Raw genomic sequence first — 57,671 nt, forward strand, 5'->3', positions numbered from 1 at the left:
GCGCGGACGGCGCAATGGCGCGAGCGGTGCGCACGGCGCGGCACACGGTGGCGCGAGCGGCGCGCATGGCGCTGCCAGCGACGCATCCGCCGCGGGCGGCGAGCGCCGCCGCCTGCGCGACGCGGACACCAATCCGAATCCGACCACCAACACGCCGGCAAATCCCGCCGCCAGCGTCGGCCAGCGGCCGCAGCAGTAACGCGAGGAGTCGAGGAGCGGCATGAATCCCTCACGCATTTTCATCGAGCGGCCGGTCGCCACGGCCTTGCTGATGCTGGCCATCCTGCTGTCGGGGCTGGTGGCATTCCGGCTGCTGCCGCTCTCCGCCCTGCCCGAGGTCGACTACCCGACCATCCAGGTCACCACGCTCTATCCGGGCGCCAGCCCCGACGTGATGACCTCGTCGGTCACTGCGCCGCTCGAGCGGCAGTTCGGGCAGATGCCGGGCCTCAAGCAGATGTCCTCGTCGTCTTCGGGCGGCGCGTCGGTCATCACGCTGCAGTTCGAACTGTCGCTGTCGCTGGACGTGGCGGAGCAGGAAGTCCAGGCCGCTATCAATGCGGGCAGCAACCTGTTGCCGGCCGATCTGCCGATGCCGCCGGTCTACAGTAAGGTCAATCCGGCCGATGCGCCGATCATGACGCTGGCGATGACGTCGGACACGCTGCCGCTGCCGAAGCTGCAGGACATGGTCGATACGCGCGTGGCGGCAAAGATCTCGCAGATCCAGGGCGTGGGCCTGGTCACCATCAGCGGCGGCCAGCGGCCGGCGGTGCGCATCCAGGCCAACCCCACGGCGCTGGCCAACCTGGGCATGTCGATCGACGACCTGCGCACGGCCATCGGCAGCGCCAACGTGAACGGCGCCAAGGGCAGCTTCGACGGTCCGGCGCGCGCGTCCACCATCGACGCCAACGACCAGCTCAAATCGGCCGACGAATACCGGCAGATCATCATCGGCTACCAGAACGGCGCGCCGATCCGCATCACCGACGTGGCCGAGATCGTCGACGGTCCCGAGAACAGCCGGCTGGCCGCATGGGCCAACGCTCGGCCGGCCATCGTCGTGAACATCCAGCGCCAGCCCGGCGCCAACGTGATCGAGGTGGTCAACCGCATCAAGGCGCTGCTGCCGCAGTTGCAGTCGTCGCTGCCGGCCTCGGTGCACGTGCAGCAATTGACCGATCGCACCACCACCATCCGCGCCTCGGTCGAGGACGTCGAGTTCGAACTGCTGCTGGCCGTCGCGCTGGTGGTGATGGTGATCTTCGTGTTCCTGCGCAACGTGCCGGCCACCATCATCCCGGGCGTGGCCGTGCCGCTGTCGCTGGTGGGCACCTTCGGCGTGATGTACCTGGCGGGGTTCTCGATCAACAACCTCACGCTGATGGCGCTGACCATCGCCACCGGCTTTGTGGTCGATGACGCCATCGTGATGATCGAGAACATCATGCGCTACATCGAGGAAGGCGATCCACCGATGGAAGCGGCGATGAAGGGATCGAAACAGATCGGCTTCACCATCATCTCGCTGACCTTCTCGCTGGTGGCCGTGCTGATCCCGTTGCTGTTCATGGGCGACGTTGTGGGCCGGCTGTTCCGCGAATTCGCCATCACCCTGGCGGTGTCGATCCTGATCTCGGCGGTGGTCTCGCTGACGCTGACGCCGATGATGTGCGCGCGCCTGCTGCGCCATGTGCCCGAGAGCGAACTGTCGCGCTTCCATATCGCCACCGGGCGCTTCTTCGACAACGTGATCCACCACTATGGGCGCGCACTGGACTGGGTGCTGGCGCGCCAGACCGCGACGCTGGTGGTGGCCGTCGGCACGCTGGTGCTGACTGGGCTGCTCTACCTGCTGGTGCCCAAGGGCTTCTTCCCGGTGCAGGACACCGGCGTGATCCAGGCCATCACCGAGGCCGCGCAGACCAGTTCGTTCCAGTCGATGGGACGCAAGCAGGAAGCCGTGCAGAAGATCATCCTGCAGGATCCGGCGGTGGCCAGCGTGTCGTCGTTCATTGGCGTGGACGGCACCAACCAGACCATCAACGCGGGCCGCATGCTGATCAACCTGAAGGCCAAGGGTGAGCGCGATTCGATGGAAGTCGTGACGCAGCGCCTGCAGGACGCGGTGCACAAGCTGGGCGGCGTATCGCTATACATGCAGCCCGTGCAGGACCTGACCATCGAGGACCGCGTGGCGCGCACGCAATACCAGTTCACCGTCGAGGATCCGGATCCGGCCGTGCTGGCCGAATGGGTGCCCAAGCTGGTGGAGCGTCTGAAGCAGGAGTCCGAGTTGCGCGACGTGGCCAGCGACCAGCAGAACAACGGCTTGCGCGCGTTCGTCGAGATCGACCGCGACGCCGCGGCGCGCTTTGGCATCACCACGGCGGTGATCGACAGCGCGCTGTACAGCGCGTTCGGCCAGCGCCTGATCTCGACCATCTTCACGCAGTCGAGCCAGTATCGCGTGGTGCTGGAGACGATGCCCGAGTTCCGCGTCAGTCCGGCCTCGCTGGCCGAACTGCGCCTGCCGTCGTCGTCGGGCGGCCAGGTGCCGCTGGGGTCGATCGCGCGCATCTCCGAGCGCACCGGCCCGCTCGTGATCAACCACCAGGGCCAGTTTCCCGCGGCGACGATCTCGTTCAACCTGGCGCCGGGCGAATCGCTGGGCGCCGCGGTCGACAAGATCACGCGGGTCGAGCAGGAAATCGGCCTGCCGATCTCGATGGCCACCGAGTTCCAGGGCGCCGCGCTGGCGTTCCGCGCGTCGCTCTCCAACACGCTGTGGCTGATCCTGGCGGCGGTGGTGACGATGTATATCGTGCTGGGCGTGCTGTATGAAAGCACGATCCATCCGGTGACGATTCTTTCGACGCTGCCGTCGGCCGGCGTGGGTGCATTGCTGGCGCTGCTGGTGTCGGGCCAGGACCTTGGCATCATCGCGATCATCGGCATCATCCTGCTGATCGGCATCGTCAAGAAGAACGCGATCATGATGATCGACTTCGCGCTGGAGGCCGAGCGCGAACACGGCATGAAGCCGCGCGATGCGATCTATCAGGCGTGCCTGCTGCGGTTCCGCCCGATCCTGATGACCACCATGGCCGCCCTGCTGGCCGCGCTGCCGATGATGCTGGGCACCGGCATCGGGTCTGAGCTGCGCCGTCCGCTTGGCATCACGATGGTCGGCGGCCTGCTGGTCAGCCAGGTGCTGACGCTGTTCACCACGCCGGTGATCTACCTGGCCTTCGATCGCGTCGCGTATCGCCTCAAGGCATGGCGCAGCCGCAAGTTCGGCGATCCCGACGAGGGCGGCGGCGACGATCGACACGGCGGCAACGACGGACACGGCACCAACGGGCCGGCCGCGCGTCCGCAGGAGCCGAATCTCTGATGAACCTGTCGGCCACCTTCATCCATCGCCCGGTCGCCACCGCGCTGCTGACCATCGGCATCCTGCTGGCCGGGATTGCCGCGTTCCGGCTGCTGCCCGTCTCGCCATTGCCGCAGGTGGATTTTCCGACGATCTCGGTATCGGCCTCGCTGCCCGGCGCCAGTCCCGAGACGATGGCCGCCACCGTCGCCACGCCGTTGGAACGTGCGCTCGGCGCGATCGCCGGCGTCACCGAGATCACGTCCAACAGTTCGCTGGGCTCCACGCGCGTGACGCTGCAGTTCGACCTGTCGCGCGACATCGACGGCGCGGCGCGCGACGTGCAGGCCGCGATCAATGCGTCGCGCGCCACGCTGCCGACCAGCCTGCCGAACAACCCGACCTACCGCAAGGTGAACCCGGCCGACGCGCCAATCATGATCATCGGCCTGACGTCGCCAACCATGACGCGCGGCCAGCTCTACGATGCGGCGTCGACGATCCTCTCGCAGAAGCTCTCGCAGGTGGAAGGCGTGGGTCAGGTGACGATCGGCGGATCGTCGCTGCCCGCCGTGCGTGTCGAGCTCAATCCCACGGCGCTCAACCATTACGGCATCTCGCTGGAGGATGTGCGCAACACGATCAGCGCCACCAACGCCAATCGTCCGCTGGGCATTCTCGATAATGCCAACACGGCGTGGCAGGTGTACGCGAACGATCAGGCGATGGCGGCTCAGGACTACATGCCGCTGATCATCCGCTACGCGACGCCGGGCACCTATTCGTCGACCTCGGCCGGCGCGCTGATCGCCAGCACCGCCAACGCGGCGGCGGGCGGCAACGTCAGCACCAAGACCGTCAACGGCGTCACCACCACCACCATCACCACCAGCAGCGGCACCACCACCATCAGCACCGGCGCCACGGGCGGCAACGTCAACAACCGCGGGCCCAACTCGTTCGCGGTGCCGGTGAGGCTGCAGGACGTGGCCAACGTGGTCGATTCGGTGCAGGACATCCGCAATGCAGGTTCGGCCAACGGCAAGCCGTCGGTGCTGCTGGTGCTGAATCGCTCGCCTGGCGCCAACATCATCGAGACCGTGGATCGCGTCAACGAGATACTGCCGCAGTTGCGCAAGATGATTCCGGCCACGATCTCGATGGACGTGATGATGGACCGCACGCCCACCATTCGCGCGTCGCTGCGCGAAGTCGAGCAGACGCTGATGATCTCGGTGGCGCTGGTGATCATGGTGGTGTTCGTGTTCCTGCGCAACGTGCGCGCCACACTGATCCCTAGCGTTGCCGTGCCGGTGTCGCTGGTCGGCACGTTCTCGATCATGTACCTGGCGGGATTCTCGCTGAACAACCTGTCGCTGATGGCGCTGACCATCGCCACGGGCTTCGTGGTCGACGACGCGATCGTGGTGCTGGAGAACATCTCGCGCCACATCGAGGCAGGGATGAAACCGGTGGCGGCGGCCCTGCGCGGCGCGCGCGAAGTCGGCTTCACGGTGCTGTCGATGAGCCTGTCGCTGATCGCCGTGTTCATCCCGCTGCTGCTGATGGGCGGCATCGTCGGCCGGCTGTTCCAGGAATTCGCGATCACGCTGTCGGTGGCGATCCTGGTTTCGCTGGTGGTGTCGCTGACCACCACGCCGATGATGTGCGCGCAGCTGCTGCGTCCGGTGCGCGAGGAAACGCAGGGACGTTTCCACCGCACCACCGAGCGCATGTTCATGTCGCTGCAGAACGGCTACGCGCGCACGCTGGGCGTGGCGCTCAGGCACGGTCCGGTCGTGTGGGTGGTGCTGCTGCTGACCATCGCGCTGAACGTCTATCTGTATGTGATCGTGCCGAAGGGATTTTTCCCGCAGCAGGACACCGGCCGCCTGATCGGCTTTATCCGCGCGGACCAGGCGACGTCGTTCCAGCTGATGCGCACCAAGCTCGACAACTTCATCAAGATCGTGCAGTCCGACCCGGCGGTGGTCAACGTCACCGGATTCACCGGCGGATCGCAGCGCAATACGGGGCAGATGTTCGTCACGCTCAAGCCGCTGTCGGAGCGCCGTGAATCGGCCGACCAGATCATCGCGCGGCTGCGCGGCAAGCTCGCCAAGGAGCCAGGCGCAAGCCTGTTCCTGCAATCGGTGCAGGACATCCGCGTGGGCGGGCGGCAAAGCAGTTCACAGTACCAGTTCACGCTGCAGTCCGACGACCTGGATGTGCTGCGCGAGTGGGAGCCCAAGGTGCGCGCGGCGATCTCCAACATCAAGGGCATCGAGGATGTCGACACCGACACCAACGACAAGGGCCTGCAGACCTCGGTCATCATCGACCGCGATGCCGCATCGAAACTTGGCGTCACGGCGCAGCAGATCGACGCGATTCTCAACGATGCGTTCGGCCAACGGCTCGTCTCGACCATCTATCACCCGCTGAACCAGTACCGCGTGGTGATGGAACTGAGCCCGGAGTATTTGCAGGGTCCGCACGCGCTGCAGGACATCTACGTGGTCACCGGCGGCGGCCACCGCGTGCCGCTGTCGGCCTTTGCGCGCGTGACGCCGACCAGCACGCCGCTGGGCGTGAATCACCAGGGACAGTTCGCCGCGTCGACGATCTCGTTCAACCTGGCCGAAGGCTTCTCGCTGTCGCAGGCGACCGACGCGATCCGCCTGGCGCTCGCGAAAATTGGCGCGCCGGAAACGCTGCAAGCCAACTTCCAGGGCGGCGCCAAGGCGTTCCAGGATTCGCTCAAGAGCCAGCCGATCCTGATTCTGGCGGCGATCATCACGATCTATATCGTGCTGGGCATCCTCTACGAAAGCTATGTGCATCCGCTGACGATCCTGTCGACGCTGCCTTCGGCAGGCGTCGGCGCGCTGCTGGCGCTGCTGCTGTTCAAGACCGATTTCAGCATCATCGCGCTGATCGGCGTGATCCTGCTGATCGGCATCGTGAAGAAAAACGCGATCATGATGATCGACTTCGCCATCGACGCGGAGCGGCGCGAGGGACTCACGCCGCGCGAAGCGATCTATCGCGCCTGCCTGCTGCGCTTCCGCCCGATCATGATGACCACGGCCGCTGCGCTGCTGGGCGCCGTACCGCTCGCGCTGGGCCGTGGCGACGGCGCCGAGTTGCGCGCGCCGCTGGGCATCTCGATCGTGGGCGGCCTGGTGGTCAGCCAATTGCTGACGCTCTACACCACGCCCGTGGTGTATCTGACGCTGGATCGCTGGCGTCTGCGCGTCAACGCCTGGCGCGCGCGGCGTCGCCGCGACGCAGGCGATGGCGCCGCGCCGCGTCTCGAACACTGAAGAAGGCAACTGTCATGTTTCGTAGCTACCCCTCCTTTCCGCATGTCGCGCTCGCCTGTGCGATGCTGGCCGGCTGCGCCGTGGGCCCCGACTACCAGCGTCCCGATGCTCCCGTGCCGCAAGCGTTCAAGGAAGCCAGCGACACGATGCCCGCGTGGACGGGCGACTGGAAGACCGCCGAGCCGCAGGACGCGATGTCGCGCCCCGACTGGTGGCGCGTCTTCAACGATCCCGCGCTGGATGCGCTGATGTCGCAGGTGCAGGTGTCCAACCAGAACATCAAGGCAGCCGAAGCGGTCTATCGGCAGGCCGCGGCGTCGCTGGCAGCGGCCCGCGCCGGCTATTTCCCCACGCTTGGCGCAAACGCCAAGGTGTCGCGCGGGGCGGCCGGAGCAAACAGCGCCGTGGTGAACGGACAAAGCGCCACGCTGTCGGCCAGTTGGGAGATCGACGTCTGGGGACGCGTGCGGCGGCAGGTGGAAAGCGCCGAAGCCGGCGCCCAGGCAAGTCAGGCCGATCTGGCATCGACGCTGCTGTCGACGCAGGCCACGCTGGCGCAAAGCTATTTTTTGCTGCGTGTGGCCGATGCGCAGCGCGCACTGCTCGATCGTACGGTGGCCGATTACGCCAAGTCGCTGCAACTGGTGCAGAACCAGTACAAGGCCGGCACCGCGCAGCGCTCCGACGTGCTGCAATCGGAAACGCAGCTCAAGTCCGCGCAGGCCCAGCAGCTCGACATCCAGATCACGCGCGCGCAGTTGGAACATGCGATCGCGATCCTGGTCGGCAAGCCGCCCGCGGAACTCAACATCGCTGCGGTCGATTCGCGCGATACGCTGCCGGTCGTGCCGGTGGCAGTGCCTTCGCAACTGCTCGAACGCCGTCCCGATATCGCTGCCGCGGAGCGGCGCATGGCGTCGGCCAATGCCAACATCGGCGTGGCACAGGCGGCCTACTATCCGACGCTTTCGCTGTCAGCCACCGGTGGGCTGACAGCCAGCACGCTGGCGCGCTGGCTGTCGCTGCCCGATCGCGTGTGGTCACTTGGCGCGGGCCTGGCCGGCACCGTGTTCGACGGCGGCCTGCGCGCCGCGAACAAGGCGCAGGCGGTGGCAGCGTACGACGAAACGGTCGCCAACTATCGGCAAACGGTGTTGACGGCATTCCAGGAAGTCGAGGACAACCTCGCGTCGGCGCGCGTGCTGGAACAGGAGTCGGCGGTGCAGAACGACGCGCTGCGTTCCGCGCGTGAAGCGCTCGCGCTGGTCAACAACCGCTACAAGGCGGGCACGGCCGGCCTGCTCGATGTGCTGACCGCGCAAACCGCAGCCTACACGGCGGAAAACACCACGCTGACAATCATGGGCCGCCAGTACACGGCAGCCATCACGCTGATCAAGGCGCTGGGCGGCGGATGGCATGGGCATGACGTGGAGGTGGGGAAGGCGGAGGGGGCGGGAGGGTCGGCGGCGGCGTCGACGCAGTGATGTCGTAAAACGATGAGAGACAGCCACAAACGATCGCGTTAGCGTTCCGGCTGTCGCCCCCAATTTCCCAGGGGGCGACATGTCTTTTGAAGGCGCCAAAGAGTTCAAGGCACCACAGCCATACATCCGCAACAAGCTCGATCCGATTTTGGCGATCGAGAGACGCTGGAAGCTCTATGACGGACGGCGTGCCTGCACGCCGATGGACATCAAGGATTTCGGCCTGAGCCTGCATAAGGCTCCGCCACCTCTATTTGACTGGTCGTACTACACCGCGCAGCCCCGTGGCGCGGATTCAACGGACACAGCAAAGGCTTCCAAGGCGGAGCACCCACCGCCAGTTACCGCGCGACCCACCTATCGCTTCTTTGATAGTGCCCCGGCCCAACAGGCACGCGGGCTCGCGCCCTTCGACCTGTATGACTTGCCGGCCGCCATGCGCGCGGAGGATTTTCCAGTTGCCGCGCAGTTCGCCGAACGCTGGTTCCACGGACGGCGGTTTAATGCGCATCGGTATGACGCCAAGAAGCGGACCTATGTCGAGGGTCGATATGACCCCGACATGATCGATACCAAGACGATCCGGTTGAAATGGCTGTTCAGATTTGGACGGGTTCGCGAGCGGTATGACGAACTCTTGAGGAAACTCGACACGAGAATATCGAGGGAAGCGCTGCGGAAAAATCTGGAGAAATTTCTGCAGACTGAGCCGCAATTCACCGGCGTCCTTGATACGTTCGCCTACTGTCGCGGAGATTTGCAGAAGCTGCACAGCGAATTTCAATACCAATATGTGGGCGTCGGGATGCAACACACTTTGTCTCATGCGCCGGTCAGCGGTGGGAAATGGCTGCCTATCGGCATGACGGACCTGTCGGCCGCGCTTGGCAGGTTCAACTTTTACGCGGCCATCGCACAGGCAGAGCTATCGCGGGAGCAGCTTCCTCGGACCAGCGTCAGCGAGAGCGAGCCCACTTGTTATCGGGTTCATGCATGCATCACTCATGTGCATCTGTACATGCGCGACAGCTATTCGTTTCAAGACTCGCACCGCTCATCACAGTACTTGGGACACTGGAACAAACGGGGCTTGGTAGTGCTACCTGTCGCCGCGCTCGCCCATTTTTTGAGCGACCTAGTCGAAGAAGGATCCTGGCTCGATGTGAGACTGGAACCCGATGACACGAAATTGCTTCCGGTGGCGATCAAAGACAGGCTTGAGCCAGAAAGCGTGTACTACCCGGTCCGTAACCGGGATTTTCGGGCCTGGCAGGCTGAGCACAACCGTGGGGGCGACTTTCTGATTTATTCGGATTTCGCAACGTTGCGTCTGTCGCATCCGATACACGTCGACCTGGAAAAGCAATGCTGAAAAGGCTGTTTCAAACCGCGCACATTTCCCTGTTGGTACTCGCCTATCTGTTTGCGCTTGTGGCGATTCCATTCGCCCTGTTTCTCGCGACGACCTATTCGGATCGCGAAGCACTCGTTTGCGACAGACCAGTCAGGACATTTTCAGGTGTGGAATATCGAACCGAACTTTGCTTCCACGTGAATTTCGAGACGGGCGAAGAGCGGTGCCGGTTGCGGGTTTACTCAGTCGATCAAAGCCGCCTGCTGGCGCAGCGCTCCTTTCTGATACTGCGGTTTTCCCGGCTGGGCGAGATTGAATATCTCGCAGACGGCATCCACTACACCGACGCCACAAAAACCCAGAACATCGATCTCCCGGAAGAGAAATTCCTGCGGTTTCCTCCGACGTACTGGGATTGGCTGACGGCCAACTTCGTCCGCCTGACCTACGACCCTTGAGCGCTTCGAATCATGTCCGAGAAGACCTACATCCGGCTGCGCACGCTGTTCGTAACCTGTCTCCTTTTGTTCATCGCCGTCATCGTCCATGCCGCTAACCTGAAGCCCCGAGCGTGGGACTGCGGGTCCGTCGAAGAGGTGATCGTCGGTTCGCAATATGTCATCGAAGTTTGCAACATCGACGGGGAGCCCGGTAGCAAGCTGAACGATGCGCGCCTGCGCGTCTACACCGTGGGCGGCGAGCTACTGGCGCAACGCCACTACCATTTCCAACCGTGGTCACACCGCAATCAATTCGTCATCGGTGGGAGCGAGATTCGTTACACCGATGCCGCCGTGGAGGCCGGCGATGGCACGTTCGAAATCCAGACCATCGCGTTTCCGCCGACCCGGGCGGATTGGCGTGCCGCCAACTTCGGGCGATGGTTTATCGACCGCTAGACGCCCCCGCGCCTACCGCCCCTCCGGCACCGGCAACGCCTGCTGGCTTACGCGCTCGCGCAGCCACGCGGCGGCTTTGCCGAGGCGGCGCTGCTTGTGCCACACCAGTTCCATCGCCACGGGCCAGTCCTGGTCCTGGAAGGTCAGGTGCGGCGACACCAGCCCGGCCGCCGCGGGCGAGTTGGCGGCGACGTGCCAGGGCACGAAGGCCCAGCCCAGCCTGCGCTTGACCAGTTCGACGATCACCCACTGGCTTTCCACCCACCAGACTTCGGCGGCGATACGCAAGCGCTTCTTCTCTTCGCTGTCGCTGCGCGTGGCCACCATCAACTGGCGATAGCGCTTCAGTTCCTCGAAGTCGACGCGCGTCTGCGCTGCCAGCGGATGGTCGGGCGCGCAGATGATCGGCATCGGGACCCACCCCAGCGCGTGGAACGCCAGTTCAGGGGGCAACACTTCCTGGCGCCACATGATGCCGAGGTCGGCGCATTGGCTCAGCACGAGGCGGCTGACGTCCTCCATCAGCGGAAACAGCAGCTCCAGTTCCACGGCGGGAAAACGTTGCGAGAACTCGTCGAGCAGCACGCCGAGCGTCTCTTCCGGATATAGCTCGTCGACGGCCAGCGTCAGACGCGACTCCACGCCTTCGCCAAGGCTGCGGGCCACGCCGCGAAAATGCTCGCAGCGCTCCAGGATCACACGCGCTTCCACCAGCAATCGCTCGCCGGCCGGCGTCAGCACCGGATAGCGCGCACTCCGGTCGAACAGCACGCTGTCCAGATCGATTTCGAGATTGGCGACCGCGGCGCTGACCGCCGATTGCGCCTTGCCCAACCGGCGTGCCGCAGCCGAAAACGATCCCGTTTCCGCGGCTGCGGCGAACGCCTGCAGTTGATCGATCGACAGGCTCATGACGGCTCCTCTGCGCTTGGGGCGGCGATGTATCGGAAAACCAGATGGTATCTAACTTGCCGTTAGCTGTCCTGCCGATAGAATCCGTACCCATCGCTGTTTCGCCATATTTGGCAACGAGGAGAGCACCATGCGCACCACTGCAGACCGGATCCGTCATACCGTAGGCTTCGAGCTCATCGGCCTGATGGCTTTCGCGCCGCTTGCCAGTCTGGTGTTTGGTTACGAGCTGCACCAGATGGGGATCGTCGGCGCGGTGGCATCGCTGATCGCGGCCACCTGGAACTACGTCTACAACATCCTGTTCGACCGCGCGATGCTGCGCTACACCGGGCAGTTGAAGAAGTCCACGCCAGTGCGCGTGCTGCACGCGATATTGTTCGAAGGCGGCCTGCTGCTGGTGTTCCTGCCGTCGGTGGCGTGGTACCTGAACATCAGCCTGATCGACGCCTTCATCATGGATATTGCGGTGGCGGGCTTCTACATGGTCTATGCGTTCTTCTACAACTGGGCGTATGACCTGATCTTCCCGATCCCGAACGCCACCCCGGGCGCAAATTCGGGTGCCAGGCCGGCGGCCGCGGCCAATGTCGCCACGCAGGATTGCCAGTCGGCAAACTAAAATCGCCTCACGGCTCGGCCACGCGGCGCGTGGTCGACCTCCGCAAGGAAATAGGGCCTGAAACGGCCGCATGACGTCATCCGGCAGGCATGGGCCATGCGTTAACATGCTCGCCATGCCAAACCGCCCGCCCTTGTTCCTTCGCAGCCTGTCTCCGGTCATCGCGACGACTGTGCTGCTCGTCTTCGGCCTGTCCGGAGCCCACGCCAAACCCGTCCGGCATGCCAAGGCCGCCAGCACGCAGCACGCCTCGACCAAGACAGCGGCCTCCGCCGATCCGGCCGCCGCGCGTTCCGGTCTGCCGTCTACCGTCACCGCAGCCTTGCAGCGTGCGCACGTGCCGCTGTCCGCCACCAGCTTCTATGTCGTCAAAGTGGGCGCGCCGCAGGCCCGCGTCAGCTGGAACGCGCAGACGCCGATGAACCCGGCGTCGACCATGAAGCTGGTCACCACGTTTGCGGGCCTGCAGCTGCTGGGCCCCGAATACCGCTGGCTGACGTCGCTGTACGCAGACGGCCAGCCGGGCCCGGACGGCGTGATCAACGGCAACGTCTATCTGCGCGGCCGTGGCGACCCGAAGCTGGTGCCCGAAGAAATGGCCAAGCTGGTGGCCACGGCGCGCGCCACCGGTGCCACCACGATCAATGGCGACGTCGTGCTCGACCGCAGCTTCTTTGCCGAGGGCGGCGATAGCGGCTACACCATCGACGGCGAATCGCAGCGCGCCTACAACGTCAATCCCGATGCGCTGCTGTACGCATTCAAGACGCTCTCGTTCACGATCACACCGGACGCCGCCAAGCGCAGCGTGGACGTCGCCGTGACGCCCGCGCTGGCGCAACTGCGGGTCGACAATCACATGACGCTGGCCAACGGCCGCTGCGGCGACGGGAGATCGCGCGCCACGCCGAGCATCATGCCGCAGCCGGACGGCACCGTAATCGCATCGTTCGACGGCGCGTATTCAAGCGATTGCGGCGAGCAAGTCGTCAATCTGGCCACCTTGTCGCACAGCGATTTCATCTGGGGCGGCTTCGTCGCCGAATGGCAGACGGCGGGCGGGCGCTTCGCCAGGCCGCCGGGCCTGCGCAGCGGCACGGTGCCGCGTGGCGCGTTCCTGCTGGCGCGCCACTATGGCCAGCCGCTGTCGAGCATCGTGCGCGACATCAACAAGTTTTCGAACAACGTGATGGCGCGCCAGCTGTTCCTGACGATCGGCGCGGAAATGGAACGCGGCGGCCCGGCCAGCACCGAGAAATCGACGCGGGTGATCAAGCGCTGGCTGAGCCGCCAGGGGTTGGACATGCCAGGGCTGGTGCTGGAGAACGGCTCGGGGCTGTCACGCGACGAACGGATCAGCGCCTACGACATGGCTCGCCTGCTGCAGCAGGCGCTGGCCAGCGACGTCGGGCCTGTGCTGATCGATTCGCTGCCGATCCTGGGCGTTGACGGTACGCTGCGCAACCGGCTCACGCGCGCCAATGCGGCGGGCAACGCCTATCTGAAGACCGGCACGTTGTCCGATACGCGCGCACTGGCCGGCTACGTCGATGCGCTCAACGGCGAGCGCTATGTGGTGGTGGCCTACATCAACCATGCCAACGCATCCGCCGCGCAGGAGGCGCATGACGCGCTGATGCAATGGGTCTACAAGGGCGCGCCCTGACCGCTCGTGCCATGTGACGCCGAGCTCAGCGCCCTGATCGGCGCATGAATCGGCGCGCCCCGGTCCACCGTGCCTTGGTTCGCGGATCCGGCACGGCCCCCGGGCGCGCGCATCGCATCCATGACAAAGGGCGCCGCGGCGCCCTTTGTTGTCGGCCGGCGGGCCGCTGTCGGGCCCGAGGCGTTGCGCTGACGGCTCAGCGATCTTCGAATGCCGCCGCCGCGCGGCCCAGGCGATCCCGCACACCGTCCCAATCATGGTCATCGGGTACGGGCTCGAACACCAGCCGCTGATAGCCTTCCTTGTCGAGCCGGCGCAGCAGCCCGTACAGCGCCTGCGCATAGGCCTCCGGCGTGGCCGGCGCCTGCACGAAGACGCAGCGCGGGTCGGCGCTGGCCGGCACATGGCCGATGAACGCCAGTCGCTGGCCTTCCGGCAACGCCTGCACGTATTGCGGCAGCGCATCGGGCTGCGCCAGGGTCAGCGTGGTGCGGGGCGCGTAGTGCGCCTTGAGCGTACCGGACGCACGCGGCGCGGCGGCGTCGGGCGGCAGCGGCACCGTGCCCAGCACATCGGCCATCATCGCCGCGGTGATGGCGCCGGGGCGCAACAGCACCGGCCCCGCCGTATCGAGCCGCGACAGATCGACGATCGACGATTCGATCCCCACGTCCACGCCGTCGCCCTCCAGCACGTACACCGTGCCGCCGAACTCGTCGCGCACGTGTTCCGCGGTAGTCGGGCTCACTTGTCCGAAACGGTTCGCGGAAGGTGCGGCGATACCGCCGCGGCCGCGCTTGAAGCGCGCCAGCAAGGCCTGGGCTACCGGATGCGATGGGCAGCGCAGGCCGATACTGTCCTGGCCTCCGGCCACTGCGGCCGGAATATGCGCGGCGCGCTTGAGGATGATCGTCAGCGGGCCGGGCCAGAACGCATCGATGAGCTGGTGCGCGGCCTCGGGGACCTCGTCGGTCCAGTAGCTGACATCGGCGCCGTCCACCACATGGACGATCACCGGGTGATTCGAGGGACGGCCCTTGGCGGCAAAGATGCGCGCTACGGCTTCCGGGTTTTCGGCATCGGCGCCGAGCCCGTACACGGTCTCGGTCGGAAAGGCCACCAGTTGGCCCGCTTCGAGCAGACGGACCGCTTCGTCAAGCTCGGCGGCCGTGGGCATACGTGAGGACATTCGGTATGGCCCGGAATCAGAGCGCGATATGCAACGCACGCGCGGCAACATCGAACGCGGCGGCCGCGGCGGCCGCGTCGTCGCCCACGCAGTTCACGTGGCCCATCTTGCGCGACGGGCGCGCGTCGTTCTTGCCGTACAGATGCAGCTTGGCGCCGGCCTGCGCCAGCACCTCGTTCCATGCCGGCGTGCGCTCCAACCCGAATTCGAACCAGCAGTCGCCCAGCAGGTTGAGCATCTTGCCGGCCGAATGCTGGCGCGTGCTGCCCAGCGGCAGGCGGGCCATGGCGCGCACCTGCTGCTCGAACTGGCTGGTTTCGCAGGCGTCCATCGTGATGTGGCCCGAATTGTGCGGACGCGGCGCCATTTCGTTAGCCACCAGCGTACCGTCGGTCAGCACGAAGAATTCGATGCACAGCACGCCGACGTAACCCATTTCCGACGCGATCGTCGCGGCGGCAGCGCGCGCGCGCGTGGCGATGTCGCCCGAGACGCTGGTCGACGGCATCGTGGTGGCAAACAGAATGCCGTCGCGATGGACGTTTTCCGCCAGCGGCCAGGTCGCGGTGCTGCCGTCGGCGGCGCGCGCCGCCAACACGGAGACCTCGTACTGCAGCGGCAGCATCTGTTCCAGCACGCACGGCACGTGCTGCATCGCCTTCCAGGCAGCGCGCACATCGTCGCGCGTTTTCACGCGGGCCTGGCCCTTGCCGTCGTACCCCATGCGTGCGGTCTTCAGGATGCCGGGCAGCACGTGCTCGGGCACGTTGTCGACATCGGCGTCATGCTGGATCACCCAGTGCGGCGCGGGCGGCACGCCGGTGCGCTCGGCGCACGCGGCAAAGAACTTTTTCTCGCCGATCCGGTTCTGCGCGATCGACACACAATAGCCGCGCGGCGCGACGAACACGCCGGCTTGCTCGAGCCGGTCGAGCGAAATCGACGGCACGTTTTCAAACTCGGTGCTTACCGCTTCGCACAGGCTCGCCACTTCGGCCAGCGCGGCCTCGTCGGTATAGGCCGCGCAGATATGGCGATCGGCCACATTGCCGGCGGGGCTGTCCTGGTCCGGATCGACCACACAGACGCGATAGCCCATCGACTGTGCGGCATGCGTGAACATGCGGCCCAGTTGGCCGCCGCCGAGCATACCCAGCCACGCGCCGGGCAGGATCGGGGCGCTGGGGCCGCCAACGCCGAATTCGGCGCGCGACTCCGGCGTGTGCGCTTCGGACAGGTGAGGATGGATATCGGTCGGCATGGCTCGGCTTCGGTAACTACGGGGTCGGGTACGGCAACTACGACGTGGATGCGATGTGGCTGCGGCGGCGGACGGCCCTACACGGGCAGCGTCATGGCGCGGGCCGCTTCGGTCTGACGGGCGCGGAACGCTTCGAGCGCGTTGGCCAGCGTGTCGTCGGTGGCGGCCAGCGTGGCGATCGCGTGCAGCGCGGCGTTGGCGGCACCGGCTTCGCCAATGGCGAACGTGGCCACGGGCACGCCCTTGGGCATCTGCACGATCGACAGCAGCGAATCCTCGCCGCGCAGGTATTTGGACGGCACGGGCACGCCGAATACCGGCACGATGGTCTTGGCGGCAATCATGCCCGGCAGATGGGCGGCGCCGCCGGCGCCCGCGATGATCGCGCGAATGCCGCGACCGCGCGCGCTTTCGGCGTAACGGAACATGTCGTCGGCCATGCGATGCGCGGAAACCACCTGCGCTTCGAACGGCACATTGAAATCCTTGAGCATGGCCACGGCGTGCTGCATCACGTCCCAATCGGAACTGCTGCCCATCACCACGCCCACCACCGGCTTTGCTGCGTCACTCATGTCTGGAACCTCTTGCGGCTTATTGCAGCTGCTCGCCGGTCAGGCGCGTCAGTGCTTCCTGGTACTTGTCGGCGGTCTTGCGCACCACGTCGTCGGGCAGCTTCGGCGCCGGCGCGGTCTTCGGCCACGGCTTGCCGTCGATGCGCACGGCTTCGAGCCAGTCGCGCACGAACTGCTTGTCGAACGATGGCGGATTGGTGCCCACCTGATAGGAGTCGGCCGGCCAGAAGCGCGACGAATCGGCGGTCAGCACTTCGTCCATCAGCGTCAGCGTGCCGTCTTCGTCCAGGCCGAACTCGAACTTCGTATCGGCGATGATGATGCCGCGCGTCGCGGCGAATTCGGCCGCTTCCTTGTACAGGCGGATCGAGATCTCGCGCATTTTTTCGGCCAGTTCGCGGCCGATGCGCTGCTCGACTTCCTCGAACGAGATGTTCTCGTCGTGCTCGCCCATCTCGGCCTTGGCCGCCGGCGTGAAGATCGGCTCGGGCAGCTTCTGCGCATTCTGCAGACCGGTCGGCAGCGCGATGCCGCACACCTTGCCGGTGCTCTGGTAGTCCTTCCAGCCGCTGCCGGCCAGGTAGCCGCGCACCACTGCCTCGACCAGGATCGGCTTCAGGCGCTTGACCACCACGCCGCGGCCGCGCACCTGCGCCACTTCCTCGGGCGCCACCACGCTTTCGGCGCTCACGCCGGTCTCGTGGTTCGGCACGATATGCGCCAGCTTCCTGAACCAGAAATTTGCCATCTGGTTCAGCACGCGGCCCTTGGCCGGAATCGGCTCGCCCATGATCACGTCGAATGCCGACAGGCGGTCGGTGGTCACGATCAGCAGCTTGTCGTCGCCGACGGCGTAGTTGTCGCGGACCTTGCCTCGGCCGAGCAGCGGCAGGGACTGGATGGAGGATTCGTAGAGGGCGTCAGACATGGTGTGAGTGCGGCGGCGGCTGAAAACAAGCGGGGCTTCACGCACGATGCGAAGCCCCATGAAGTACGAACGCCCCGTGCGCGCGCAGCGCGGCCGGGGCGGCAATGCGATTTACTGCACGACCTGGGCGAGCTTGCCGGCCTTGTACTGGCCAGCCACGTCGGCCAGCGACACGGCCTTGATCTTGCTGGCCTGGCCTTCGCAGCCGAACGCCACGTAGCGGGCCTTGCACACCAGCTTGGCGGCTTCGCGGGCCGGCTTCAGGTATTCGCGCGGATCGAACTTGCTCGGGTTCTCCACGAAGAAGCGGCGGATCGCGCCGGTCATCGCCAGGCGGATGTCGGTGTCGATGTTGATCTTGCGCACGCCGTACTTGATGGCTTCCTGGATTTCTTCCACGGGCACGCCGTAGGTTTCCTTCATGTCGCCGCCGAACTTGCGGATTTCCTCGAGCAGCTCCTGCGGCACCGACGACGAACCGTGCATCACCAGGTGGGTGTTCGGAATGCGCGCGTGGATTTCCTTGATGCGGCCGATGGCGAGGATGTCGCCGGTGGGCTTGCGCGTGAACTTGTAGGCGCCGTGCGAGGTGCCGATGGCGATCGCCAGGGCGTCCAGCTGGGTGGCCTTGACGAAGTCGGCGGCCTGCTCCGGATCGGTCAGCAGCATCGAGTGGTCGAGCTTGCCTTCGGCGCCGATGCCGTCTTCCTCGCCGGCTTCACCGGTTTCCAGCGAGCCCAGGCAGCCCAGTTCGCCTTCCACTGTCACGCCCACGGCGTGGGCCAGTTGCACCACCTTGCGGGTCACGTCGACGTTGTATTCGTAGTCGGACGGCGTCTTGCCGTCTTCCTTGAGCGAGCCGTCCATCATCACCGACGAGAAGCCGAGATCGATCGCGCCCTGGCAGATCGCCGGCGACTGACCGTGATCCTGGTGCATCACCACGGGGATGTGCGGGTAGGCTTCCACGGCGGCTTCGATCAGGTGGCGCAGGAAGTGCTCGCCAGCGTATTTGCGCGCGCCGGCCGACGCCTGCATGATCACCGGAGCATTGACCTCGTCGGCGGCCTGCATGATCGCCTGCACCTGTTCGAGGTTGTTCACGTTGAAGGCCGGCAGGCCATAGTTGTTCTCGGCGGCATGGTCCAGCAGCTGGCGCATGGATACGAGTGGCATGTCTAACTCCTGAATGTAAAAAGCTTGGGTATGTCTGAATTCTTCTGAATGCTGCGCCGGGCAGGTTCGCGCATCGGTGGCGCCCCGGTCTGTCCGCCGCGCCACATGGGACGTTTTCCTATCGGCCGCCGCCCACCCGGACGATCTTGAGCGTGTTCGTGCCGCCCGGCTGGCCCATCGGCTCGCCAATTGTCAGCACGATGAAATCGCCACGCTGCACGGCGCCCTGCGCAAGCAGCAGCTCCTCGGCCTGCTCCAGCGCTTCGTCGCGGTCCGTGCTGGACTGCAACGGCAGCGCCACCACGTTGCGGTACAGCTGCATCTTGCGCTGCGAGGCAAGGTTGGGCGTCATCGCGTAGATCGGCACATGAATGCGGTGGCGGCTCATCCACAGCGCGGTGGCGCCGGAATCGGTCAGCGCGGCAATGGCCTTCACGCCTAGATGATAGGCCGTGAACAGCGCACCCATGGCGATCGACTGGTCGATGCGCGCGAAGGTCTGGTTCAGGAAGTCGGTGTCGAGCTGCACCACTTCGGATTTTTCCGCTTCCAGGCAGATTGCGGCCATGGCTTCGACGGTTTCCACGGGATAGCGGCCGGCGGCGGTTTCGGCCGACGTCATCACGGCGTCGGTGCCGTCCAGCACGGCGTTGGCCACGTCGGACACCTCGGCGCGCGTCGGCACCGGATTGACGATCATGCTTTCCATCATCTGGGTGGCGGTGATCGTCAGCTTGTTGGCTTCGCGCGCAAGCTTGATCATGCGCTTTTGCAACGCGGGAACCGCGGCGTTGCCGACTTCCACGGCCAGGTCGCCGCGCGCCACCATGATGCCGTCCGAGGCCTGCAGGATTTCTTCGAGCACGCCCGGGCGGATCGCCTCGGCGCGCTCGATCTTGGCGATCATGCGGGCCTTGTGGCCATGTGGCTGTCCCGCCACGTTGGCCAGCTGCCGCGCCATTTCCATATCGGTGGCGTTCTTCGGAAAGCTCACGGCCACGTAGTCCGCGCCAAGCGCCATGGCGGTCTTGATGTCCTCCATGTCCTTGGCGGTCAGCGCCGGCGCAGAAAGGCCGCCGCCCTGGCGGTTGATGCCCTTGTTGTTGGACAGATCGCCGCCCACGCGCACGGTCGTGAAGATCTCGGTGCCGAGCACGCGATCGACCACCAGCACGATCAAGCCGTCGTTGAGCAGCAGCACGTCGCCGGGTCCGACATCGCGCGGCAGGTCCTTGTAGTCCAGGCCCACGCGGTCCTGCGTGCCGATCTCGCAGGCGGAATCGAGGATGAACGCGTCGCCCGGGCGTAGCGTGACCTTGCCGTTTTCAAACTTGCCGACGCGGATCTTGGGGCCTTGCAGGTCGGCCATGATGGCCACCTCGCGGCCGCACGCAGCGGCCGCTTCGCGCACCAGCGCGGCGCGATCGATGTGATCCTGCGCCGTGCCGTGGGAGAAGTTCAGGCGCACCACGTCGACACCGGCCCCAATCATGCGGGTCAGCATGTCCAGGGAACTGGAGGCGGGGCCGATGGTGGCGACGATCTTGGTGGAACGGGTCATTCGGACGATTTCCTGGTTCGGGACTCTGGAGCCACTCTCAACGGGTTCCGGCCCTTGCGGCGTCTTGCGCCGACGCCGCGGGCTGGCGCTCAACCTGCGGCGCGTTGCTCCAGCACTTCGAAAGCCGGCAGCTTCTTGCCTTCCAGGAATTCCAGGAAGGCGCCGCCGCCGGTGGAGATATAGCCGATCCGGTCGGCGATGTTGTACTTGGCGATGGCGGCCAGCGTGTCGCCGCCGCCGGCGATCGAGAAGGCCTTGGACGAGGCGATGGCTTCGGCCAGCACCTTGGTGCCGTTGCCGAACTGGTCGAACTCGAACACGCCCACCGGTCCGTTCCAGACGATCGTGCCAGCGGCCTTGAGCTGGTCAGCCAGCATCGCCGCGGTCTTCGGCCCGATGTCCAGGATCATGTCGTCGTCGGCCACGTCCTTGACGTCCTTGACCGTGGCTTCGGCCGTGGCGCTGAACGCCTTGGCGCACACCACATCGACGGGGATGGGTACCGATGCGCCGCGCGCGGCCATGATGTCGATGATTGCCTTGGCGTCGCCGGCGAGATCGGCTTCGGCCAGCGACTTGCCGATCTTCAGGCCGGCAGCCAGCATGAACGTGTTGGCAATGCCGCCGCCCACGATCAGGTTGTCGACCTTGTCGGCCAGTGCTTTCAGGATGGTCAGCTTGGTGGAAACCTTCGAACCGGCGACGATGGCCACCAGCGGGCGGGCCGGCTGGCCCAGCGCGCGGCCCAGCGCGTCGATTTCAGCGGCCAGCAGCGGGCCGGCGCAAGCCACCGGCGCAAACTTTGCAATGCCGTGCGTGGTGGCTTCGGCGCGGTGCGCAGTGCCGAATGCATCGTTGACATACACATCGCAGAGCTTGGCCATCTTCTGCGCCAGCTCGTCGCTGTTCTTCTTCTCGCCCTTGTTGACGCGGCAGTTTTCCAGCAGCACCACCTGACCGGGCGCCACTTCCACGCCGTCGACCCAGTTCTGTACCAGCTTCACCGGCCTGGCGAGCAATTCCGACAGGCGCGCAGCGATGGGAGCCAGCGAATCCTCGGGCTTGAACTCGCCCTCGGTCGGTCGGCCCAGATGGGACGTCACCATCACCGCGGCGCCGGCGTCCAGACAGGCCTGGATGGCGGGCACCGAGGCGCGGATGCGCGTGTCCTCGGTGATGTTGCCCGCGTCGTCTTGGGGCACGTTCAGGTCGGCGCGGATAAAGACGCGTTTGCCGGAAATTTTGCCTTGGGAAATGAGATCGGAAAGACGCAGGACAGAAGTCATGGAGGTAAGAGCGGAGACGCGAACGGCATGGGCAAGCCCGTCCGTGATTGTCGGAAAAACCGGCATTTTACCCGATCACTGTTGGGGTTTCGCGCATTCGCCTAGTACACGCCCTATCGACCACATTTGATGGCAATGCATTACCCCTCCTTAGAGGGGGTTAAGTTTCCGTAATTTCTGTTCTGGGTTTGCTGTAAGGTAGCCAGTAATGTACTAAACGTATGCATAGTCAGACACTTAGCCTAGTTTGACAAAATTGGCACATCATTGCCGAGTCCGACAAAGATCGGAGTTATGACACAACAATTCCCGGGACCACGACGAGTCACGCTCGTCGGGTATCTCGGGATTCTGGAAGCTGCCGCAATGAGGGGGGTAAGTAATGGACCAAGCGACGATCCACGGCGCTATCCGTGGTCTTTACGAAGGCATCCTGGACCCAGGAGCGTGGCAACAGAGCCTGCGTGCACTGACCGAGATTGCGGACACCTCGCACGCCTCGATGATGGTGTGGGACACGGTCAACGACCAGATCACGGTCAACGAGATCGTGAATCCAGTCGAAGAACTCTTCGCCGCCTATGAAAACGATTTCCAGCCGATCGATCCGGCCAAGGCGTTCGCGCCGCGGCTGGTGCCCGGCGCTTGGTATGTCGATGCGCGCGACCTGGGCCCACAGGCGATGGCACGCCATCCCTTTTACTGCGATTTCTTCCATCGATTCGGCCTGCGCTCGTATGTGGCTTGCCTGGTGGAAAGACAGCCGCGCTACGAGGTCTATTTCTCGATGCAGCGGGCGCTGTCGCAGGACGCGTTCAGCGGCGAGGACACCCGCAAGCTCGACTGGGTGATCCCGCACATGCGCACCGCCATGGCGATGCGCGGCCGCACGCTGGCCTTGTCGACCATGGCGTCGCTGTCGGCGCGGCTGCTCGAGCGCCTGTCGTTTGCCGTGGCCGTCTACAGCAGCGACCGCCGGCTGCTGCTGGCCAATACGGCGGGCGAACGCTGGGTGCGGCGGCTGGAACCGGCCGGCAAGACATCGGAGTGGCAGCTCTCACGCCATTTCGCCGACATGCTGCAGGCCGCCGGCGACCCGCTCAATCCGCTGGGTGCCCAGGCCGCCCGGGCGATCGACAACGCCGGCAACCAGGCTGAAGTGCTGGTGCTGCCGCTGCCCGCCGCGCACATGCTGGCGTCGCAATGGCAGCAGCCGGCGGCGCTGGTCATCGTGCACGAAGCCGCCGCGCCGTCGGTGCTGCTCGACACGGTGATGCGCACTCTGTACGGCCTGACGCCGGCGGAGAGCCGTCTGGTCTCGCGGCTGGCCACTGGCGAGGGTCTGCCCGAAGCCAGCCGTCAGATGCGCATCCGCCATGAGACAGCGCGCACGCAGCTCAAGTCGATATTCCTCAAGACCGGCTGCACAAGCCAGTCACAGTTGACGCACCTGCTCACCAGGCTGGCCTCCACGCTCAACAGCGGCTGAGATTCCGCCCGCATCATTGTGCCTCCAACGGCTGCGACGCGAGCCCGTTCCGAAATGCTTATCGATACGCGCATCGTCCGCCTTTGCACGCGCGTGGCATCAGAGACGAAGGACAACCCCATGGAAGACAGAGCAAAGCACGACACCATTCGCGCCCTCTATAAGGGGGTCGTCGAGCCCCAGGCCTGGCAGCGCGGCTTGCACGCGCTGTGCCTGCTCAGCGACAGCGCCCAGGCATCCCTTCTGTTCGTAGACACCGGTCTCGGCACGGTGCACGTACGCGCCAGCGCGAACCGGACGGTGGAAGGTGCGCCGGAGCCGCCGTGGCCTCGTCGGCACCTTGGCCTGCCGCGCGCCAGTAGCTTGCCAATAGGTGGCTGGCACATTGAACGCCGCAAGCTGGCGCCTGTCGCAGCCGACAGTCGCGACCTGCACGACGAGCCGTCGTCCGGCGAAAGCGCCCATCCGCCAGCCCTGACTTATCTGGTCGATCGCAAGCCTTCGTACGACGTCTATCTGACGCTGCAGCGCATGCCTGGAGAGGCGGCCTATTCCGAGCACGATGCATACGCGCTGGACTGGGTCATCCCGCATCTACGCGAAGCCATATCGCTGTCCGACCGGACGTTCGTCACCGCCACCCACGAACGGGTGTCGACCGACCTCTTCAACCGCCTGCCATTCGGCGTGATCGTCTTCGCCGAATCGGGCAAGGTGCTGCTTGCCAACGATGCGGGCGCCCCATGGGTGCAGCGGTTGTTGCCGGCGATGACGGTCAGCGATCTCGCCGCCAGCGCGGGCGGCGCCGCGGCCTCGACATCGCCGGACCTCGGCGGCTGGCAGTTGTCGCGCCCATTTACGGACGTGCTGCGCGCGCTGTCCAATCCGGACGCGCATCTCCCCATCCAGGCCGTGCGGGCAGTCGGTGCCGACGGACGCTCCACGCAAATCGTGGCGGTGGGACTGACGCCGACCAACTCCCTGCCGTCAACATGGCCGGGCCGGCCGATCCTGGCAAGCATCCACGAGAGCCACGACGGGCCCCGCGCCGCGCCGGCCGTGCTGCGCGACCTGTACGGATTGACGCCCGCAGAAAACCGTCTGGCTATGCTGCTGACGCAGGGCATGGGCCTGCCGGACGCATGCGCGCACCTGGGCATCAAGCGCGAAACCAGCCGCTCCCAGCTGAAATCGATCTTCACCAAGACCAACACCGGCACGCAGGCGCAGTTGTCGCATCTGCTGACGCGGCTCGGCAGCGTGATGGCCGAGCCCGCCAGGTGGCGGCACAACTAGCCCAGAAAGCGCAGCGCAGTGTAGACGCCCATCCCCACCACGATCATGCCGACCATGCGGCGCGTCAGCAGATAGCAGACGGTGGCGGCGATGCCGGCCATCAGTTTGTCGTTGCTGGGCGCGATCGTGAAGTGGCCTTCGAATGTCAGCAGGTCTGGCAGGATGATTGCCGCCAGCGCCGCGGCCGGCGCATAGCGCAAGGCGCGCTGGATGCGGTCCGGCACCGTGACGCGCTCGCCCGCCATCAGGAACAGCGCGCGCGTAAGCACCGTGACCACGGTCATACCGACGATGGCGATCCAGGTTTCCAGGTGGCTCATGCCTGGTCTCCCGACTGCACATGGCGTTCCTTGCGGGCGCGGATGCCGCGCAATGCGGCGCGTGCCGCGAATTCGTCGCTGGCCATGCCCGCCGCGATCGCCGCCATGACCGCGATAACCAGCGACAGACGGTACGGCAGGTCGAAGCACAGCAGCGCCACCACGGCCGACACCACCACGGCCATCAGCATCGAGCGCGAGTTGATCGTCGCGATCATCAGCGGAATCAACGCCAGCGTGCCAGCCAGCGCCAGTCCCCAGCTATCGGGAAACAGGCTGGCCAGCAGGATGCCGACGATCGACGACACCTGCCACGTGGCGCAATTGATCAGCGCCATGCCCCAGAAAAAACCTTCCTTGCCGGGCACATAACCGGGCTCGACATAACGCTGCATGAAATACACGAAATGCAGGTCGCCGTTGAAAAAGCCCAGCAGCGTACGGCGGCGCGTCGGCAGGTAATTGAAGTGGGGCTGCAGCGCGGCGCTGAAGATCACGAAGCGCAGGTTGACCACCGCGGCGGTCAGCCACACGGTCCAGATCGGCATGCCCGCGGCAAACAACGGCAGCACGGCCAGTTGCGCCGATCCGGCATACACCAGCAGCGACATGCCGATGGCTTCCGGCACGGTCAGCGCCGATTTGCTCATGGCCACCCCGGTCACCAGCCCCCAGGCAAAAACCGCGGGCAAGGACGGCGCGAAGAATCGCGCGCCGTCGAGAAAGGCGTTGCGTTCCACCTCGGCAAAGCGATGCCAGAGGCGCAACCACACCGGAGACGACTGTCGGGGTGTCATGGCGAAATGAGAAGAGAAGACACGGCAGGCCGTCTTGCGCGGCGTGGCCGTCGGGGGACTTCCCAGCCGCGCCAGGCGCGACCGGGAAGCAAAGCAGCCATTATAGGCGTGGGACAGCCGCAGGTAAGCAGCAGCTTAAAAGTGAGGAACTGACTGTTGTTTCGCGACCAATGCGCGAGCGTCGGGCGGCTTTTGGTGGCTTCCGGCCGGCTTCCGGCCGGCTTCAGGCCGGCTTGCCCGGCGCGGGCGCAAGCAACGGCGCCGCCGCGGCGGTCGTGGGCTCGTCGCCGTCGTCCCCGCCGCCCGCCTGGCCGAGATCGATGCCCGACGTTTCCGGCAGCAGCGCCGCGGACACCATCACCAGCGCATAGCCGACGCCGGCCACCATGGCGATCGCCAACGCCAGCGTGGTGCGTCCGCTATTGAGCCAGCCGACCGCCAGCGGGAAGAACGAGCCGATCACGCGGCCGAGGTTGTACGACACACCGTAGCCGGTGGCGCGCACGCTGCTGGGATACGACTCGGAAATCGTCGCGCCGATCCCCGAAAACACGCCCTGCATCAGCACGCCCAGCGGGAAACCGAGGAACAGCATCGAGGTGTTCGACACCGGGATCACCATGTAGATCATCGCCATCACGAACGCGCCGGCGGCAAACGCCATATAGGTGAGGCGGCGTCCCCAGCGGTCGGTGGCATAGGCGCCGGCCACGTATCCGACCAGCGATCCGAGGATCGTCACGGCCAGGTAGGAACTGGTGCCGAATACCGACAGACCGCGCTCGGTCTTCAGAAACGTCGGCAGCCATGTGGCGATGGCGTAGTAGGCGCCCAGCATGCCGCCCGACAGCAGGCTGCACAGCACGGTCTTGCGCAACAGCGGACGCCGGAACACGCGCGCCAGATCGGCTGCGGGCGACGCGTTGCCCCGCTCCGCGCGGCTCTTCAGGAACACTTCGGGCTCCTGCAGGTTTCGGCGCAGGTACACCACCACGAGCGCAGGCAGGATGCCCAGGAAGAAGCAGACGCGCCACGCCACTTCGGGCTCGAACAGGTTGAACGTGATGGCGTAGGCAATCGCCGCGCCGCCCCAGCCAAACGAATAGCTGCTGGCCGTGAAACCCGAATACTTGCCGCGGTGGGCCGGATTGCGGATCAGCTCGGTCACCAGCACCATGCACAGCGACGATTCCCCGCCGAAGCCGAGCCCCTGCAGCATGCGGAACACCATCAACTGCTCGGGCGAGTTGGCGATGCCGCACAGGAAGCACGACACGGCAAACACCAGGATCGTCCAGCGCAGCACGCGCACGCGGCCAAAGCGGTCGGCCAACAGGCCCGCGCCGATGGCGCCCACCAGCGACGACACCAGCGTCCACGTGACGATGGCGCCGGCCATCGACTTGCTCATGCCCCACTGCGCCAGCAGCGTCGAAATCAGAAACGAATAGATCATGAAGTCGAACACATCGACCGCATGGCCGAGGAACGCTCCGTAAAAGCCCTTGCGCTCGGCGCGCGATAACTCCCTGAACCAGTCCAGCATGATCGATTCCTCCCCTGTTCCTGTTTTGGGTCTTCAGATTCTTCAGATATGTGTCGAAGCGGGCAGCCCGGCGGGCGGCCGGAATGCATAGCCGGCGTCTTCCAGCAATTGCGCGAAGCGCAGCGACGTCAGGTCGCCAAAGCGCCGCGCCACGATCTGCACGCCGACCGGCAGGCCGTCGCGCGCCGGGCCGATCGGCGCCACCGTCGACGGCAGGCCGCACAGTCCCGAATGGCCGGCCCAGAACAGTTGCGACGTGAGCGGCAAGGGCTGGCCGTTCACGCGGATCGAGCGCTGCCAGGGCTCGCCGGCCTCGTCGATCGGAAACGCGGTGGTGGACGCCGCCGGGCACAACAGCACGTCGTAGTCGCAGAAGAAGCGGCTCCATGCCCGCGCAAACGTTTCGCGCGTATGCTGCAGCAACAGCCACTGGCGATGGCTCAGCGTGGCGCCGGTGAACTGCAGCGTGGCGTAGGTCGCATCGGCCGGATCGGCGCCGGCGGCACGTGCCATGGCATCGGCAAACGCAGCGTCATCCATATGCAACGATGTGGTGGCGCGCAGCAGCAGCACGTAGGTGCGCCACAGCGATGCGGCGTCGAAATCGGGGCGGACGTTCCAGGCGACCGCCGCGCCCTGCCGCGCGAGCCATTCCCCAAGACCGGCGATGGCGTCGCTGACGGCGGCATCGGCTTCGGCCAGCGGGTGCGTGGGCAGCACGGCCACGCGGAAATCGGCAAGATGCGCGCGCTCGCAAGGCGGCAGATCGAGTTGCCACGCGCTGGCGTGACCCGCATCGGGACCGGCGATCGCGCGCAGCACCAGTTCCAGATCCCGCGCGCTGCGCGCGATGGGGCCCGCCACGTTGATGTCCTGCTCGGCAAAGCTGTCCGCGCCATTGCCGTGCCCGCGCAGCGGCACGATGCCGTGGCTGCTCTTGTGCGAAAACACGCCGCAGTAGTGCGCGGGATTGCGCAGCGACGAGCCGATATCGGAACCGACATCGAAAAAACTCATGCCCGCGCACACCGCCGCCGCGCTGCCACCCGACGATCCGCCCGGCGTGCGCGTCAGATCGTGCGGATTGCGCGTGGTGCCGTAGATCGCGTTGTAGCTTTGCCAGTCGCGCAGGCCCAGCGGCACATTGGTCTTGCCGAGCAGCACCGCCCCATGCGCGCGCAGTCGTTCGACCACCACGGCGTCCGCGGTTGCGCGGTGCGCGAGGCGCGCCGGCGCGCCGCACGTGGTGGGCCAGCCGCCGACATCGAACGATTCCTTGATCGAGAATGGAATGCCGTCGAGCGGCCCATGCAGCCGGCCCGCGCGACGGCGCGCGTCGCTCTGCGCAGCGGCCTCGCGCGCGGCGTCGAAATCGGCCAGCACCAGCGCATTGACTTGCCCGTTGTGCGCTGACCATGCCGCCTGACACGCCTCCACCAACGCCAGCGCGGTGGTTTCCCCGCGCGCCAGCTGCGCGGCCGCGACATGCGCTGGAAGAAAACGGGCCTCCGGCCGGGGCGAATCGGCCGGTTTCAGGTCAGGCTGGGTCACGGGGGCTCCGATATTGTCATGGGCCGGCTGGGCGGTACGCAGCCGGGTCTGTCACGATCTCAGTGCATCGATCGGTATACTATATTCATACTTATTCGAATAACAAGGCAGTATTTATGCCAGGGTTGGATGCACCGCAACAAGGAAAATAGCCACTCTTCAGGCAGATGGTGGGGCCCCAATGCCGCGCGGCGCACCAAAATGCGGACGATTTTGTATACCGTTTGGTGCCAAACCCCGCCCGACGAAATGGGACGGCTAGCGCCGCAGCAGACCAACCAGATCGTCGATGTCCGGAAGCACCGCTTCGCGGCCGACCGCCTCGCCCGCTTGCGCGTCCAGCACGCCCTCGGCCAGGGCCCGCTTGCCCTGATGCAGGTCGACAATGCGTTCCTCGATCGTGCCGGCGGCAATCAGCCGATAGACCGTGACAGGCCGTTGCTGGCCGATGCGGTGCGCACGGCCCATCGCCTGGTCTTCGGCGGCCGGGTTCCACCACGGATCGGCAATCACCACGTAATCCGCCGCGGTCAGGTTCAGCCCAAACCCGCCGGCCTTCAGGCTGATCAGGAAGATATCGCCCTCGCCCGACTGGAAGGCGGCCACGCGCCGCGTGCGCTCGGCCGCGGGCGTCGCCCCGTCAAGGTATTGCCACGCCAGGCCGGCGTCGTCGAGCGACTGGCGCAGCAGTTGCAGGAAATCGACGAACTGGCTGAACACCAGCGTCTTGTGGCCATTGGCGGCGAGCGTGGCGGCCAGTTCGGCAAATGCGCGCACCTTTGCGCCGGGCTGCCCCACTTCAGGCGTCACGAGGCGCGCATCGCAGGCGGCGCGGCGCATGCGCATCAGTTGCGCCAGCACGTGGATGCGCGCCTCGGCTTCCGGCAATGCGGCAGGGGCGCGCTTGTCCCGCTTCGGGCGCAGCAGCGCGCGTTCGGCTTCGGACAGCGCCTGGCGGCGCAGCGCCTCGTAGTGCGCCGCCTCGGCCGGCTCGGGCGCGACGCGGATCACGAGTTCGGTGCGCGGCGGCAGTTCGTCGAGAACCTGGGATTTGGTCCGCCGCAGCACGAACGGTGCAATCATGCGGCGCAAACGCACGCGCGGATCGCGCGCGCCGTTGCGTTCGATCGGATTGGCGAAATGCTCGTTGAAGCGCGCCAGCGACCCCAGCAATCCGGGATTGCAGAAGCGCATCACGGCCCACAGTTCGGCCAACCGGTTTTCCACGGGCGTGCCCGACAACGCGATCCGGCAGTTGGCCTGCAGCGCAAACATCGCCTGGGCGCGCCGCGACGCGGGATTCTTGAACGACTGCGCTTCGTCGGCGACCACGGTATGCCAGACGCGCTCGCAGAACGCCTTGCGCGCCTGTTGCAGCAGGTTGTAGGAGACGATGACCAGATCGCCAGCGCCCGCCTGGCCGACGATCGCGTCGCGGTCGCCCTCGGCGTAGGACAGCACGCGCAGCGCGGGCGCAAAGCGGCGCGCTTCGGCCGCCCAGTTGCCGCAGACCGACGTCGGCGCCACCACCAGCGCCGCGCCGCCGCCCGCACGCGCCAGCAGCAACGCCAGCGCCTGCAGCGTCTTGCCCAGGCCCATGTCGTCGGCCAGGCACGCGCCAAATCCCGCCTCGGCCAGCGACATCATCCAGCGAAAGCCTTCGACCTGATATGGCCGCAGATCGGCGGCGAGCGTGGCCGGCAGCGCCGCATCGGTCTGGCGCGCGTCACGCAGCCGCTTCACGCGCGTGCGGAAATGCGCATCGGGATCGACGCCCACGCCGGCCAGCACATCGTCGAGCCAAGGCGTGGCTACCAGCGGCACGCGGATGCCGTCGCGCACGCCGTCGCCGACGCAAGCCAGATCGCGCAGCCGGTCGCGCAACTGCCGCGTCAGCGCCACGTAGACGCCATGCTCCATCGGGATGAACCGGCCGGCGTGGCCGTGCGCCCAGGCCACGAGCTTTTCCAGCGACAACACCAGGCCCTCGGCAACCTGAAGCTGGCCGACCAGCTTGAACCATTCGCCGCCGGTGGTCACGCTGACCGACAATTGCGGCAGGTCGGCTGGCACCACGCGCAGCTCGCGCCCGCGCGGCCATTCCAGATCGATCACGGCGTCGAGCCCCGGCAGCACTTCGATGGCCGTCAACGCATCTTCCGGGTCGTCGAGCGTCCAGTGATATTCGCCACTGGCCGGCGACTGCCGCACCAGGAACGGCAGCGCATCGAAGACCTGTGCCACATGCGCCAGTTCGGCATCGGGATCGCGCTGGGTGACCAGCGTTTGTCCGCCGATCGTCGCCATCAACGTTGCGCGGCCATGACCGGGCGCCAGCCGCGGGCCGGCCGCGCCGAACGGCGTGACCACCAGACGCAGGCTGATGCCGCGCCCAACCGGCGCCACTTCGGCGCGCAGCCGCGACTCCGCGTCGCGCTCGCGCGCCTCGCCGGCATGATCGGCATGGATCTGGAAGTGCCCGGCCAGCGCGCGCAGCGTACTGTCCAGCCGCGCCTGCGCATCGGCCGGCACGGTGAGGCCATCGGCAATCAGTTTGGCCGCGCTCTGCTGGGCGGCCGTGAAGCGGACCACGCGCAAGCGGCGCGCACCGTCCTGCAGAACGGTGATCTGGCGCAGCGCCTCGGCTTCCTCGCGCGCCGCTGCCGGCAGAAAATCCTCCATCGATTTCGGTGCGCGCAGCGGCGGCACGATGCGCAGCACGAAGCGGTCGCCCTCGCGCAACGCTTCCAGCGCGGGCGACGATTCCACCACTTCCATCGGAATAGTCGGCGCATGCGCCAGCACCACGCCGGGATGGCCGACCAGCGCCATCATGGCGGCGGCGCGATCGAGCACGTGGCGGCGATTACGCGAGCTGTCGCGCCGGATGGCGCGCGCCACGCGCACGTCACAGGGCGCCAGGGTGTCGTCGGCAGCCACGCGCGCCAGCGGCACCGGACGCGGCTTGCTCCAGCCGCGCGGGCCGCGGGTCTGCTCCAGCGCCTCGATGGTGCCCGGCTCGCCGTCGGCGTCGACGGTAATCGCCCACAACAGCCGTCGCCCTGGCTGCGCGTCGTCGGCCGGCGTCGCGCCGCCGGCCAGCGCCTCGAGTGCGCCAAGCGCGTCCTGCCAGGGCGCGTCCGCGGCGGCGGCGAGGGGATCAGGGGTCGGATCGGTTTGTGGCACGCACTCAATCGGGGCTGGGCTGAAGGTGCGATTGTAGAACGGTGCGTCCGGCCTTCGCGTTGGCACACAAGGCCCCCCGGCTTACAATGCAGCCTTTACGACTTTTGTTGGTGCTCAGGGAGACAACCATGTCGATGGCAGATCGCGACGGCAAGATCTGGATGGATGGCAAGCTGATTGAATGGCGCGACGCCAAGATTCACGTGCTGACGCACACCCTGCACTACGGCATGGGCGTATTCGAAGGCGTGCGTGCCTACAAGACCCCGGAAGGCACCGCGATCTTCCGCCTGAAAGAGCACACGCGCCGCCTGTTCAACTCGGCCAAGATCTTCCAGATGGCCATGCCGTTCGACGAGGCGACGCTCGAAGCCGCGCAACGCGAGGTGGTACGCGCCAACAACCTGGAGTCGTGCTACATCCGCCCGCTGGTGTGGATCGGGTCCGAAAAGCTTGGCGTGTCGGCCAAGGGCAACACGATCCACGTGGCCATCGCCGCGTGGCCGTGGGGCGCCTATCTGGGCGAGGAAGGCCTGGAGCGCGGCATCCGCGTCAAGACATCGTCCTTCACGCGCCATCACGTCAATGTGTCGCTGGTGCGCGCCAAGGCCAGCGGCTACTACATCAACTCGATCCTGGCCAACCAGGAAGCCACCGGGCTGGGCTATGACGAAGCGCTGCTGCTCGATACCGACGGCTACGTCAGCGAAGGCTCGGGCGAGAATGTGTTCATCGTGCGCAATGGCGTGATCTACACCCCGGATCTGGCCTCGTGCCTGGACGGCATCACCCGCGACGCCACGCTGACCATCGCCCGCGACCTCGGCATCGAAGTCCGCGAAAAGCGCATCACCCGCGACGAGATGTATTGCGCCGACGAAGCGTTTTTCACCGGCACGGCCGCCGAAGTCACGCCGATCCGCGAACTGGACGACCGCGTCATTGGCGAAGGCCGTCGTGGCCCGATCACCAAACGCGTGCAGGACGCGTTTTTCGCCGCCGTCGGCGGCACCGACGAAAAATACAGGAAGTGGCTGACGCTGGTCTGATCCGGCGCCCAAGCCCCCGAGCGAACTCAATTCCCCGCAAGACAACCGCTACACCATGACGCAAACCGCAACCGTCGTCGAAATCGGCGCAGAAGACATTCCGCTGCATTGCCCCACCGGAAACACCCCGGCCTGGAACTATCATCCCCGTGTTTTCCTGGACGTGGCGGACACCGGCGAAGTGAAATGCCCGTACTGCGGCACCGTGTACAAGCTCAAGCCGGGCACCGTGCTGAAGGGCCACCACTGACCCGCGCGGCCCCCGCCCCTCGCCTGCGTTTCGATCTGACGCCCCGGGCCGCCCAGCGCCCCGGGGCGTTGACACGCCCGGGCATCGTGAAACAGGGCCACGCAATCCCCACAAAATGAGAAAAGCCCTCGTCATTGCCCCCAACTGGATCGGCGACGCCCTGATGGCGCAGCCGCTCTTTGCGCTGATCAAGGCCCGGCATCCGCGCCTGATGATCGACGCGCTCGCGCCCAAATGGGTCGCGCCCGTGCTGGCGCGCATGCCTGAGATCAGCAAGGTGTTTCCGAGCGATCTCGCCCACGGCAAGCTGCAACTGAGCGCGCGCCTGATGTTCGCGCAGCAGCTCAAGCACGAAGGCTACGACGTGGCCTACGTGCTGCCCAATTCGCTGAAATCGGCACTGATCCCGTTCCTGGCCGGCATTCCGCTGCGCATCGGCTATCGCGGCGAAGCGCGCTTCGGCATGCTCAATATTCGCCATGCCAATCCGCCGCGCGACAATCGTCCGCCGATGGTGGAGCACTATGCGCGCCTGGCGCTCAAGCCCGGCGCGCGACTTCCCGAATCGATTCCCGACCCCCGGCTCAAGGTGGATCCCGCGCGCATGGCCGCCACGGCCGAGCGCTTCGGCATCGCGCCCGGCACACGGCTGATCGCGTTTTGCCCCGGCGCCGAATTCGGCCCGGCCAAGCGCTGGCCGGCCGCGCATTTCGCGGCGCTGGCGCAGATGCTGCGCCGCTCCTACCCATACGCGCAGATGGTGACGCTGGGGTCCGCCAAGGACGCCGAAATTGCCGACGAGATCGTCCAGGGCGCGCCGTTCGTGCGCAACCTGTGCGGCCAGACCTCGCTGGACGATGCGGTCGATCTGCTGGCGCTGTCGGAGGCCGCGGTCTGCAACGATTCCGGGCTCATGCACGTGACCGCCGCGCTGAACCGGCCGCAAGTGGCCGTGTTCGGTTCGAGCGACCCGCGCCACACGCCCCCGCTGTCACAGGCTGCGAGTATCATGTGGCTTCAACTCGAGTGCAGCCCTTGCTTCAAACGCGAGTGCCCGCTCGGCCATCTGCGCTGCCTGAAGGAGATCGAACCCGAAATGGTGTTCGTCGAGTTGCGCAAGCTCCTGCACCGTCCCTGATCACACAACATGCCCCGTTTCGCCCGCCTGTTCGATTCCGCAGAAGACATCGTCGATGCCTTCCGCGAAGCCATGAAATTGCGCGATGCCGATGGCGCGCTGCGGCTCTGGCTCGATGAAGATTCCGTGACCTGCGTGATGCCCGATGGCCAGCGTCTGATCGGCCATGAAAACCTGCGCCAGGCGTTTGCGCAGTTGCTGGAAGAACAGCCGGTGCTGATCGACGCGATCGAGACCAGCAGCCACGCATCGCTGGGCGTATCGATCTTCGACGTGACCGAGGCCCTGCGCTTTGGCGAAGGACGGGTCGAAGCCGATCTTTTCGTGCATACCACCTACGTGCTGATGCAGAACCACGAAGGCTGGCGCCTGGCCCACATTCACTGCAGCCCCGCCAACGCGGTGCAGGTGGCCGCAGTGGCCGTTGCACCGGGACAGGCGCTGCACTGAGCCGTCCCATTCCGGCGATGCAGTTCGGCAACGCTTTCGACACGCCCTGGTGGCTGCGCGGCGGACACGCGCAGACCATCCTGCCGGCCCGCTTCACGCGCCATCGCCGCATCACGTTCCGCCGCGAACGCTGGGACACGCCCGATGGCGATTTCATCGATCTCGACTGGACCACGCACGCCGCCGCGCCCGACGCGCCATTGGTGGTCATGTTCCACGGACTGGAAGGCGATTCCCGCAGCCATTACGCGCAAACGCTGATGGTGGCGCTGCGCGAGCGCGGCTGGCAGGGCGTGATCCCGCATTTTCGCGGCTGCTCGGGACAGCTCAACCAGGCGCCGCGTTTCTACCATTCCGGCGATTCGGCCGAGATCCGCTGGGTACTGCATCGCCTGCGCGACCAGTTGCGCGCGACGGCGCCGATGCGGCCGATGCTGGCTGTCGGCATTTCGCTCGGCGGCAACGCGCTGCTGCGCTTTCTGGGCGAGGACGGGCGCGACGCAAATTTCCTGCGCGCAGCCGCGTCGGTCTCCGCCCCGCTCGACCTCGCAGCCGGCGGCGCGGCGTTGTCGAGCGGCTTCAACATGATCTACACGCGCATGTTCCTGCAAACGCTCAAGCGCAAGTCGCTGGCCAAGCTGGAGCAGTTTCCCGGCCTGTTCGACCGCCAGTCGATGCTGTCCAGCCGCGACCTGTACGCGTTCGACAATGTGGTGACGGCGCCGCTGCACGGTTTTCGCGATACCGACGACTACTGGACGCGCGCTTCGAGCAAGCCGATCCTTGGCGAGATCCGCATTCCCACGCTGGTGCTCAATGCGCGCAACGATCCGTTTTTGCCGGCGCGCCATCTGCCCGGCCCGGCCGAGGTGAGTGCCGACGTCCTGCTGGAACAGCCGGAGCACGGCGGGCATGTCGGCTTCATGACGCCGCGCGGCGGGCTGCTGGGCCAGCTCCCGTTGCTACCCGTGGCCGGCCACATCGAATGGCTGCCCGCGCGCATACTCGACTTCTTCGATAGCGTGGGCAAATAAAGGAGACAGACCATGGACGAGGTAGTCAAGCAAGCCATGGCACGCTGGCCGAACGTGCCTAACTGCTACGGCTGGCTATTGCTGGATCGGCGCGGCCAATGGCGCATGCGCAACGAATACGCTCAGCAGCACGGCCTGTCGGGCGACCCCATCCGGCACGAGGCGCTGATCGGATTCATCGAGCGCAACTACACGCGCGATGCGCATGGCGCGTGGTACTTCCAGAATGGTCCGCAACGGGTCTTTGTCTCGCTGATGTATGCGCCGTGGATCGTGCGGCTGCACGATGGCGCATTCGAAACCTCAACGGGCAGGGCATTCGCGGTCGACGCGTGCTTCGCGGATGAACACGGCAACGTCGTGCTGGCCGGCTGCATCGAAGGCGTGGACGGCGTGCAAGCCGCGCTGCTGCACGATCACGACCTCGACGGTTTCAGCGGCGCATGCGATTGGCACGGCGATGCCTGCGGCGCGGCTCTGGGCGTATTCCATCACGACGGCCGCGACATCGACATCGAACCGATCGCCGAGGCCGAAGTCCCGGCCCGCTTCGGATTTGTGCGGGCGCCGGCGGCGCCATGATCGGCAACCAGGCGCGCGGCGCACGATCGTATCGTGCCCGGCGTGCCACGGTTCAGTTCGGCATGCCCTTGTTGTCCTGGCGATCTTCCTTGAATTGCAGTTGAAGCTGGTGCAGGCGCGCGTCGACTTCGGACAGCGTGTAGAAATCGCCGTCGCCCGCCTTGCGGGCAATCTGCAACTGCTCGATCGCTGCCTGGCACGCGCCGTCCATCGCGTATTTTTCCGCCATCGCCTGATGCTGTTGCAGACGCTTGCCCTGCGCCGCGTACGCTTTAGCCAGCATTTCCCACCATTCCGAGCGGCCCGATTCTTCGCGCGTGCGTGAGCGCAGGAACGCCACGGCCTCATCAAGACGGTTGGCGGCCAGCAGCGTGTCGGCGTAAGCCAGTGCGGCGGCGTGCGATAACGGAAATGCTTTCAGGGTGGCGCTCGCCTGGTTCATCGCGTCCTGCATCCGGCCTTCGCCCCGCGCCAGTTCCACCGCCATCACGTCCAGCATCGGCGTTCCCGACGTGGCGCCGGGAATGTTGCCGTAGAGCCGCCGGGCTTCGGCCAGCGCCCGTTCCGCATCGGGAAAACGGCCGAGCTTTTGATTGGCGAATGCCATGCCGTAGTAGATCGCCGGCAACCGCACCGGCGATGCGCCGGCAATTTGCGCCTGGAACACCTGTAACGTATTGCGCAGGTCGTTCGGCGTCGGCTCCTGCAACACGCGCGCGCGCACCCGTGCGAATTCATAGTCAGGCGTATTGCCGACCTTGCGCGCGGCAACGTGGCGCACGCGATCTTGCATGTCGGCGATACGTTCGGATGTCAGCGGGTGAGTCCGGACGTAGGCGGGGACCGAATTGTCGGAGATGCCCATCACCCGCTGCAGCCGCTGGAAGAAATCGGGCATGCCCTGGGGATCGAATCCGGCGGCCGTCATGATCTGAAAACCAACGCGATCGGCTTCGCGCTCTGCGCCGCGCGAGAAGGACAACTGGTTCGCAATTGCCGCGCCCTGCCCGCCCATGGCCAACGCAGCGGCCGCGTCGCCGCTCTTGGTGGCGGCCAGCCCGGCAAGCACCATCGACGCCAGCGCAATCCACATCGACTGGTCCTGGCTGGTGATGCCGCGCGCGATGTGACGTTGCGTGACGTGGCCGATTTCGTGGCCGAGCACCGACGCCAGTTCCGATTCGCTTTCCGACTGCACCAACAGCCCCGTGTGCACGCCGATATAGCCGCCCGGCATGGCGAAGGCGTTGATCGATCGGTCGCGCACGCCGAACAGCTCGAATCCCGTCGCAAAGGTGCCGGCGCCGTTCGATCCCGCCAGATTCTGGCGGCGCGCGGCCTGGACCAGGCGATAGCCAAGCGCGTTCAGGTAATCATTGAGCAGCGGGTCGGACACATAGTCGGGATCGCGCCGAATGCTCCGCATGATGCGATCGCCCAAGCGCTTTTCCATGTCGGGAGATAACGACGCGGTAGACGGGTCGCCCATGTCGGGCAACTGGATGCCCGCGCTTTCCACCACCGTGTTGCCGCTGCGCAGGCCGAAATCCGATTTCTGGCCCGCACGCACGCTGCGGCTGAGGTTGTCGTAGACCTGATCGCTCACGTCGCCGGTGAGGCCCGGCGTCGGCACGGTCGCCTGCGATGTCGCCGGCGTCGCCGGCAGGCGGGTGCTGACGCCCGCCGCCGGACCGGGCTTCGATGCGGAAATGGCGCTCGCGCCGGTCGCGGCGGGCGTGCCTTGCGGCCACGCCGGCGCGGCCATAGTCAGGACGAGCACGGCCGCCATCGCACGCGTGAAATGCGGCGTGCGGGCGGCAGGCGTGCCGGGTTGGACAACTGGGGCGCTCAACCGGTCGGGCAGGCGGCGAGGCCATGGATTCTTGGGCATATTGCTATGATAGCGGCCTCCGGATGGCGTTCCCATCGGGCAAGCCCCAGCCCGATGCGCCGCCACGTTCAGCCCTGTTCCATCACCTCCGCCCATGAATCAGCTCACCCATTTCGATACCGCCGGACAGGCCCATATGGTCGACGTCGGCAACAAGGCCAGCACCCACCGGGTGGCCGTGGCAACCGGCACCATCACCATGCAGCCCGGCACCTTTGCACTGGTGCGCGACGGCAATGCGAAGAAAGGCGATGTCCTGGGCATTGCGCGCGTGGCCGCCATCATGGCAACCAAGCGCACGTCGGACCTGATTCCACTCTGCCATCCGATCGGACTGACCAAGGTGGCGGTGGATTTCGCACTGGACGAACCGAGTTCGACCATTGCCTGCGTGGTGCGCACCGAAACGCACGGCCAGACCGGCGTGGAAATGGAGGCGCTGACCGGCGTGCAGGTCGCCCTGCTGACCATCTACGACATGTGCAAGGCGGTGGACCGGGGGATGGTGATCGGCAACGTGAAATTGCTGGAAAAGCACGGTGGAAAGTCGGGGGATTGGGTGGCGGGGACTTGACAGTGCGTGCCCGGGCAAAGATCGGACTGATCCTTGCGTGAGGTCATAAGAGCACATGGCGTGGCGGCTTTAGGATGTTTCAGTTGTCGATCAGGACTTTTCTGATCCGGACAACCTCAGCATCCTATCGATCAACATCTCCGGGACATCGTCATGCCAAATCCGTCAGATCCCCATCGCAGTCCCTTTTTCGGCGTGTTGCCCGCGGCAAACGCCCTCTTCCGAAGCGTGCTCAGCCCGATCCGGCCGCCCGGAACGCTGCCGCCCCACGTCTTTGCCGATCCCAAACGCGCGGAGTTGCGTGGGCAGATTGCAGCAATCAAGGCGGACTCGCTCGACAGGGGCTCAAAGATTTACTTGGCCGCTGTCGACATGGTGAACACGCAACTCGATATCGAAGGCGTGCCGCTGTTGCCGGATTCCCACGCGCGGATTCGGGACAGTATCGCCAAGGTGGGCGACGGCGATCGCGGCCCGACCGCGGCGCACGTCGCCGAGGCCACCACGTTCGGCAGGCAGGCGTTTGTCTCCGCATGGAACGGACAGACCAACACAGCCATGGATGGCGCGGTGGGTGCTGTCGCCAATCTCGCCGGCATGATGCTGAGCGGCGTACGGGAGCATATGGACACCAAGCGTCCCTGGACCTGGTAGCCGCTGCGGCGGGGTGATCCGTAGCGTCACATTTCTCTCATTGTCGCGTCCGTAATAAAGGTAACGCCACATTTCGCACCGCCCCAAGTGCCGCTGTCTGAGGCAAATTGATATTCAATACAAGACGTGCCAGCCGATCGGTCCGCCGAACCGGCGCCTCAAACGTTTTGGACAGGCAGCAACTTGGGGTACACATCATGAACGGGCGCAAGCTCTGCCAGATAGCTCTGGCGTTGGCCGCGGCAAGCGCGGCTGCGGTCAGCACCACCGCGCTGGCCCACGGTTATTACCACTCGCGTGCACGCGTCGGCGTGGGCGTTTATGTCGGGCCCGGATGGGGCTGGGGTCCGGGGTGGGGACCAGGCTGGTATCCCTACGGGCCTTATTACTATCCGGGCTACTATCCGGGGCCGGCCGTAGTTGCGGTTCCGCCCGCAAATCCGCCCCAATATATCGAGCAAGGCACCGATGGCAATCCAACAGCCACCGACGGCTCCTCTCCGAATGCCTGGTGGTATCGCTGCGCCCAGCCGGAAGGCTATTACCCTTACGTGAGGGAATGCCCCGGCGGCTGGCAACGCGAACAGCCCCACGCGCCGTCTTCTTCGGCGCCCGCGAACCCCATGCCCGGAGCCACCTCATGAGACTGCGTTCATTTTGCCTGCTGATGTCCGCGTCGCTTGCGCTTGGCGCCTGCGCGGTCATCCCATCCGGCCCGAGCGTCATGGCGCTGCCGGGCACCAACAAGACCTTCGACCAGTTCCGCGGCGACGACTACAACTGCCGCCAGTTTGCCTTCGGGCAAGTGGGCGGCTCGACCCCGCAGCAAAATGCCAACGCCGCGGCCGTAGGCAGTGCCGCAGTTGGTACGGCGCTGGGTGCCGCTGCGGGCGCTGCCTTTAATGGCGGGTCCGGCGCCGCAGTGGGTGCCGGCGTGGGGCTGCTGACCGGCGCTGCGGTCGGAGCCGGCAATTCCTATAACGCGGGATACGGCACGCAGCGACAATACGATGCAGCCTATGTCCAGTGCATGTATGCGAGCGGAAACCGCGTGCCCGTGTATGGCCAGATGGTCGCGAATCCGCCGGTCCGGGCTGCGATGCCGCCGGCCAACTATCAGCCTTACTATCCGCCCCCACCGCCGCCCGGATACGTGCGCTGACAAATCCGACGCCGCCTGTGCGAGTCGACCAGCGAAGCATCCGACCGACTTGCCTGCCGGCCATCCGCCGCGCGTCATTCGGGCGTCATTCGCGTGTCAGTCGTGTATTTGCCGGGCGCGGATTTTTGCCCACGCGCAGAATTCCTTCGGGCGATGCGCCGCGTCCATCGCGTCGCAGTCCTGAACCAGCGCATTGAACTGCGCGCTCTCGTCGCCTTGATAGTAGAAGGCCAAGCGCTCCATCCATAAACGCGCGCGCGCCGGCTCGCCTGTCAGCGCCAGCAGCCACGCGCTGCGGCGAATCATCGTCGGCGTCGGCAACAAATGCAGCGCCGAGACATGCGCAGGCAGCAGGCTCGCCGCATTGGTTGCCGTGATGACAACGTGCTCGGCGGCGTCCGATTCCGCATGCGCGCGGAACCAATACCGGGGCATCGGCAAACTGTCGCGATGTTCCTCACTGGCGTATTCGCGCGCTTCGACCCGCCTGTAGTCCTGCCACTGCGTGACCAGCACCGCAGCCGACGCCGCGACAAAAACCACGCCGAGCGCTGCCAGTACCGGACGCGGCAAGGCCCGGCCAAAGCCGCTTGGCTCAAGCCACGCTAGCAGGAAGCAGAACGGCAAGAAAAGGTAGAGGTAATGCAGCGGATACTCGAGCATCGAATGCGCGCCCAGCATTGCCAGCCACGCCAGCATCGGCACGGCCATGGCGCGTTCGGACGGCGTCGCGAGCCATACACGGTCGCGCACCACGCGCCATAGCCACGCCAGCAGCACGACAGCTGCGCCAATGGTGCCGACCAGGCCAGTCTTGGCCATTAGATCGAGGACGGCGTTGTGGGCATGCAATGACATCTCGGCGACGACCCGGACGTGCGCCGCTTCCTGGAACTGTCCCCAGCCGAATTCGCCATAGCCGACGCCGAAAAGCGGATGCGCGCGGAACATCGACAGGGCCTGCGCCCATAACGCGCTGCGATACGAAATCTGGTTTCCCGATTTCAATTGCTGGACCGTGTCGAACAACCGCCAGTCGAATACCTGCCCCGCCATCTTGATGGCCGGTTGCAGCACCACGACGCCGATCACCAGGATCAGTGCAGCGGCGACCAACCCTGGCGCGCGATGCATCGGCGAGCCCGCGCCGCGCGGCGTGCCGCGCGCCATCCATGCTGCCAGCAGTGCGCACACGGCAGCCAGCCCGACATGTACCAGCCCCGTCCGCGAGCCCGTCAGGACAATGCCGCTTTCGAGCAGCAGCGTGGCCACGAGCCAACTGGGAAAGCGCAGCCAGCCACGGGTGGCCAGCCACACCGCCGCCACCAGCGCCAGGCCATTGACCGTAGCCTGGTGATTCGGCTGGTTCAGGTTGCCCCACAATCGCCGGTTGGTGTCGTAGAAGTACTCCGACACCAGACCGAACATCTGGTCTTCCATGTGGAACACCTGAACCCATTGCGCCAGCGTGCCAAGCAATCCGGCAATCAGGAATGCAATGGCGAGCGCGTCGACCACGCCTGCGCGCTGATCGGTGGACATCGATTGCCCCATCCGCCACGCCATGCACATCAGCACGCCACCCAGCGCCAGCACCAGTTGGGTCGTCAGCCGGCTGCCGGTGATGTCGGCCATTCCCGATGCCGTCTGCAGAATGGTGGTGACGATCAGCCAGACCGGCAACAACGCTACCCATGGATACCCTTTGCGATCCCGGGCGGGCGCTGCCGTACCACTCGCGAATGCCATCGCAACGACCAGCATGACCGCGAGCACCGCTGCCGTCCATTCGCCATAGAACGTGGCCAACGGCAGCGTGTGCTTGGACACCAGCAGCGGCAGGGTAAATGCGACGACGATCATCGTCGCCGGAATCGTGGCTCTATGTGCTGGCATGCGCACGAGTATGAGGACAAAGGCGCCATGATAGCGTGGCCCGTAACCAACCAAGAAGCGCCGGCGAAAAATGCTGACGCTTCCTGGGCGAGGCATGATGCATGTCCGGTCAGCGCCGGCCTGCATGCCGCTCAGGCGCCGGCTTCGCTCCCGGCCGGTGCGCACGACTGTGGCAAGTACTTCTCGTCTGCCGACGATTCGCACAGCCACACTAGCGAGCCCTTGTCCGCGTTACTCATGGTCAACCGCACATACTTGCCGAGCAGTCCGCTGGCGATGTCCGCGTCCTTGAAATTGGCGGTGATCGTGCAGCCGCCTTCGTCGGTGGCGGTGCCGCCCACCTCCACGCTCTTGACGTAGTTGCCGACGATCTCCGTGGCGAGCGGGATGCCGTCGCTGGCGCCGACGGCGTTGTCGGGACATGAGCCGTTGTACGAGAACGCCTCGGTCACCGCGGGCTTCTGCCCGGATGCCAGGCTGATGCCTTCGGACAACTGTGACCGCGTGATGTAGGACTGATATTGCGGGATGGCGATGCCGGCGAGGATGCCGATGATGGCCACGACGATCATCAGCTCGATCAGCGTAAAACCAGCTTGCTGGCGCGGAAAGCCGCGCGGTATCGACGATGTGCTGCGGCTGGCGATGAGTTTGGATTGCATGGATTGACCCCTTTGCGTTTTGCTTGCGTTTGTCTTCGATGTGGAAGGTTGCGTGCCTTGCGGATGGCGCGGCGGCCACGCGAGGCACAGGGGTCATCATCGGAAAACACCGGCGAAGCGCAAATGACCTCGGACAACTCCGCCGGGCTCTTGGAAATTGCTTGGAAAATCACAGGAATCCGTGGTGCGGATGCCGCGATTTGACGCCGTAAAAACAAAACGGGCGACCCGTTTGGGCCGCCCGTTCAGGCTCGCGATGAAATCGGCGCGGTGCTCAGGCCGTCTGTGCGGACCGTCGTTGCAGCAGCTTGCCGATCAGTACCACCAGTACGGCGCCCACGACGCCGAAGACCACATGGGCGTGCGGCACATGCACCTGGAACCACGCGGCATCGACCGGGTCGCTGACCAGCATTTCGCCAGCCAGGTAGCCGAGCAGCGCGGCACCCAGCACGATGATGATCGGGAAGCGCTCCATCACCTTGAGCAGCAGCGTGCTGCCAAAGACGATCAGCGGAATCGACAGGCCCAGACCGATGATCAGCAGCATCAGCTGGCTGCCCTCGGGGCCCTTCTGCGCGGCGGCGGCTACGGCCACCACGTTGTCCAGCGACATCACCAGGTCGGCGATCAGGATAGTTCGGATCGCGGCCCAGATATTGTCCTTGGCGTCATGCCCGTCTTCGTCGTCTTCGCCGGTCAGCAGTTGCACGCCGATGTAGACCAGCAGGATGGCGCCCACGATCTTCAGGTACGGCAGGCTCAACAGCTTGACTGCGGCGACGGTCAGTACCACCCGCATGATGATGGCGGCGGCGCTGCCCCAGAAAATCGCCTTCTTTTGCTGGGCGGGGGGCAGGTTGCGCGATGCGAGCGCGATCACCACGGCGTTATCGCCCGACAGGACGATATTGGTCAGGATGATCGACCCCAGCGCAATCCAGAACGTGCTGCTGGACAACAATTCCACGGCAAGACTCCTCGAATTCCAAAGTTATGTTCCGTGCATGCAGCAGATGCCTCACTGCCTGCTTTCGGATGTCTGAATTACCAGACATGAAGATTTATCGTACGAACCTTTCGATTCGGTTTCAATGGCGGCCGTACTGATCTCGGGATATACCCTAGGGGGCGCGGCGCCATAACGACATTGCCCCCGCATGCAAGGCGGGGGCAATGTCTTGCGGCCCGTGCACCGTCGCATGGACGTTACGTTGGGCAGCGGGGAAGCATCATGGGGCGGGCGCCGGAACGGTCACCGGCCACATGACGTCGGGTGGGTCTGCTTACAGCATTGCCTTCAGCAGGCGGCCCATTTCCGACGGGTTCTTGGTGACCTTGATGCCACAGGCTTCCATGATTTCCAGCTTGGCCTGCGCCGTGTCGGCACCGCCCGAGATCAGCGCACCAGCATGGCCCATGCGCTTGCCCGGAGGCGCGGTCACGCCGGCGATGAAGCCAACCACCGGCTTCTTCATGTTTTCCTTGATCCAGTAGGCCGCGTTGGCCTCGTCCGGACCACCAATCTCACCGATCATGACCACGGCGTCCGTATCCGGATCGTCGTTGAACATCTTCATCACGTCGATGTGCTTCAGACCGTTGATCGGGTCGCCGCCGATGCCCACGGCCGACGACTGGCCCAGGCCCAGCGCGGTCAGCTGGCCCACGGCTTCGTACGTCAGCGTGCCCGAGCGCGACACCACGCCGATGCGGCCCTTGCGGTGGATGTGGCCCGGCATGATGCCGATCTTGATTTCGTCCGGCGTGATCAGCCCCGGGCAGTTCGGACCCAGCAGCAGGGTCTTCTTGTTCTGCTTACGCATCTTGTCCTTGACTTCCATCATGTCGCGAACAGGAATGCCTTCGGTGATGCAGACCACCAGGTCCAGGTCAGCGTCGACGGCTTCCCAGATGGCGGCAGCAGCGCCAGCGGGCGGCACGTAAATCACCGAAACGGTGGCGCCGGTTTGTTCCTTGGCGTCCTTCACGCTGGCGTAGATGGGAATGCCTTCGAAGTCTTCGCCGGCCTTCTTCGGGTTCACGCCGGCAACGAACGCGTTCTTGCCGTTGGCATAGTCGCGGCAGCCACGGGTGTGGAACTGGCCGGTCTTGCCGGTGATGCCCTGGGTGATGACCTTCGTGTCCTTGTTGATCAGAATGCTCATTTGCTAGTCCTTTTAGTCGCCCCGCCCAGCTGTGGCCGGGCGGCAACGAAAGTTGTCCTTACTTGCCAGCGACCGCGGCCACGACCTTCTGGGCGGCTTCTTCCATCGTGTCGGCCGAAATGATCGGCAGACCGGAATCGGCGAGCATCTTGCGGCCCAGTTCCTCGTTGGTGCCCTTCATGCGGACGACCAGCGGCACGCCCAGCTGCACGGCCTTCGACGCGGTGATCACGCCTTCGGCGATCACGTCGCAGCGCATGATGCCGCCGAAGATGTTGACCAGGATGGCCTGCACATTCGGGTTCTTCAGCATCAGCTTGAAGGCTTCGGTCACCTTCTCGGTCGTGGCGCCGCCGCCAACGTCCAGGAAGTTGGCCGGCTCGCCGCCGAACAGCTTGATCGTGTCCATCGTGGCCATGGCGAGGCCCGCACCGTTCACCAGGCAGCCGATGTTGCCATCCAGCGAGATGTAGGCCAGATCGAACTTCGAGGCTTCGATTTCGTTGGCGTCTTCCTCGTCCAGATCGCGGTAGGCGACGATTTCCGGGTGACGGAACAGCGCATTCGAATCGAAGTTGAACTTGGCATCCAGCGCGATCACCTTGCCGTCGCCGGTCAGGATCAGCGGGTTGATTTCAGCCAGCGAAGCGTCGGTTTCCCAGAAGGCCTTGTACAGGCCTTGCAGCGCCTGGCGCGCCTGCGGCACGCTGGCGTCGGGCACGCCGATCTTGCGGGCGATGTCGTCCGCGTCAGCGTCCTTCAGGCCTTCGGCCGGATCGACGATCAGCGTATGGATCTTTTCCGGGGTGTGGGCAGCGACTTCCTCGATGTCCATGCCGCCTTCGCTCGATGCCATCAGGGCCACCTTCTGCGACACGCGGTCCACCACCAGCGAAACGTACAGTTCCTTCTTGATGTCGGCGCCTTCTTCGATCAGCAGGCGATTGACCTTCTTGCCTTCAGGACCGGTCTGGTGCGTCACCAGGGTCATGCCCAGGATGTTGCTGGCGTAGGTCTTGACTTCGTCGATGCTCTTGGCCACCTTCACGCCGCCGCCCTTGCCGCGGCCGCCTGCGTGGATCTGCGCCTTGACGACCCACACCGGGCCGCCGAGTTGTTCAGCCGCCTTCAGGGCCTCTTCGACCGAGAATGCCGGGATGCCGCGCGGAACCGGCACATTGTATTTGCGCAGGATTTCCTTGCCTTGGTACTCATGGATATTCATGCGTGTTTCCTTTCGGGTAGGCGTAAAGGGATTGGGAAAAAATTCGCAGACGAGATCTTTCGCCTGTTCCAGGGCCGACCGTGACGGTCAGCCCGACGTACCGTTGGGCCGGTGGGCCAGGGTGTCTTCGCCACCTGATGCAGGGGCATCGGCGCGTGACGCGGTCTGGGGGGACGACGCCGCAGCGCCGGCTTTCGGTTTCGGCTGGTGACCATACCAGCGCGGGTAAAACTGTTGCACCACCTCGCCTTCGAAATGGAGCGCGTGGCATCCATGAAGCTGCATGGGCGGTTCGGGATTGGTGTCTTCCAGGCCGTCGCGAATCTTGAACACGTCGCCCGCGAAGGCCTGGATTGCGGCGGTCGGCAATACGCCGGCCAGCTCGGTGAGATGGGTGCATCCGGCCACGCTGCCCAGCCGTTCGCGCACCGCCTTGCGAAAGCCCTTCATCAGGTTCAGGCCGATGAGCTTGCGGTACGCGGGGCCGATCGTGTCGCAGTGAGTCGGATACGGCACCCAGTCGGAGCACGCCTCGGCATCGACAATATTGAGGCGCAGGTCGATCGTCACGCGCAGCCACAGATCGTGCAGCGGCTGGCCTTCCGAACGGATGCGGTTGCCGGCCAGTTCGATGTCGCGCGGCTTGGTGTCCGTCAGGCGCGCTTCGATGTCCCACAGGCCGTCATCCCGCAAATATGCCTCGGCCGTGATGGCACGGCGGTGGCGCAAGGATCGATTGGCTGGCGGGGAAAGCGGCATGACACCAGGGGCTGACGCGGCAGGCAGTTGTGGCGGTAATCGGGGGCAAACATCGCGGCAGGCGGCCCGGCGCGGGCCGGACGGCCACCTGGCCGGGAAAACTCGTGGAGTTTAACATGCCGCGTCGCTTTGCCCGGGAACATCCTGCGCAACGTTCTGTCCAGGGTGGATTGTTGCGCCAGCGCGGCCGGCAAACCCGCGCCACATATGGGATACGTCGCCATGGCAAGGCGCACCGCTGCGTTGCACCAGTGGTACGACAACTGCCTTGACGTCCAGCCAAATACCCCTTATGCGTACGCAGGTATGCAACTGCCCACGTCAAAGGTCAAGAGTCGGAATTTTCCCAATCGTCCAGCGTGTCGTCCTCGGCGCCCCTGATGATCTTGGCCACGACCGCGCGCGAGAATCCGCGCGCCATCATGAAGCGGATCTGCTTGACGCGCGCCTCGGGTGTTTCCGGCGGCGCGCCAAAGCGCTTGCGCCAGACCTCCGTGGCGCGACCCAGTTCGGAATCGCGCAAGCGCTCCTGCAGATCGCGCAATTGATCGCTGCCCAGCTGATGGGTTTTGGCTTCCTGCATCACGCGCGCCGCGCCATATCGGCTGGCGCGCCGGTGCACCAGACTATCGACGAAGCGATCGTTCGACAGCCAGTTTTCGCGCTCCAGCGCATCGAGCAGGGCTTCCACCTGCTCGGGCGATTCGGCATGTGGCGCCAGCTTGCGCGCCAACTCGGCACGACTGTGCTCGCGGCGGGACAAGTAACCGACTGCGCGGGCTTTCAGCGAGAGCGGTGGTCGAGAAGCGGCCATCAGGTTTGATCGTGCGTTACCAATAAAAAAGCCGCCGCACTGTCATGCGACGGCCTTCCGTGCCGGTGAGCGGCAACCTTTAGCCTTCGATTTCGGCCGGCGCGCCAACGGCCGCGTTGGTCAGGGCCACGCCCAGCGCCGCGCGCACCTTGTTTTCGATTTCCTCGGCGATATCGGGGTTCTCGCGCAGATATTCGCGCGCATTGTCCTTGCCCTGGCCGATCTTCTCGCCGTTGTAGCTGTACCACGCGCCCGACTTCTCGACGATCTTTGCATCCACGCCCAGATCGATGATTTCGCCCTGACGCGAAATACCCTGACCGTAGAGGATGTCAAAAAAGGCTTCGCGGAACGGCGGCGACACCTTGTTCTTGACGACCTTGACCTTGGTCTCGTTGCCGACGACCTCGTCACCCTTCTTGATGGAGCCGATGCGACGGATATCGAGGCGCACCGAAGCGTAGAACTTCAGGGCATTACCGCCCGTGGTGGTTTCGGGAGAACCGAACATCACACCGATCTTCATGCGGATCTGGTTGATGAAGATCACCAGGCAATTGGTACGCTTGATCGTGCCGGTGAGCTTGCGCAGCGCCTGGCTCATCAGGCGGGCCTGCAGACCTGGCAGGGAATCGCCCATCTCGCCTTCGATTTCGGCCTTCGGCACCAGCGCGGCCACCGAGTCGATCACGATCATGTCGATCGAGCCCGAGCGCACCAGCGCATCGGTGATTTCCAGTGCCTGCTCGCCGGTGTCCGGCTGCGAGATCAGCAGGTTGCCGACGTCCACGCCCAGCTTGCTGGCGTATTGCACATCGAGCGCATGTTCGGCGTCGATGAATGCGCAGGTGCCGCCCAGCTTCTGCATTTCGGCCACGACCTGCAGCGTCAGCGTGGTCTTGCCCGACGATTCGGGGCCGTAGATCTCGACCACGCGGCCGCGCGGCAGGCCGCCCACGCCCAGGGCGATATCCAGACCCAGCGACCCGGTGGACACCACCTGGATATCCTGTTCGATGTCACCATCGCCCAGGCGCATGATCGAGCCCTTGCCAAACTGCTTCTCGATCTGGGAGAGCGCGGCGGCAAGCGCCTTCTGCTTCTCAGCGCTCACGCCGGCGCCGGCCTTCTTGTCGTCCATGGTCGTCCTTGATTCAATGGTGTATAAATAGGCCGCATGCGGCGCGGCGCCCGATTCTGAAGCCAATTTCCGGGGATTTTCCGGGAAATTTGGCAGATTCTGGCGCCTGGCCCGGCACTGCGCGCCCTCTTTTGGGAAAGCACGCGCGGAATGTCGGGTACTGTATAAAAAAACAGTATGCTTGGCAAGCCCCACCGGTACCGCAACCGGCGGCCGGCAATGCCGGCCTAGGGTGGAGACAAATCATGCGCATTCTGATCGCCGAAGATGACGATGTGCTGGCCGACGGCCTCACACGTTCATTGCGCCATTCCGGCTATGCCGTGGACCACGTCGCCAGCGGCGTCGAAGCCGATTCGGCATTGTCCACCCAAACCTTCGACCTGTTGATCCTGGACCTGGGCCTGCCGCGCATGCCCGGCCTGGAAGTGCTCAAGCGCCTGCGCGCGCGCGGCGCCAGCCTGCCGGTGCTGATCCTGACCGCCGCCGACGGCGTGGACGAACGGGTCAAGGGCCTGGACCTGGGCGCCGACGACTACATGGCCAAGCCGTTCGCGCTGTCCGAACTGGAGGCGCGCGTGCGTGCGCTGGTGCGGCGCGGCGCGGGCGGCGGCGCCACGCTGATGCGCCACGGGCCGCTGGCGTTCGACCAGGTGGGACGCATCGCCTATCTCAACGAGCAGATGCTCGATCTGTCGGCGCGCGAAATCGGCCTGCTGGAAATCCTGCTGACGCGCAGCGGCCGGCTGGTGTCGAAGGAACAGCTGGTCGACCATCTGTGCGAATGGGGCGAGGAGGTCAGCAACAACGCGATCGAGGTCTATGTGCACCGGCTGCGCAAGAAGATCGAGGTGGGCGGCATCCGCATCGCCACCGTGCGCGGACTTGGCTACTGTCTCGAGAAAATCCAGCCCGCCCTGGCCGCGCAGGGCTGATCCGGAACCCCTATGAGCCTGCTGCGATTGCCATGGCGACGCCATTCCGCCGCAGGCGCCCCGCGCCCGCCCGATCCGGTGCGACCCACGCTGGTGGACGCCGCTGCCGAGGACGCGGCGCTGGCCGACGCCCTGCCCCATCTCGAGGAAACTGCGGCCAACGCCGCGCCGCGTTCGCTGTTTGGCGAAATCCTCGACTGGATGCTGGCGCCGCTGCTGCTGCTATGGCCGATGAGCATCGCCGTGACCTATCTGGTCGCCAAGTCGATCGCCAATGGTCCCTTCGATCGTTCGCTGGAGGCCAGCGCGATCGTGCTGTCGCAGCAGGTACGCGAGGTGAACGGCCGCGTCACGCTGCAGCTGCCGTTGTCCGCGCGCGAAATCCTGCGCGCCGATGAAACCGACAATATCTATTACCAGGTGGTAGGCAAGCACGGCGAGTATGTGGCCGGCGACCATGACCTGGCGCTGCCGCCCGAGGACGAGCAAGGGCACGCGGGTCTGGTGTCGCTGCGCGACGATCGCGTGGCGGGCAACGATGTGCGGGTGGCCTATACCTATGTCAACCTGAAGAGCGTCGACGGCACGCAGCCGGTGCTGGTGCAGGTGGCCGAAACGCTGGACAAGCGCGCGCGGCTGGCCAACGAGATCATCAAGGGCGTGATCCTGCCGCAGTTCGTGATCCTGCCACTGGCGGTGGTGCTGGTATGGTTCGGTCTCACGCGCGGACTGGCTCCGCTTACCGCGATCCAGCAGCGCATCCGCGCGCGCAATCCCGGCGACACGAGCCCCATCGACGAACGCGCCGCACCGCAGGAAATCACGCCGCTGGTGGCCTCGTTCAACAGCCTGCTTGCCCAGCTCGATCAATCGGTGCAGACGCAAAAGCGCTTCATCGCCGATGCCGCGCACCAGATGAAGACGCCGCTGGCCGGTTTGCGAATGCAGGCCGAACTGGCGCAGCGCGAGCAATCGCCGGAGGAGTTGCGCCGCTCGCTGGCGCAGATTGCGGGCAGCTCCGAACGCACTGCGCATCTGGTGACGCAGCTACTGTCGTTGGCACGCATGGAAAACCTTGCCGGCGCGGACGGCATGACGCCGCTCGACCTGACCGCACTGGCGCGCGACGTGGTCAAGGACTGGCTACCGCGAGCCTGGGCGCGCCAGATCGACCTGGGGCTGGAAGCCGACGATCATCCGGTGCGCGTCATGGGCAGCCGGCTGATGCTGACCGAAATGCTCAACAACCTCGTCGACAACGCCATTCGCTACACGCCGGCCGGCGGCCACGCCACGGTGCGCGTGACGCGCGACGCGTTCGAGCCATTCGCCTATCTCGACGTGGAAGACACGGGGCCCGGCATCGCCCCGGGGGAGCGCGAACGCGTGATGGAACGCTTCTACCGCGTGCTGGGCACCAACACCGAAGGCAGCGGCCTGGGTCTGGCCATCGTGCGCGAGATCGTGCAGCAGCATGGCGGCGAAGTCAGCATCGAGGACCACGTCTACCAGGCGTCGCCGCGGCTGGCCGGCGCGCGTTTGCGCGTGACGCTGCGGCTGGCCGAAAGCGAAGCGGGCGCGTCATGAAAAAATCGCCGCCCGACCGCATGACGCCCGTGGAGCGGCGCGCATGGCATCACAACCTGCGCTGGATCGCAGCACTGCTGGTCGCGTGGTTCGCGGCGACCTTCGTCGTGAGCTGGTTCGCGCGTGAACTCGATTTCGATTTCCTTGGCTGGCCGTTTTCGTTCTGGATGGCGGCGCAGGGATCGTTGATCCTTTATGTACTGATGGCCGCGCTCTATGCCTGGCACATGAACCGCGCCGACGACGACCTCCACGCCGAGGAACTCGCGCAGGCCGGGAGCGCCGCAGCGGCGTCCGATTCTGACGATCGCGGTATGCCGTCTCTGTAAGGGTTTGCCATCATCGCGCTACGCCATGCTGCATAGCGAGATCCGTGCAGCGCGCGTGTGAGCGCGCAAGTGGCTGCGACAGCATCGCGCCGCAACAAAATTCCGGGCTCTATTGCGCTTTCGCCGCCTAGCGTATACCCCGACGATTTCCGCTTAATTTGCGGCTCATCTGTCAGAACTCAGTAAGTTTCGCCTCCCACAATCGTTGCAACCCTGCCAGATGGGTCGGTACGTGCACACGTATGACCTGCGGACGGGGACCTTTTCGACGGAAGACGCACAGACGCAACGATCCGGAAAACGGAGGAGACAACAACATGGCAAACGCGCATAACGTTGGAGCCGTGCCTGGCGGCACCGCTCACAATGCGCCGATGACGAAGGAAGAGAAAAAGGTCATTCTGGCCTCTTCCCTCGGCACGGTATTCGAGTGGTACGACTTTTACCTGTACGGTTCGCTGGCGGCAGTCATTGCCAAGCAGTTCTTTGCCGGCCTGGACCCGACCTCTGCATTCATCTTCGCGCTGCTGGCCTTCGCCGCGGGCTTTATCGTGCGTCCGTTCGGCGCACTGGTGTTCGGTCGCCTGGGCGACATGATCGGTCGCAAGTACACCTTCCTGGTGACGATCCTGATCATGGGCTTTTCGACCTTCATCGTCGGCCTGCTGCCCGGCTATGCCACCATCGGCTGGGCCGCGCCGATCATCCTGATCCTGCTGCGCATGCTGCAGGGCCTGGCGCTCGGCGGCGAATACGGCGGCGCGGCAACGTATGTGGCCGAGCACGCCCCGCACGGCAAGCGCGGCGCCTACACCGCGTGGATCCAGACCACCGCCACGCTGGGCCTGTTCCTCTCGCTGATCGTGATCCTGCTGTGCCGCGAGGCCACCGGCACGAACTTCGAAGTATGGGGCTGGCGCATTCCGTTCCTGGTGTCGATCCTGCTGCTGGCCATGTCGGTGTACATCCGCCTGTCCATGAGCGAATCGCCGGCCTTCCAGAAGATGAAGGCCGAAGGCAAGACCTCCAAGGCACCGCTGACCGAGGCCTTCGGCCAATGGCGCAACCTGAAGATCGTGATCCTGGCGCTGGTCGGGCTGACCGCGGGCCAGGCGGTGGTCTGGTACACGGGTCAGTTCTACTCGCTGTTCTTCCTCACGCAGGTGCTCAAGGTGGACGCCAAGACGGCCAACCTACTGATCGCCGGCGCACTGGTGATCGGCACGCCGTTCTTCATCTTCTTCGGTTCGCTGTCGGACAAGATCGGCCGCAAGTGGATCATCATGCTGGGCTGCGCGCTGGCCGTGCTGACCTACTTCCCGCTGTTCAAGGCGCTCACCCACTACGCCAACCCGGCACTGGAACGCGCCCAGCAATCGGCGCAGATCGTCGTCACAGCCGATCCGAAGACCTGCTCGTTCCAGGGCAGCCCGATCGCCCGGGAAATCGACTTCCGCAGCTCCTGCGATATCGTCAAGCGCACGCTGGCGCAGGCTTCGGCCAGCTATGAAGTCGTGGAGGCGCCGGCAGGCTCGGTGGCGTCGGTAAAGATCGGCGACAAGGAAATCAAGGCCTTCGACGCCGGCGTCGCCAACGGCTCGTTCGACGACGCCAGCAAGAAGCAGATCGCCGAGTTCAAGAAAGCCGTCAGCAGCGAAATGACTTCGCACGGCTATCCGACCAAGGCCGACCCGGCGCAGATGAACACGATCATGGTGCTGGTGATCCTGGTCATCCTGGTGATCTACGTGACGATGGTCTACGGCCCGATCGCGGCCATGCTGGTGGAGATGTTCCCGACGCGCATCCGCTACTCGTCGATGTCCCTGCCGTACCACATCGGCAACGGCTGGTTCGGCGGCCTGCTGCCGACGATCTCGTTCGCACTGGTGGCCCAGAACGGAAACATCTACTACGGCCTCTGGTATCCGATCATCATCGCGGCCGCCACCTTCATCCTGGGTGCGCTGTTCATCCGCGAGACCAAGGATGTCGACATCTACGCCAACGACTAACAGACTGACGTCTAGGCGGATATTTCACCGGAGGGACCGGTAGCCCTCGCTCAGGATGGCTGGCCAATCCGGCCGGCCGCCTTCCAGGCAGACCCGCGGGTCTGCCGTTTTTTTGGGCAACTGCCGAAGCTTGCGGAAAGTTGTCACGAAGGTGTTGACAGGCCGCAAGACGCAGGTATAATTGCGGTCTTCGTTGGCGAATTAGCTCAGTCGGTTAGAGCGACGGAATCATAATCCGCAGGTCCGGGGTTCGAGTCCCTGATTCGCCACCATCTATTTGAAAAGCCGCAGTCCTTCACGGGATTGCGGCTTTTTGCTTTGGGTCGGCCGGTTGCTATCTGGTGTCATCCTCGCCACGAGCGCACGCTCGCAGCGTATTCAGACACAAATCTTCAACAGGCGAAATTTCGGCGAAACACTCGGACCTTTCGCGGGGCATTTTCAGACCGTTTTGCAGCCTGCGCACCATCGAGGCTCCTATGCTGCGGCTAGTTCGTTCTTACGGAGAATCGAAATGCCCACTGCACTCGTCATCGATCCGCATCCCGCCATTTGCCGCGCCGTCAGCAGCGTGCTTGCCGACCACCTTGGCTTCGACGAAGTCCGCGTCGCCGAGAATGGCACGCGCGCGTTGCGGTCCATGCGCGAGCGGACTGCCGAGCTGGTCATGGTCGACCTGCAACTGCCGGACGTGCCCGGCGACGCAGTGCTCGAAGAGCTGGTCTCGACCTGCCCGGCCTCACGCATTCTCGTGCTGTCCGCGATGCCACACGTTGCGGAGCGCGCACTGCTGGGCGGCGCGCACGGCTTTGTCGACAAGGGCGCGGGGCTTGCCGGCCTGGCGGAGGCGGTGCGCGCCATCATGAGCGGTTATACGGTGTTTCCGCTGTCCACGTTGCCTCGACTGCGCCGGTCCGTCATGAATCCCGCCGATCCGACTCAGATCCTGAGCCGTCGGGAACTGACCGTGATGCGATTTCTGGCCGCCGGCCATTCCAACAAGGCCATCTCCGATGTGCTCGGCATCAGCAACAAGACCGTCAGCTCGCACAAGACCAGCATCATGGCCAAGCTCGGCTGCGAATCGTTGATCGACATGGCGGAGTTTGCGCGACGCCATCAGCTGGCGTGGTGACGGCCCGCCGCCAGCGGACGACGCCATCGCCGCGAGCCGCAACGATGGCGGGCTCGCCTTATCCGGCATAATCCAGCGAATCGCCGCCACCGGCGGCGGCACACTGGACTGGATGAAGCAAATGAAGGCGCGCAGCACGCAGACGTCGAACATCGATCGCGAGACAACGCCGCAGGAGACGCAATGCGACACGGATTGTCCGCTGCACTGGTTCGATGCGGATCGGGGCGCGTTCGACGATCTCGAGCGGCGCATCGCCGATCATCCCGCAGACTTTTTCGCCAGCGCCGATTACGACCCGGTGGGCGCGTGCGCCACGCGCGAAGCCGCGTTCGCGTCGGTGGATCTGCCCGAGAATCCGACCTCGCCGCAGGTGCACGCCGATCATCTGCTGCACGACATCTTCCGCCATGTGATGCCGGTGGCGTCGCCCAGGTTCGTCGGTCATATGACTTCGTCGCTGCCGTCGTTCATGCCGGCACTGGCCAAGATTGCCGCGGCCCTGAATCAGAACGTGGTCAAGCTGGAAACGTCCGGCGCGCTGACCGGGCTGGAGCGCCAGGTCATCGGCATGCTGCACAAGCTGGTCTTCGGGCAGGACGGCGATTTCTACGCGCGATGGCTGCATAGCGCGGAACACTCGCTTGGCGCCTTCTGCTCGGGCGGCACCACGGCCAATCTTGCCGCGCTGTGGGCCAGCCGCAATCACACGCTGCGCGCCCGCGACGGCTTCGCCGGCATCAACGAGGCGGGCCTGGCGGCGGCGCTGCGCCATTACGGCTACGACGGCCTCGCCGTGGTGGTTTCCGAGCGCGGCCACTATTCGCTGCGCAAGGCCGCCGACGTGCTTGGGATTGGCCGCGACAACCTGATCCCGGTCGGCGTCGACGCGGACGGCCGCATGCGTATCGACCTGCTGCGCGCGGCGCTGGACGACCTGCGCCGTCGCAACATCCGCCCGATGGCAATCGTCGGCATCGCCGGCACGACTGAAACCGGCGCGGTCGACCCGCTCGACCAGATCGCCGATGTCGCCCGCGAGGAAGGCTGCCATTTCCATGTCGACGCGGCCTGGGGCGGCGCCTCGTTGCTTTCCGAGCGCGAGCGCGGCCGCTTCGCCGGCATCGAGCGCGCCGATTCGGTCGTAATCGACGCCCACAAGCAGTTCTACGTGCCGATGGGCGCCGGCATGGTGCTGTTCCGCGATCCTGCCTGGACGCACGAGATCATCCAGCACGCCAACTACATCGTGCGCAAGGGATCGGTCGATCTCGGACGGCACACGCTGGAAGGCTCGCGCGGCGCCGCGGCGCTCATGCTGTATGCGAATCTGCATCTGCTGGGCCGCAAGGGGCTAGCCCGGCTGATCGACACCGGCATCGACAACGCCAAGTTCTTTGCCGCGCTGATCGCACAGCAGCCCGATTTCGAACTCGACAGCGCGCCGCAGCTTTGCATCCTGACCTATCGATACGTGCCGGCAGCGGTGCGCGCCGCGTTGCCGCTCGCATCGGCGGCGAAGCGTGAGGCGCTGTTGCAGGCGCTGGACGCGCTGACCATCAGCATCCAGGAAATGCAGCGCGAGGCAGGACACTCGTTCGTGTCGCGCACCCAACTGACGTCCGCACAGTGGGATGGACGGGCGATCGCGGTGTTTCGCGTCGTGCTGGCCAATCCCGACACGACGCACGAGATCCTGCGCCATATCCTCGAAGAACAGCGCGAACTGGCGCCGCGCAGCCCGCATTTCGCGCCGTTGACGGCGCTGCTTGACGCCTGACATGACCGGGCGCATCGACCCCGCCCCGTGCGCGTGCAAGCGCGGGCAACGGCCAAAGCCGCAACACAAGGCACGAAAGATGACAATCGTGAAATCCTTAAAATCTTCGGCCGAAATTTGATCTAGGTTACGGTGTAGGCACTCTCTTGCGTGCCATGATGGGCAGCATGGCGTCAAAGATGCCGCCCGCTTTCAACCAGGAGATCGAACCATGCCCCATATCATTCTTGCGACCGACGGTTCTGAATTCAGCGATGCCGCGGCGCGCTTCCTTGCCGATGGCAAGCTGCTGCAACCTGGTTTCATGGTGCATGTGGTGCACGTCTCGCCCGATGTCACCGGCCAGGTGCGCGCCTTCGTCAACAAGGAGACTATCGATGCCTGGCACGCCGAGGGCAGCGAGAAAGCGATGGCGTCGGTCTGCACGATCCTGGAAGCGGCCCGTATTCCGTTCGAACGCCACGCCATGCATGGGTTTGCGTCGGAACGGATTCTCAATCACGCGAAGTCGATCGGAGCGAGCGCCATCGTGATGGGCACGCACGGACGCGGTACGTTTCTCGATGCGGTGATCGGATCGGTGGCCGGACGTGTGCTGGCGCAAGCCAGCTGTCCGGTGATCCTAGTGAAGGCAC

Annotated in this window: 49 protein-coding genes and 1 tRNA gene (1 of these 50 running past the window's edge); 28 read left to right on the forward strand and 22 right to left on the reverse strand. The window is 65.3% G+C overall.

From position 1 onward, the window contains the following. The 7 genes from F7R19_RS09005 to F7R19_RS09035 all read left to right on the forward strand — a co-directional run. A partial coding sequence (locus F7R19_RS09005; protein WP_150980042.1) for a hypothetical protein occupies window positions 1-199 on the forward strand: 199 nt, incomplete at its 5' end. Window positions 200-220: 21 nt separating this feature from the next. Beyond that, window positions 221-3,400: an MdtB/MuxB family multidrug efflux RND transporter permease subunit gene (locus tag F7R19_RS09010; RefSeq protein ID WP_150980043.1), complete on the forward strand. Its 3,180-nt coding sequence runs from the start codon at window positions 221-223 to the stop codon at window positions 3,398-3,400. Beyond that, window positions 3,400-6,705 carry an efflux RND transporter permease subunit gene (locus F7R19_RS09015; protein WP_150980044.1) on the forward strand — a complete coding sequence of 1,102 codons (3,306 nt, stop codon included), beginning with the start codon at window positions 3,400-3,402 and terminating at the stop codon, window positions 6,703-6,705. Before F7R19_RS09010 ends, F7R19_RS09015 begins: the two co-directional genes overlap by 1 nt. A gap of 14 nt (window positions 6,706-6,719) precedes the next feature. After that, the gene (locus F7R19_RS09020) at window positions 6,720-8,192 is read left to right on the forward strand and encodes an efflux transporter outer membrane subunit (protein ID WP_150980045.1); all 1,473 of its coding nucleotides are present in this window, start codon (window positions 6,720-6,722) and stop codon (window positions 8,190-8,192) included. A 79-nt stretch (window positions 8,193-8,271) separates the two neighbouring features. Further along, on the forward strand, window positions 8,272-9,564 hold the full coding sequence (locus F7R19_RS09025; RefSeq protein WP_150980046.1) for a DUF6402 family protein: 1,293 nt from the start codon (window positions 8,272-8,274) through the stop codon (window positions 9,562-9,564). Further along, the gene (locus F7R19_RS09030; RefSeq protein WP_150980047.1) at window positions 9,558-10,004 is read left to right on the forward strand and encodes a hypothetical protein; all 447 of its coding nucleotides are present in this window, start codon (window positions 9,558-9,560) and stop codon (window positions 10,002-10,004) included. Before F7R19_RS09025 ends, F7R19_RS09030 begins: the two co-directional genes overlap by 7 nt. Before the next feature lie 12 nt (window positions 10,005-10,016). Continuing rightward, window positions 10,017-10,445, forward strand: coding sequence for a hypothetical protein (locus F7R19_RS09035; RefSeq protein WP_150980048.1), 429 nt, complete (start codon window positions 10,017-10,019; stop codon window positions 10,443-10,445). Between the two features lie 12 nt (window positions 10,446-10,457). On the opposite strand, the gene F7R19_RS09040 is transcribed toward F7R19_RS09035, so the two are convergent. Beyond that, window positions 10,458-11,357, reverse strand: a complete 900-nt coding sequence (locus tag F7R19_RS09040; protein WP_061954928.1) for a LysR family transcriptional regulator — start codon at window positions 11,355-11,357, stop codon at window positions 10,458-10,460. Window positions 11,358-11,487: 130 nt separating this feature from the next. On the opposite strand from F7R19_RS09040, the gene F7R19_RS09045 reads away from it, so the two are divergent. Beyond that, window positions 11,488-11,979: a PACE efflux transporter gene (locus F7R19_RS09045; RefSeq protein WP_150980049.1), complete on the forward strand. Its 492-nt coding sequence runs from the start codon at window positions 11,488-11,490 to the stop codon at window positions 11,977-11,979. Between the two features lie 106 nt (window positions 11,980-12,085). After that, window positions 12,086-13,645 (forward strand): D-alanyl-D-alanine carboxypeptidase/D-alanyl-D-alanine endopeptidase, encoded by a 1,560-nt coding sequence (dacB, locus tag F7R19_RS09050; RefSeq protein ID WP_150980050.1) that lies wholly within the window; start codon window positions 12,086-12,088, stop codon window positions 13,643-13,645. Window positions 13,646-13,841: 196 nt separating this feature from the next. On the opposite strand, the gene F7R19_RS09055 is transcribed toward dacB, so the two are convergent. From F7R19_RS09055 to F7R19_RS09085, 7 genes are all read right to left on the reverse strand, one after another. After that, a complete protein-coding gene (locus F7R19_RS09055) occupies window positions 13,842-14,834 on the reverse strand; it encodes an L-threonylcarbamoyladenylate synthase (protein WP_150980051.1) in 993 nt (330 codons plus the stop codon). A gap of 16 nt (window positions 14,835-14,850) precedes the next feature. Further along, a complete protein-coding gene (locus F7R19_RS09060) occupies window positions 14,851-16,095 on the reverse strand; it encodes a 5-(carboxyamino)imidazole ribonucleotide synthase (RefSeq protein ID WP_150980052.1) in 1,245 nt (414 codons plus the stop codon). A 77-nt stretch (window positions 16,096-16,172) separates the two neighbouring features. Next, window positions 16,173-16,670, reverse strand: a complete 498-nt coding sequence (gene purE, locus F7R19_RS09065) for a 5-(carboxyamino)imidazole ribonucleotide mutase (protein ID WP_150980053.1) — start codon at window positions 16,668-16,670, stop codon at window positions 16,173-16,175. Window positions 16,671-16,689: 19 nt separating this feature from the next. After that, window positions 16,690-17,598, reverse strand: a complete 909-nt coding sequence (locus F7R19_RS09070) for a phosphoribosylaminoimidazolesuccinocarboxamide synthase (protein ID WP_150980054.1) — start codon at window positions 17,596-17,598, stop codon at window positions 16,690-16,692. A gap of 111 nt (window positions 17,599-17,709) precedes the next feature. After that, the gene (gene fba, locus F7R19_RS09075; RefSeq protein WP_061954914.1) at window positions 17,710-18,774 is read right to left on the reverse strand and encodes a class II fructose-bisphosphate aldolase; all 1,065 of its coding nucleotides are present in this window, start codon (window positions 18,772-18,774) and stop codon (window positions 17,710-17,712) included. Window positions 18,775-18,892: 118 nt separating this feature from the next. After that, complete coding sequence (gene pyk, locus F7R19_RS09080; RefSeq protein ID WP_150980055.1) at window positions 18,893-20,335, reverse strand: pyruvate kinase; 1,443 nt, start codon at window positions 20,333-20,335, stop codon at window positions 18,893-18,895. Window positions 20,336-20,424: 89 nt separating this feature from the next. Beyond that, window positions 20,425-21,621 carry a phosphoglycerate kinase gene (locus tag F7R19_RS09085; protein ID WP_061954910.1) on the reverse strand — a complete coding sequence of 399 codons (1,197 nt, stop codon included), beginning with the start codon at window positions 21,619-21,621 and terminating at the stop codon, window positions 20,425-20,427. Between the two features lie 382 nt (window positions 21,622-22,003). Here F7R19_RS09085 and F7R19_RS09090 point away from each other — a divergent pair, with 382 nt between their 5' ends. Together F7R19_RS09090 and F7R19_RS09095 are read left to right on the forward strand one after the other, a co-directional pair. Further along, the gene (locus F7R19_RS09090; RefSeq protein WP_150980056.1) at window positions 22,004-23,110 is read left to right on the forward strand and encodes a helix-turn-helix transcriptional regulator; all 1,107 of its coding nucleotides are present in this window, start codon (window positions 22,004-22,006) and stop codon (window positions 23,108-23,110) included. 120 nt (window positions 23,111-23,230) lie between these two features. Beyond that, window positions 23,231-24,406, forward strand: a complete 1,176-nt coding sequence (locus F7R19_RS09095) for a helix-turn-helix transcriptional regulator (protein ID WP_150980057.1) — start codon at window positions 23,231-23,233, stop codon at window positions 24,404-24,406. Here the strand turns inward: F7R19_RS09095 and F7R19_RS09100 are convergent. The 5 genes from F7R19_RS09100 to F7R19_RS09120 form a co-directional block, all read right to left on the reverse strand. Next, window positions 24,403-24,726, reverse strand: a complete 324-nt coding sequence (locus F7R19_RS09100; protein ID WP_061954906.1) for an AzlD domain-containing protein — start codon at window positions 24,724-24,726, stop codon at window positions 24,403-24,405. The two genes, F7R19_RS09095 and F7R19_RS09100, sit on opposite strands and share 4 nt — an antisense overlap. Beyond that, the gene (locus F7R19_RS09105; RefSeq protein WP_061954904.1) at window positions 24,723-25,523 is read right to left on the reverse strand and encodes an AzlC family ABC transporter permease; all 801 of its coding nucleotides are present in this window, start codon (window positions 25,521-25,523) and stop codon (window positions 24,723-24,725) included. The genes F7R19_RS09100 and F7R19_RS09105 overlap by 4 nt, the downstream gene beginning before the upstream one ends. Window positions 25,524-25,746: 223 nt before the next feature. Next, a complete protein-coding gene (locus F7R19_RS09110) occupies window positions 25,747-27,069 on the reverse strand; it encodes an MFS transporter (protein WP_061954902.1) in 1,323 nt (440 codons plus the stop codon). Window positions 27,070-27,111: 42 nt separating this feature from the next. Next, window positions 27,112-28,620 carry an amidase gene (locus F7R19_RS09115; RefSeq protein ID WP_150980058.1) on the reverse strand — a complete coding sequence of 503 codons (1,509 nt, stop codon included), beginning with the start codon at window positions 28,618-28,620 and terminating at the stop codon, window positions 27,112-27,114. A gap of 258 nt (window positions 28,621-28,878) precedes the next feature. Continuing rightward, complete coding sequence (locus tag F7R19_RS09120; protein ID WP_223505654.1) at window positions 28,879-31,806, reverse strand: DEAD/DEAH box helicase; 2,928 nt, start codon at window positions 31,804-31,806, stop codon at window positions 28,879-28,881. A gap of 128 nt (window positions 31,807-31,934) precedes the next feature. On the opposite strand from F7R19_RS09120, the gene F7R19_RS09125 reads away from it, so the two are divergent. From F7R19_RS09125 to F7R19_RS09150, 6 genes are all read left to right on the forward strand, one after another. Further along, a complete protein-coding gene (locus F7R19_RS09125) occupies window positions 31,935-32,855 on the forward strand; it encodes a branched-chain amino acid transaminase (protein ID WP_061954898.1) in 921 nt (306 codons plus the stop codon). Between the two features lie 55 nt (window positions 32,856-32,910). After that, a complete protein-coding gene (locus F7R19_RS09130) occupies window positions 32,911-33,105 on the forward strand; it encodes a zinc-finger domain-containing protein (RefSeq protein ID WP_061954896.1) in 195 nt (64 codons plus the stop codon). Window positions 33,106-33,220: 115 nt separating this feature from the next. Continuing rightward, the gene (waaF, locus tag F7R19_RS09135; RefSeq protein WP_150980059.1) at window positions 33,221-34,243 is read left to right on the forward strand and encodes a lipopolysaccharide heptosyltransferase II; all 1,023 of its coding nucleotides are present in this window, start codon (window positions 33,221-33,223) and stop codon (window positions 34,241-34,243) included. A 9-nt stretch (window positions 34,244-34,252) separates the two neighbouring features. Continuing rightward, on the forward strand, window positions 34,253-34,693 hold the full coding sequence (locus F7R19_RS09140) for a YybH family protein (RefSeq protein ID WP_061954892.1): 441 nt from the start codon (window positions 34,253-34,255) through the stop codon (window positions 34,691-34,693). Between the two features lie 17 nt (window positions 34,694-34,710). Next, window positions 34,711-35,727: a hydrolase gene (locus F7R19_RS09145; protein ID WP_061954890.1), complete on the forward strand. Its 1,017-nt coding sequence runs from the start codon at window positions 34,711-34,713 to the stop codon at window positions 35,725-35,727. 12 nt (window positions 35,728-35,739) lie between these two features. Then, complete coding sequence (locus F7R19_RS09150) at window positions 35,740-36,309, forward strand: DUF2946 family protein (protein ID WP_150980060.1); 570 nt, start codon at window positions 35,740-35,742, stop codon at window positions 36,307-36,309. Window positions 36,310-36,361: 52 nt separating this feature from the next. Here F7R19_RS09150 and F7R19_RS09155 read toward each other — a convergent pair whose 3' ends face one another. Then, window positions 36,362-38,098, reverse strand: a complete 1,737-nt coding sequence (locus F7R19_RS09155; RefSeq protein ID WP_223505939.1) for a beta-barrel assembly-enhancing protease — start codon at window positions 38,096-38,098, stop codon at window positions 36,362-36,364. Between the two features lie 196 nt (window positions 38,099-38,294). Between F7R19_RS09155 and moaC the strand changes: the two genes are divergently transcribed. The 3 genes from moaC (at window position 38,295) to F7R19_RS09175 (ending at window position 40,590) form a co-directional block, all read left to right on the forward strand. After that, window positions 38,295-38,774, forward strand: coding sequence for a cyclic pyranopterin monophosphate synthase MoaC (gene moaC, locus F7R19_RS09160; protein ID WP_150980062.1), 480 nt, complete (start codon window positions 38,295-38,297; stop codon window positions 38,772-38,774). 228 nt (window positions 38,775-39,002) lie between these two features. After that, window positions 39,003-39,428 carry a hypothetical protein gene (locus tag F7R19_RS09165; RefSeq protein ID WP_150980063.1) on the forward strand — a complete coding sequence of 142 codons (426 nt, stop codon included), beginning with the start codon at window positions 39,003-39,005 and terminating at the stop codon, window positions 39,426-39,428. Window positions 39,429-40,068: 640 nt separating this feature from the next. Continuing rightward, entirely contained in the window at window positions 40,069-40,590 is a 522-nt protein-coding gene (locus F7R19_RS09175; RefSeq protein WP_061954878.1) for a glycine zipper family protein, read from the forward strand. 96 nt (window positions 40,591-40,686) lie between these two features. Here the strand turns inward: F7R19_RS09175 and F7R19_RS09180 are convergent, their stop codons facing one another. The 8 genes from F7R19_RS09180 to recA form a co-directional block, all read right to left on the reverse strand. Then, window positions 40,687-42,486: a PglL family O-oligosaccharyltransferase gene (locus tag F7R19_RS09180; protein ID WP_150980064.1), complete on the reverse strand. Its 1,800-nt coding sequence runs from the start codon at window positions 42,484-42,486 to the stop codon at window positions 40,687-40,689. A 131-nt stretch (window positions 42,487-42,617) separates the two neighbouring features. Continuing rightward, window positions 42,618-43,148 (reverse strand): pilin, encoded by a 531-nt coding sequence (locus tag F7R19_RS09185; protein WP_150980065.1) that lies wholly within the window; start codon window positions 43,146-43,148, stop codon window positions 42,618-42,620. A gap of 274 nt (window positions 43,149-43,422) precedes the next feature. Further along, complete coding sequence (locus F7R19_RS09190; protein ID WP_061954873.1) at window positions 43,423-44,118, reverse strand: TerC family protein; 696 nt, start codon at window positions 44,116-44,118, stop codon at window positions 43,423-43,425. A gap of 316 nt (window positions 44,119-44,434) precedes the next feature. Further along, a complete protein-coding gene (sucD, locus tag F7R19_RS09195; RefSeq protein ID WP_061954871.1) occupies window positions 44,435-45,316 on the reverse strand; it encodes a succinate--CoA ligase subunit alpha in 882 nt (293 codons plus the stop codon). A 58-nt stretch (window positions 45,317-45,374) separates the two neighbouring features. Then, the gene (gene sucC, locus F7R19_RS09200; RefSeq protein WP_061954869.1) at window positions 45,375-46,541 is read right to left on the reverse strand and encodes an ADP-forming succinate--CoA ligase subunit beta; all 1,167 of its coding nucleotides are present in this window, start codon (window positions 46,539-46,541) and stop codon (window positions 45,375-45,377) included. Window positions 46,542-46,628: 87 nt separating this feature from the next. After that, the gene (locus F7R19_RS09205) at window positions 46,629-47,300 is read right to left on the reverse strand and encodes a DUF2889 domain-containing protein (protein ID WP_150980066.1); all 672 of its coding nucleotides are present in this window, start codon (window positions 47,298-47,300) and stop codon (window positions 46,629-46,631) included. A 328-nt stretch (window positions 47,301-47,628) separates the two neighbouring features. Beyond that, the gene (gene recX / locus F7R19_RS09210; RefSeq protein WP_061954866.1) at window positions 47,629-48,114 is read right to left on the reverse strand and encodes a recombination regulator RecX; all 486 of its coding nucleotides are present in this window, start codon (window positions 48,112-48,114) and stop codon (window positions 47,629-47,631) included. Window positions 48,115-48,193: 79 nt separating this feature from the next. Beyond that, window positions 48,194-49,255: a recombinase RecA gene (gene recA / locus F7R19_RS09215; protein WP_061954864.1), complete on the reverse strand. Its 1,062-nt coding sequence runs from the start codon at window positions 49,253-49,255 to the stop codon at window positions 48,194-48,196. 245 nt (window positions 49,256-49,500) lie between these two features. On the opposite strand from recA, the gene F7R19_RS09220 reads away from it, so the two are divergent. The 8 genes from F7R19_RS09220 to F7R19_RS09255 all read left to right on the forward strand — a co-directional run. Then, a complete protein-coding gene (locus tag F7R19_RS09220) occupies window positions 49,501-50,190 on the forward strand; it encodes a response regulator (RefSeq protein ID WP_061954862.1) in 690 nt (229 codons plus the stop codon). Between the two features lie 12 nt (window positions 50,191-50,202). Continuing rightward, on the forward strand, window positions 50,203-51,777 hold the full coding sequence (locus tag F7R19_RS09225; protein WP_150980067.1) for a sensor histidine kinase: 1,575 nt from the start codon (window positions 50,203-50,205) through the stop codon (window positions 51,775-51,777). Beyond that, on the forward strand, window positions 51,774-52,106 hold the full coding sequence (locus F7R19_RS09230) for a DUF4212 domain-containing protein (protein WP_150980068.1): 333 nt from the start codon (window positions 51,774-51,776) through the stop codon (window positions 52,104-52,106). Before F7R19_RS09225 ends, F7R19_RS09230 begins: the two co-directional genes overlap by 4 nt. 317 nt (window positions 52,107-52,423) lie before the next feature. After that, window positions 52,424-54,121 (forward strand): MFS transporter, encoded by a 1,698-nt coding sequence (locus F7R19_RS09235; RefSeq protein ID WP_061954856.1) that lies wholly within the window; start codon window positions 52,424-52,426, stop codon window positions 54,119-54,121. A 195-nt stretch (window positions 54,122-54,316) separates the two neighbouring features. Then, window positions 54,317-54,393: transfer RNA gene (locus F7R19_RS09240), tRNA-Met, on the forward strand. Between the two features lie 242 nt (window positions 54,394-54,635). Further along, the gene (locus F7R19_RS09245; RefSeq protein ID WP_150980069.1) at window positions 54,636-55,256 is read left to right on the forward strand and encodes a response regulator transcription factor; all 621 of its coding nucleotides are present in this window, start codon (window positions 54,636-54,638) and stop codon (window positions 55,254-55,256) included. Between the two features lie 112 nt (window positions 55,257-55,368). Beyond that, a complete protein-coding gene (gene panP, locus F7R19_RS09250) occupies window positions 55,369-57,036 on the forward strand; it encodes a pyridoxal-dependent aspartate 1-decarboxylase PanP (protein ID WP_223505652.1) in 1,668 nt (555 codons plus the stop codon). A 211-nt stretch (window positions 57,037-57,247) separates the two neighbouring features. Then, window positions 57,248-57,671, forward strand: the 5' portion of a protein-coding gene (locus F7R19_RS09255) for a universal stress protein (RefSeq protein ID WP_150980070.1). It continues 23 nt past the right edge of the window; only the first 424 of its 447 coding nucleotides appear in the window; the start codon lies at window positions 57,248-57,250; its stop codon lies beyond the right edge, outside the window.

The sequence above is a fragment of the Cupriavidus pauculus genome (assembly GCF_008801835.1).
GTDB lineage: Bacteria > Pseudomonadota > Gammaproteobacteria > Burkholderiales > Burkholderiaceae > Cupriavidus > Cupriavidus pauculus.

What these genes read in the sequence shown, in the direction of transcription:
- F7R19_RS09010 (WP_150980043.1), top strand. Translation starts at nt 221, where the DNA reads ATGAATCCCTCACGCATTTTCATCGAGCGGCCGGTCGCCACGGCCTTG.
- F7R19_RS09015 (WP_150980044.1), top strand. Translation starts at nt 3,400, where the DNA reads ATGAACCTGTCGGCCACCTTCATCCATCGCCCGGTCGCCACCGCGCTG.
- F7R19_RS09020 (WP_150980045.1), top strand. Translation starts at nt 6,720, where the DNA reads ATGTTTCGTAGCTACCCCTCCTTTCCGCATGTCGCGCTCGCCTGTGCG.
- F7R19_RS09025 (WP_150980046.1), top strand. Translation starts at nt 8,272, where the DNA reads ATGTCTTTTGAAGGCGCCAAAGAGTTCAAGGCACCACAGCCATACATC.
- F7R19_RS09030 (WP_150980047.1), top strand. Translation starts at nt 9,558, where the DNA reads ATGCTGAAAAGGCTGTTTCAAACCGCGCACATTTCCCTGTTGGTACTC.
- F7R19_RS09035 (WP_150980048.1), top strand. Translation starts at nt 10,017, where the DNA reads ATGTCCGAGAAGACCTACATCCGGCTGCGCACGCTGTTCGTAACCTGT.
- F7R19_RS09040 (WP_061954928.1), bottom strand. Translation starts at nt 11,357, where the DNA reads ATGAGCCTGTCGATCGATCAACTGCAGGCGTTCGCCGCAGCCGCGGAA.
- F7R19_RS09045 (WP_150980049.1), top strand. Translation starts at nt 11,488, where the DNA reads ATGCGCACCACTGCAGACCGGATCCGTCATACCGTAGGCTTCGAGCTC.
- dacB (WP_150980050.1), top strand. Translation starts at nt 12,086, where the DNA reads ATGCTCGCCATGCCAAACCGCCCGCCCTTGTTCCTTCGCAGCCTGTCT.
- F7R19_RS09055 (WP_150980051.1), bottom strand. Translation starts at nt 14,834, where the DNA reads ATGTCCTCACGTATGCCCACGGCCGCCGAGCTTGACGAAGCGGTCCGT.
- F7R19_RS09060 (WP_150980052.1), bottom strand. Translation starts at nt 16,095, where the DNA reads ATGCCGACCGATATCCATCCTCACCTGTCCGAAGCGCACACGCCGGAG.
- purE (WP_150980053.1), bottom strand. Translation starts at nt 16,670, where the DNA reads ATGAGTGACGCAGCAAAGCCGGTGGTGGGCGTGGTGATGGGCAGCAGT.
- F7R19_RS09070 (WP_150980054.1), bottom strand. Translation starts at nt 17,598, where the DNA reads ATGTCTGACGCCCTCTACGAATCCTCCATCCAGTCCCTGCCGCTGCTC.
- fba (WP_061954914.1), bottom strand. Translation starts at nt 18,774, where the DNA reads ATGCCACTCGTATCCATGCGCCAGCTGCTGGACCATGCCGCCGAGAAC.
- pyk (WP_150980055.1), bottom strand. Translation starts at nt 20,335, where the DNA reads ATGACCCGTTCCACCAAGATCGTCGCCACCATCGGCCCCGCCTCCAGT.
- F7R19_RS09085 (WP_061954910.1), bottom strand. Translation starts at nt 21,621, where the DNA reads ATGACTTCTGTCCTGCGTCTTTCCGATCTCATTTCCCAAGGCAAAATT.
- F7R19_RS09090 (WP_150980056.1), top strand. Translation starts at nt 22,004, where the DNA reads ATGGACCAAGCGACGATCCACGGCGCTATCCGTGGTCTTTACGAAGGC.
- F7R19_RS09095 (WP_150980057.1), top strand. Translation starts at nt 23,231, where the DNA reads ATGGAAGACAGAGCAAAGCACGACACCATTCGCGCCCTCTATAAGGGG.
- F7R19_RS09100 (WP_061954906.1), bottom strand. Translation starts at nt 24,726, where the DNA reads ATGAGCCACCTGGAAACCTGGATCGCCATCGTCGGTATGACCGTGGTC.
- F7R19_RS09105 (WP_061954904.1), bottom strand. Translation starts at nt 25,523, where the DNA reads ATGACACCCCGACAGTCGTCTCCGGTGTGGTTGCGCCTCTGGCATCGC.
- F7R19_RS09110 (WP_061954902.1), bottom strand. Translation starts at nt 27,069, where the DNA reads ATGCTGGACTGGTTCAGGGAGTTATCGCGCGCCGAGCGCAAGGGCTTT.
- F7R19_RS09125 (WP_061954898.1), top strand. Translation starts at nt 31,935, where the DNA reads ATGTCGATGGCAGATCGCGACGGCAAGATCTGGATGGATGGCAAGCTG.
- F7R19_RS09130 (WP_061954896.1), top strand. Translation starts at nt 32,911, where the DNA reads ATGACGCAAACCGCAACCGTCGTCGAAATCGGCGCAGAAGACATTCCG.
- waaF (WP_150980059.1), top strand. Translation starts at nt 33,221, where the DNA reads ATGAGAAAAGCCCTCGTCATTGCCCCCAACTGGATCGGCGACGCCCTG.
- F7R19_RS09140 (WP_061954892.1), top strand. Translation starts at nt 34,253, where the DNA reads ATGCCCCGTTTCGCCCGCCTGTTCGATTCCGCAGAAGACATCGTCGAT.
- F7R19_RS09145 (WP_061954890.1), top strand. Translation starts at nt 34,711, where the DNA reads ATGCAGTTCGGCAACGCTTTCGACACGCCCTGGTGGCTGCGCGGCGGA.
- F7R19_RS09150 (WP_150980060.1), top strand. Translation starts at nt 35,740, where the DNA reads ATGGACGAGGTAGTCAAGCAAGCCATGGCACGCTGGCCGAACGTGCCT.
- F7R19_RS09155 (WP_223505939.1), bottom strand. Translation starts at nt 38,098, where the DNA reads ATGGCGGCCGTGCTCGTCCTGACTATGGCCGCGCCGGCGTGGCCGCAA.
- moaC (WP_150980062.1), top strand. Translation starts at nt 38,295, where the DNA reads ATGAATCAGCTCACCCATTTCGATACCGCCGGACAGGCCCATATGGTC.
- F7R19_RS09175 (WP_061954878.1), top strand. Translation starts at nt 40,069, where the DNA reads ATGAGACTGCGTTCATTTTGCCTGCTGATGTCCGCGTCGCTTGCGCTT.
- F7R19_RS09180 (WP_150980064.1), bottom strand. Translation starts at nt 42,486, where the DNA reads ATGCCAGCACATAGAGCCACGATTCCGGCGACGATGATCGTCGTCGCA.
- F7R19_RS09185 (WP_150980065.1), bottom strand. Translation starts at nt 43,148, where the DNA reads ATGCAATCCAAACTCATCGCCAGCCGCAGCACATCGTCGATACCGCGC.
- sucD (WP_061954871.1), bottom strand. Translation starts at nt 45,316, where the DNA reads ATGAGCATTCTGATCAACAAGGACACGAAGGTCATCACCCAGGGCATC.
- sucC (WP_061954869.1), bottom strand. Translation starts at nt 46,541, where the DNA reads ATGAATATCCATGAGTACCAAGGCAAGGAAATCCTGCGCAAATACAAT.
- F7R19_RS09205 (WP_150980066.1), bottom strand. Translation starts at nt 47,300, where the DNA reads ATGCCGCTTTCCCCGCCAGCCAATCGATCCTTGCGCCACCGCCGTGCC.
- recX (WP_061954866.1), bottom strand. Translation starts at nt 48,114, where the DNA reads ATGGCCGCTTCTCGACCACCGCTCTCGCTGAAAGCCCGCGCAGTCGGT.
- recA (WP_061954864.1), bottom strand. Translation starts at nt 49,255, where the DNA reads ATGGACGACAAGAAGGCCGGCGCCGGCGTGAGCGCTGAGAAGCAGAAG.
- F7R19_RS09220 (WP_061954862.1), top strand. Translation starts at nt 49,501, where the DNA reads ATGCGCATTCTGATCGCCGAAGATGACGATGTGCTGGCCGACGGCCTC.
- F7R19_RS09225 (WP_150980067.1), top strand. Translation starts at nt 50,203, where the DNA reads ATGAGCCTGCTGCGATTGCCATGGCGACGCCATTCCGCCGCAGGCGCC.
- F7R19_RS09230 (WP_150980068.1), top strand. Translation starts at nt 51,774, where the DNA reads ATGAAAAAATCGCCGCCCGACCGCATGACGCCCGTGGAGCGGCGCGCA.
- F7R19_RS09235 (WP_061954856.1), top strand. Translation starts at nt 52,424, where the DNA reads ATGGCAAACGCGCATAACGTTGGAGCCGTGCCTGGCGGCACCGCTCAC.
- F7R19_RS09245 (WP_150980069.1), top strand. Translation starts at nt 54,636, where the DNA reads ATGCCCACTGCACTCGTCATCGATCCGCATCCCGCCATTTGCCGCGCC.
- panP (WP_223505652.1), top strand. Translation starts at nt 55,369, where the DNA reads ATGAAGCAAATGAAGGCGCGCAGCACGCAGACGTCGAACATCGATCGC.